This is a genomic window from Streptomyces sp. NPDC001410, from assembly GCF_042895235.1.
Taxonomy (GTDB): Bacteria; Actinomycetota; Actinomycetes; order Streptomycetales; family Streptomycetaceae; genus Streptomyces.
Map to the genome: position 1 here is coordinate 55,079 of NZ_JBIAWE010000015.1, position 56,784 is coordinate 111,862.

The window sequence follows — 56,784 nt, forward strand, 5'->3', positions numbered from 1 at the left end:
GCAGCCGTACCGCGCCATCGAGTGGTACCGTGCATTCAGCACCTGTGTACGCCCCTTTGTGGGCGCCGGTGCCAGTTTTCCTCTCCGCGCTGATCCGTCCGCCGTTTCCCGGCGCAGGCGCGTCAGCTTCTCGGCACCGCCTCGGACCGAGGTGTCGTTTCCGCCGCCCGGAGGCACGTACGCCCTCCCGTTCTGCGGCTTCCTCCCCCCTTCCTCATGTCTTCCGTCCGTGAAAGGACCACCCATGACCACCACACTCGAACCCCCTCACGTGGACCAGCAGGCCCCGGCCACCCGCACCGTCACCGGTGTCCTCGACATCGACGCGCACGGGAAGGGGCATCTGCGGGCCGTGAACTGCCTGTCCTCCCCCGCCGATCCGCAGGTCCCCGCCGCGCTGGTGCGCAGGCACGGCCTGCGCAAGGGCGACCTCGTCGAGGGCGTCCGCGGGGCGCAGCGCGCACTCACCGAGGTCACGCACGTCAACGGCCGCGACCCGGGCGCACTCCGTGGCCGCCGCCACTTCCGGGACCTCACCCCGCTCCACCCGCACGAGCGCATCCGCCTGGAACACCCGGCGGCCGGTCTCGCCGGACGGGTCACCGACCTGTTCGCACCGGTCGGCAAGGGCCAGCGCGGGCTGATCGTGGCCCCGCCGAAGACCGGCAAGACCGTGCTGCTCCAGCAGATCGCGGCCGCCGTCGCCGGCAACCACCCCGAGTGCCGCCTGATGGTCGTCCTGCTGGACGAGCGTCCCGAGGAGGTCACCGAGATGCGCCGCTCGGTGCGCGGCGAGGTCTACGCCTCCACGTTCGACCGGGCGGCCAAGGAGCACATCGCCCTCGCGGAACTGGTCGTCGAGCGGGCCAAGCGGCTCGTCGAGGACGGCGAGGACGTCGTCATCCTGCTGGACTCCCTGACCCGGCTGTGCCGGGCCCACAACAACGCCTCCGCCGCCGGCGGGCGCACCCTGAGCGGCGGTGTCGACGCGGGCGCCCTGCTCGGCCCCAAGCGGTTCTTCGGCGCCGCCCGCCAGGCCGAGGAGGGCGGCTCGCTCACCATCCTCGCCACCGTCCTGGTGGACACCGGCTCCCGTGCCGACGGCTACTTCTTCGAGGAGCTGAAGAGCACGGGCAACATGGAGCTGCGGCTCGACCGGGAACTCGCCGCCCGCCGTCTCTTCCCCGCCGTGGACATCGACCCCACGGGCACCCGGCGCGAGGAACTCCTGCTCACCCCCGCCGAGTTGACGGCCACTCGGGGCCTGCGCCGGGCGCTGCGCTCCCGGGAGGGCGGGCCGGCCAACCTGGAGACCCTGCTGGAGCGGCTGCGGGACACCCCCGACAACGCCGCCTTCCTGCGCCGCGTCCAGCCGACCCTGCCCACGGCCTGAGGCCGTCCCGGAATGCGGCATCCGGGTGCTCCGGTGGCCCGTCCGGCCCCGGCAGCGCGCTCGGCGACCCTCCAGTTCCTACGTTGATCATATGATCACCGGATTCTCTTGTCGGGCGGTGTCGTCGGCCTGCGCCCTGTGCGTCGCGGGCGTGCTGGCCCTCGCGCCGGCCGCCGCCGCCACCGCACACCGCGCGGGGGATCCCGCACCGCCCGGACCGCGAGCGGCGGTGCCGAAGCCGTCCCTGCTCTACGGCTCCGGCACCCAGGTCAGACCGCACCGCGGCGCGCCCGAGCTGCCGGACGTCTCCGCGCTGTCCTGGCTGGTCGCCGACGCCGGCACCGGCGAGGTGCTGGCCGCGGGCGACGCCCACCGCAGGCTGCCGCCCGCCAGCACCCTGAAGACCCTGTTCGCGCTCACCGTGCTGCCGCGACTGCCCGCCACCATGCAGCACACCGTCCGGTACGAGGAGCTGGAGGACGTCGGCGAGGGCAGCAGCCTCGTGGGCGTCGAGGAGGGGCACAGCTACCGGGTGTCCGACCTGTGGCGCGGGGTCTTCCTCAGCTCGGGCAACGACGCGGTGCACGTGCTCGCCGCCCTGGGCGGCGGCTGGCACGCCACAGCCAGCCGGATGCAGGCCAGGGCCCGCACCCTCGGTGCCCTGGACACCCATGTCGTCTCCCCCGACGGCTACGACACCCCCGGCCAGGTGTCCTCGGCGTTCGACCTCGCGGTCTTCGGCCGGGAGGGACTGCGCAACCCCGACTTCGCCCGCTACTGCTCCACCGCCGAGGCCCAGTTCCCCGGCGACGGGACCCCGTACGCGATCGAGAACACCAACCGCCTGCTGACCGGCGAGGACGGCGTGGCGCGGTACCCGGGCCTGATCGGCGTCAAGAACGGCTACACCAGCAACGCGGGCAACACCCTCGTCGCCGCGGCCCGCCGGGGCGGGCGCACCCTCGTGGTGACGGTGATGAACCCTCAGGAGGGCGGTGGCTTCGCCGTGTACGAGGAGGCCCGCGCCCTGCTCGACTGGGGTTTCGCGGCGACCGGTCAGGTCGATCCGGTGGGCTCGCTGGACGGGCTGCGCGCCGGATCGGGACCGGCATCGACCACGGTCGCGGCCGCCACGTCCCCGGGGTCGGACGACGACGAGGACTGGTCGCCCGCCGCCGTCGCGGGTCTCGCCGGGCTCGGCGCGGGTGCGGTGTGGCTCGGGCTGCGGTCCAAGGGCGGCCGGGCCGAGCGCGGCTGACCGGTCGGCAGGCAAAGCAGCAGGCCCAGCGTGATCCAGGTGTAGATGTTGCTGCCGAGGAAGCCGTCGATGCCGGAGGAGTCCTCGAACCAGAGCCACACCACGCTGGTGCACAGCACCGCGTACAGGGCGCCCGCCGGCCGCGGGTGCCCGGCGCGCGCCAGCACCGCGAAGGACGGCAGCAGCCACACCAGGTGGTGCACCCAGGTGATCGGGCTGACCAGGCAGGCCGCGGCACCGGTGAGGGCGAAGGCGGCCGTCCAGTCGCCGGCCGCCACGGCCCGGCTCGCCCGCCACGCCCACACGCACAGCACCAGCAGGACCACCGCGGCCCACAGCGTGCGGTCCGGGTCGCCGAGCCGGGCCAGGACGCCCTGCAGCGACTGGTTGGAGACGTAGTCGAGGCGGCCGACCCGGTTGGTGTCCCAGAGCGCCTCGGTCCAGTAGAAGCGGGACGCACGGGGGTCCGCCCAGGCGGCAAGACCGGTCGCCGCGAGCGCCACGGCCGTGGCCACCCCGGCCGCCCGCCAGCGCCGGGCGAGCAGGAGCAGGCCGATGAACAGGGCGGGCGTGAGCTTCACGGCGGCGGCGAGCCCGATCCCGACGCCCGCCCAGCGGTCCCGGCCGGTCGTCAGCAGCCAGGCGTCGCCGAGCACCAGGGCCAGCAGGACCAGGTTCACCTGGCCGAAGCTGAAGGTGTCCCGCAGCGGCTCGAACAGCGCGAGCGCGCACAGGGCCAGCGCCCAGCGGAACCAGCCGTGCCGTCGCCAGCCGGGCCCGGCCAGGATGCGCAGGACCACCGCAAGGGCGGCCAGGTTCACCAGCAGGGAGGCCACGATCGCGGTGTGCCGGCCCATCGGGGCCAGCGGCAGCATGAGGAGCGCGGCGAACGGCGGATACGTGAAGCCGTACGTCGTCCCCGGCACCCGGTAGTCGTAGATCCGGCCGCCGTGGTGCACCCAGGTGTGCACAGCGCCGTAGTAGACGCGCAGGTCGAAGAAGTCCCGTAGCAGCGGCACGGTCGCCGTGAACACGGTCACCGCGGTGGCCAGGGCCAGCACGAGCAGCGCGCGACCCCGGTCCGTGCGTGGCAGCGTCGGCGCCGTCATGCCGTGCGTCCCGCCGCCGGAGCCTGGGCCGCCTGGTGGGCCTGCCACAGGACGACCACGCCGAGCAGCCCGCCCGAGACGGCGAGGACCAGTTGGCCGACGTCCGCCGGGCCGCCGCTGGGCAGCACGGCGAGGGCCAGGACACCGGCGAGGGCGGCCACCCGGTGCCGTACCGAGGTGCTGGGTGCGGCGGCCGCGATGAGGAACAGGCCCCACAGCACGTACCAGGGGCGGATCGCCGGGCCGAAGACGGCCACCGCGAGCAGGCTCAGGCCGAGCGCGTACACCGGTCGCAGGCGCAGCCGGAGCCATATCAGCACGATGGCCGCGGCGGTGGCCGCAAGACCCAGCAGATGCCAGACCGGTACGGCGAGCGGGGCCAGGTCGCTGCCGAGGCGGTCGAGCAGGGCTCCGGTGGCGCGGCCCAGCAGGCTGGTGAGCGCCCAGTTGTGCGGGGAGACGGGTGTGTCCAGGGCGCGGATCCAGCCGTAGCCGGTGCCGGCCACGGCGGTCGCGGCGACCGTGGTCGCCGCTGCGGCGGCCGCCGTCGTCAGGGTGGCCCACAGCGGGGTGCGGCGGGTGCGGATCTGCAGGACCACCACCGCGAGCAGGCCCAGCGCGGCGGGTGCCTTCACCAGGGCGGCCAGCGTGACGAGCACCGCCCCGAGGACGGGCCACCGGCCGCGGGCGGCGACCAGGCCGAGCCCGAGCAGCCCGAGCATGAGCGCGTCGTTGTGGGCGCCCGCGACCAGATGCAGCAGGACCAGCGGGTTGAGGGCGCCGAGCCACAGCGCGGCGGCCGGGTCGGCGCCGCTGTGCCGGGCGAGGCGGGGCAGGGCCGCCGCCATGAGGGCCACCCCGAGGACGGCGACCATGCGCATGCCGATCAGGCCCGCGGGCAGTTCGCCGCGGGTCAGGCCGGACAGCGCGGAGGCCAGCCACAGGAAGGCGGGGCCGTACGGGGCGGCCGTGTGCTGCCACACCGGGGCCACCTCGTCGGCCAGCGGGCCGCCGAGCTGGGCGGGGCCCTGGGCGTACACGTCCATGTGGGCGTCGACCATGGCGCCCTGGGCGAGGTAGCTGTAGACGTCCCGGCTGAACAGCGGGGGCGCGAGCAGCAACGGGGCCGCCCAGACGGCCAGGACCACCAACAGGGACCGCTGGGTGGGCGGTTGCGGGCCGCGCACCAGGCGGCCGAGGAGCACCCAGGCCGCTATCAGCAGGACGACACCGAAGTAGACCCCGACCAGCCCGAGCGCAGCCCGCGCGGACGCCGGGGCGAGGAGGTCCTCCACGGGCAGGGCGCCGGCCGTCTCACCGCCCAGAGCGAGAAAGGCGGTACCGGCCAGGCCCAGCACCTGGCAGCGGCGGAGATCGACGGGAAAAGCCATGGCCAACACTGGTTCAGCGTGTCAACGCGGGGTGGCCGGAAGGAGACACTCCACTCACCAACGGGCGGCCTGCACATGACCGGCGCGTGAGAACTGCTGCTCAGTACGGTGTGCAGGGGCCGGGCGAACACTCAGAACACGGACAGTCCGGTCAGCGTCGTGAACCGGTCCAGGGCCGCCACCCCCGCCACCGAGTTGCCGCGCTCGTCCAGCCCGGGGCTCCACACACACAGGGTGCAGCGACCCGGGACGACCGCGATGATGCCGCCGCCGACACCGCTCTTTCCGGGCAGGCCGACGCGGTAGGCGAAGTCACCGGCCGCGTCGTACGTCCCGCAGGTCAGCATGATCGCGTTGATCTGCTTGGCCTGGCTGCGGGTGAGCAGCCGGGTGCCGTCGGCGCAGATGCCGTGGCGGGCCAGGAAGGCGGTGGCGAGGGCCAGGTCGGCGCAGGAGGCGGCGATCGAGCACTGGCGGAAGTACTCGAAGAGCAGCGTCGGCACGGGGTTCTCGATGTTGCCGTACGACTTCATGAAGTGCGCCAGCGCCGCGTTGCGGTCACCGTGCGCGGTCTCGGAGGCGGCGATCTGCCGGTCGAAGTCCAGGTCCGGGTTGCCGCTTTCGGCACGCAGGAAGGCGAGCAGGGTGTCGGCCGCGTCTCCGGTACGAGTCTGGAGGCGGTCGGTGACGACGAGGGCGCCCGCGTTGATGAAAGGATTCCGCGGGATGCCGTTCTCGTACTCCAGCTGCACCAGGGAGTTGAACGGGTTGCCGGAGGGCTCGCGGCCCACGTGCTCCCAGAGTTCGTCGCCCTCGCGCGAAAGCTCCAGGGCGAGCGTGAAGACCTTGGTGATGGACTGCGTGGAGAACGGCTGCCGCCACTCCCCCACCCCGTACACCGTGCCGTCCAGCTCGGCGACCGCCATGCCGAAGCTGCGCGGATCGCGGGCCGCGAGGGCCGGGATGTAGTCGGCGGGACGCCCGCGGCCGGGCGTGCGCCCTATCTCCTCGGCAATGCGCTCCAGGACCGGCAGGAAGGTGAGGGACGACGTCGTTGTCATGATCACCATTGTGCCTCCCGGCCGGTCCAGGTGCGTAGTCGCAGGGACGTAGCCGCAGGTCAGGCGGCAGGTGCGCCGCTGCCCGCGACGATCTCGGGGCGCAGCAGGTCGGCCAGCCGCTCGGCCGGCAACAGGCCCTTCTCCAGCACGAGTTCGGCCACGCCCCGGCCGGTGGCGAGGGCCTCCTTGGCGATGTCGGTGGCGGCCGCGTACCCGATGTGCGGGTTGAGCGCGGTGACCAGGCCGATGGAGTTCTCGACGGTCGCGCGCAGCACCTCGGTGTTGGCGGTGATGCCGTCAACGCAGCGCTCGGCCAGGGTGAGGCAGGCGCGCCGCAGGTGCGTGATGCTCTCCGACAGGGAGTGCAGGATGATCGGCTCGAAGGCGTTGAGCTGGAGCTGTCCGGCCTCGGCCGCCATGGTGATGGCGACGTCGTTGCCGATCACCTCGAAGGCGACCTGGTTGACGACCTCGGGGATCACCGGGTTGACCTTGCCCGGCATGATCGACGAACCGGCCTGCACGGGCGGCAGGTTGATCTCGCCGAGGCCCGCGCGCGGACCGGAGGACAGCAGACGCAGGTCGTTGCAACTCTTGGAGATCTTGACCGCGACCCGCTTGAGCACACCGGACATCTGGACGAAGGCGCCGCAGTCCTGGGTGGCCTCGACCAGGTTGGCCGCGGTGACCAGGGGCAGCCCGGTGATCGCGGCGAGGTGCCTGCGGGCGGCCTCGGCGTATCCGGCGGAAGCGTTGAGGCCGGTACCGATGGCCGTGGCGCCCAGGTTGATCTCATGGATCAGCTCGACGGCCTCGGCAAGACGGCTCCGGTCCTCCTCGATCATGACGGCGAACGCGGAGAACTCCTGGCCGAGCGTCATCGGCACCGCGTCCTGCAACTGTGTACGGCCCATCTTGAGCACGTCACGGAACTCGACCGCCTTACGGGCGAAGGAGTCCTGGAGCACGGACATCGCCTTGAGCAGGCCGCGGACCGCGAACACCGTCGCGATCTTGACGGCGGTCGGGTAGACGTCGTTGGTGGACTGCCCGAGGTTGACGTCCTCGTTGGGGTGCAGGTACCGGTACTGCCCCTTCGCGTGCCCGAGCAGCTCCAGCGCGCGGTTCGCGACGACCTCGTTGGCGTTCATGTTGGTGGACGTGCCCGCGCCGCCCTGGATGACGTCGACGACGAACTGGTCGTGCAGCTTGCCGTCCCGGATCTCCCGGCAGGCGGCGACGATCGCGGCGGCCTTCTCGGGCGCCAGCAGGCCCAGCTCCTCGTTGGCGAGGGCGGCGGCCTCCTTGACGGCGGCGAGGGCGTCGATCAGGTGCGGGTAGGCGGCGATCGGGGTGCCGGTGATGGGGAAGTTCTCCGTCGCGCGCAGGGTGTGAACACCCCAGTACGCGTCGGCCGGTACGTCGCGGTCGCCGAGCAGATCGTGTTCGCTTCGGGTGGGCGCGGTCATGAGGTACGGGTCCTCTTTCTGAGGGGGTGAGGGTGAGCGCGCCCCAAAGGGGCGCGGGGCGTTATCGATATGCGGCTACCGCCGCGCGGGCGCGACCAGCCACAACGGACCCGCAGATCGAATACGGCCGAACCAGCGGAGCTACACGCAAGCGGTGAACGGAACCGGATCAAGCGCACGCACCGGACGCACGTATCCCACCGGCTCCCCACCCCCGAGCAGCGGCTCGCCCGCGAACTCGGCAAGCAGAGCCGGGTCGACACCGGCCCGGGACAGAGCTGCCGCCGAAACCGGAATCCGCGCCCGGTTCGCCCCGTCGGCGATCTTGACGGCGATCGCACGGCCGTCGGGCAGCGCGGCCACCTGGACGCCCTCGAAGCCGTCCTTGGCGAGCAGCCCCGGCACGGCCCGCATCAGCGCGAAGACATCCCGGCCGGAGCCGGAGGCCATCTCCGCGTGCTCGCGCATCGCGTCGGCGACGCGGGCCTCGGGCGTACCCGGAGCGGCGGTGGTGATGCGGGCGACGGCGCGGGCGAGGCCGTGCAGGGAGATGGAGAACAGCGGCGCGCCGCAGCCGTCCACCGTCACCTGGGCCACCTGCTGCCCGGTCAGGTCCTCGACGATCTCGGCGATGGCCTGCTGCAGGGGGTGGGCCGGGTCCAGATAGTCGTCCAGGGACCAGCCGTTGAGCTTGGCGGTCCACAGCATCGCCGCGTGCTTGCCGGAGCAGTTCTGGGCGAGGCGGGAGGGCAGCCGGCCCTCGCGGACCCAGGCGTCCCGCACGGCCGGGTCGTACGGCATGTCGGGCACGTTGCGCAGGTCGTCCTCGGTGAGACCGGCGAGTTCGAGGATCCTCCGGGTGCCGGCGAGGTGGCGCTCCTCGCCGGAGTGGCTCGCGGCGGCCAGCGAGAGCAGGTCGCCGTCGAGCGGCAGCCCGGCCCGCAGCATGGCCACGGCCTGGACGGGCTTGATGGCCGAGCGCGGGTAGAACGCGGCCTCGATGTCGCCGAGCTGGAACTGGACCTGGCCGTCGGCTCCGAGGACGACGACGGAACCGTAGTGGATGCCCTCGACGACCCCGCCGCGGATGAGGTGGGCGACGGGGGCGTGGAGGGGCTCGCGGACGAGGGGTGGGTCCGCAGGGGAACTGCTGTACATCACTGCCTGCTTGTCAGGGAGCGCCGTGCGGGTCACGCATCGGCTCCGGTAGTGGACTTGCGCGATATGCGCCCGCGGATGGCGTACCAGCCCGCGACCAGCGCTGCGACGATCAGCGGCAGGCACAGCACGGTGGTGCGTGCGGCGCCGCCGTCGGCGTACATGAGGACCAGGACGGAGGCGAGGAACGCCAGCGTCACCACTTCGGTCCAGGGGGAACCCGGCAGCCGGTAGGAGGGCCGGACCAGTTCGCCCTTCTGGGTCTTCTGCCAGAAGAGCAGGTGACAGAGCATGATCATGCCCCAGGTGGCGAGGATGCCGATCGCCGCGAAGTTCAGGACGATCTCGAAGGCGTCCGCCGGGACGACGAAGTTCAGGCCGACGCCGAGGACACAGATACCGCTGGTCAGCAGGATCCCGCCGTACGGGACCTGGGTGCGGCTCATCCTCGCGGTGAACTTCGGGGCCGAGCCGCTGACCGCCATGGAGCGCAGGATGCGGCCGGTGGAGTACAGGCCGGAGTTGAGCGAGGACATGGCCGCGGTGAGCACGACCAGGTTCATCACGCCGCCCGCCGCCGGGACACCGATGTTGGACAGGACCGTCACGAAGGGGCTCTCGCCGGCGCTGTACTTGTTCCAGGGCAGGAGCATCGAGAGCAGCACGACGGAGCCGACGTAGAACAGGCCCACGCGCCACATGATCGAGTTGATCGCCTTGGGCATGATCTTCTCGGGGTTCTCGGTCTCACCGGCGGCGACGCCGACCAGCTCGACGGAGGCGTAGGCGAAGACGACGCCCTGGATGATCAGCAGCATGGGCAGCAGGCCGTTCGGGAAGATGCCGCCGTTGTCGGTGATCAGGGACGGGCCGGGGGTGCCGCCGTCCACGGGGTGCTGGGTGACCAGCAGGAAGATGCCGATGCACATGAAGACCACCAGCGCGCTGACCTTCACGATCGCGAACCAGAACTCCAGTTCGCCGAAGATCTTCACCGAGATCAGGTTCACCGTGAGGACCACGGCCAGGGCTATCAGCGCGATCACCCACTGCGGGATGTCGGAGAACATGCCCCAGTAGTGGGTGTAGGTGGCCACCGCCGTGATGTCGGCGATGCCGGTGGTCGCCCAGTTGAGGAAGTACATCCAGCCCGCGGTGTAGGCGCCCTTCTCGCCCATGAACTCCCGGGCGTACGAGACGAAGGCGCCGGAGGACGGGCGGTAGAGCACGAGTTCGCCGAGCGCGCGCACGACGAGGAAGGCGAAGACGCCGCAGACGGCGTACGCGACGAACAGGGAGGGTCCGGCGTCGGCGAGCCGGCCGCCCGCGCCGAGGAAGAGGCCGGTGCCGATGGCACCGCCGATCGCGATCATGTTGACGTGCCGGTGCTTCAGGCTCTTGCTGTAGCCCGCGTCTCCGGCGTCTACATGGGTGGACGAGGGGCGCGTCTCGTCTTTGAGGTGCTGCTCGCTCACGCCTCGGGTCCGCCTTCCGTGGGGAGGTCCGTGCGCCCGGGGCGCACGATGTGGGTGAGGGTCGTCTCGACGCGGTCGAGGTGATGACTCATGGCCTCGACGGCGTCGTGCTCGGAACCGTCGATCAGCGCCTCGACGATCGCCCGGTGCTCGCGGTTGGACTGCTCGCGGCGCCCGCCCAGCTCGTTGAGGAAGGCCGACTGACGCGCCAGTGCGTCACGGATCTCCTCGATGACCCGGCGGAAGACCGGGTTCTGGGCGGCCTCGGCCACGGCGAGGTGGAAGAGGCTGTCCATCGCGACCCACGCGGTGGTGTCCGTCTCCCGCTCCATGCGGTCGAGGAGGTGGGCCATGTGGTCCAGGTTCTCCGGGGTGCGGCGCACGGCCGCGTACCCGGCGACCGGGATCTCGATGTGGCGGCGCACCTCGAGCAGGTCGCTGGCCGCGTAGTCGCCGAAGGTGGGGTCCTCGACGGCGTTCGCGACGACGAAGGTGCCCTTGCCGGTCCGGGAGACCGTCAGGCCCATCGTCTGCAGGGCGCGCAGCGCCTCGCGGAGCACGGGCCGGGACACCTCGAGGGTGCGGCACAGCTCGGCCTCGGAGGGGAGTTTGTCGCCGATGCCGTACTCGCCGCGCTCGATGGCGGCGCGGAGGTGGCCGAGGACGGCTTCCATGGCGCTCACGCGCCGCGGGGCCGGGCCACCTGTCTGGCTGTCTGACAGGTTCACGGGAGCGATCCTGCGGGTTGCCGGCGGGAACTGTCAAGGCGTCGCGTAAGAAAACATTCACGGGGCGCGGCGCCTGAATGCAGGCATCCGCGCCCCGTGGGCGGTTCGAGGGTCGATCAGCTGCTGAGCGTGCCGGTGGCGAGCAGGCCGAGGAGGGCGACGCCGATCACGATCCGGTAGATCACGAACGCGTTGAAGGAGTGCTTGGCGACGAACTTCAGCAGCCAGGCGATGGAGGCGTAGGCGACCACGAAGGACACGATCGTGCCGACGGCCAGCGGGGCGGCGCCGACGCCCGCGCCGAGGGCGTCCTTCAGCTCGTAGATGCCGGCGCCGGTCAGGGCCGGGATGCCGAGGAAGAAGGAGAGGCGGGTGGCGGCGACGCGGTCCAGGTCGAGGATGAGCGCGGTGGACATGGTGGCGCCGGAGCGGGAGAAGCCGGGGAAGAGCAGGGCGAGGATCTGGGAGCAGCCGACCAGCATCGCGTCCTTGAAGGAGGTGTCGTCCTCACCGCGCTTGTGGCGGCCCATCTGGTCCGCGGCCCACATCACGCCGGAGCCGACGATCAGGGAACCGGCGACCACCCAGAGCGAGGCGAGCGGGCCGTCGATCAGCGGCTTGGCGGCCAGTCCGACGATGACGATCGGGATGGTCGCGGCGATCACCCACCAGGCGAACTTGTAGTCGTGGTGGTAGCGCTCCTCGGGCTTGGTGAGGCCGCGGAACCACGCGGAGACGATCCGCTTGATGTCCTTGAAGAAGTACACGAGCACGGCGGCGATGGCGCCGACCTGGATGACGGCGGAGAACCCGACGACGGACTTGTCGTCGACCGGGATGTCCATGAGCCCCTCGGCGATCTTGAGGTGGCCGGTGGAGGACACGGGGAGGAACTCGGTCACCCCCTCGACGACTCCGAGGACGACGGCCTGACCGACGGAGATGGCGCTCATGCGGATCCAGTTCTGAGAAAAATTGGTCGACAGTGCTGTAGACAGTACTCACTATGCCCGGCCGTACGCCAAGCGCCTAGCCCCACAGGGCCCCGGCAAGGGACACACCCGCGAAGGCCGTTGCGAGCCCCGCCACCACGCTGGCGACGGCGTTGGCGGCAGCGTAGAGCCCCGCACCGGCCTCGGTCAGCCGCAGGGTCTCGTAGGAGAAGGTCGAGTACGTCGTCAGCGCCCCGCACAGCCCGGTGCCGATCAGCAGTTGCAGGTGCGGACCTGCGACTCCGGCGGACACGGCACCGGTGAGCAGGCCCAGGATCAGGCAGCCCGTGACGTTCACCACGAAGGTGCCCCAGGGGAAGAGCGAGTCGTGCCTGGCCTGGACGGCCCGGTCGGTGAGATAGCGCAGGGGTGCGCCGACCACGGCCCCCAGGACGACCAGCAGCCAGTTCACAACGACTTCTTACCCTTCGGTTCCGTCCCGCCCGGGCCGGGTGCACGCCCCACATACCGGATGACCTCGCACTTCTCCAGCGTCACGAGGCCTTCGCCGACCAGCTCGTCCAGCTGCGGCAGGAAAGCCCGGACCCGCTCCTCGGTGTCCACCACGACGATCGCCACGGGCAGGTCCTCGCTCAGGGACAGCAGCCGGGTGGTGTGGATGCGGGAGGAGGCGCCGAACCCCTCGATCCCCCGGAAGACGCTGGCCCCGGCCAGCCCGGCGGCGCGGGCGCGGTGCACGATCTCGGTGTAGAGGGGCTTGTGGTGCCAGGTGTCGTCCTCGCCGATGTAGACGGTCAGCCGCACGGCCCGGCCGGTGAGTGAGGTCATCGCTGCCTCCGGGTGAGCACCAGGCGGGCGGCGACCGAGGCCAGCCACACCGCCGCGAGGGCCGCGAACAGGGTCGCGGCAAGATAGGCCAGCCCCGTGCGGGGGTGGCCGGTGTCGACCAGCCTGCGGATGTCGACGGCGTAGGTGGAGAAGGTGGTGAAGCCGCCGAGCACGCCGGTGCCGAAGAAGGGGCGTACGAGGCGGTGGGCGGCCCACACGTCGGTGATCAGCACCATGAACACGCCGATCACGGCGCAGCCGACGACATTGGTCCAGAAGGTCACCCAGGGGAATCCTCCCAGGGGCGTGGGCCAGGCCAGGGTCAGCGCGTAGCGGGCCGTCGCACCGAGGGCACCGCCCGCGGCGACCACGGCGACGACGGGGGCCTGGGTACGCCACTGCGCCCGCCGCGCGGGTGCGGGGCGGGCCTGCAGGCTCTCGGCTTCCGGGACTGTCATGCTCGTACTTCTCCTACTCGCCGGGGCCCGGGGCACACGGGCGCCATGCCGTCGCAAGTAGGGACCGTTGGCGGCGCCTTCACCGCGGTTCGGATACGGCGGGCCCCACCGCCGCGCCGCGCAGGATGATCGCGGCCGCGGACCAGGGTAACGCCGGCGGCGCCCCGACCGCACACGCGGCCGCGGCGGGCGGCCGCCGAGCACCTCGGAGTGACTCAGTGTGCGGGCTCGGGCAGGGCGCAGACCGCGATGCCCCGCTCCCACACGCTGCCCAGGATCAGGTGACCGGAGGCCTCGCAGACGCTGGTGGCCATGCGGTAGCCGGAGCGGCGACGGGTGAGGTGCTCCAGGACGCGGCCGTCGTCGTCGACGGCGAGGACGCCGACGGTTCCGGCGGGCCGGTAGGGCGCGCGGACGGCGACTCGGGCGGCGGCCCGGCGCAGGGCCGCGGGACCGCGGTGCAGGAGGTCGAGCGGGGGTACGCGCGGGCCGGCCAGGGCCACCCGGATCGGGCCGGCCTTGCCCGCGCGCCCGAGGTTGTCGGGCATGCCGGGCAGGTCGTCGGCGAAGGGTTCGTGCCGCCCGGACTTCGGCCCGGTCAGCCAGTAGCGGGTCAGTCGGTACGCGCTGGTCTCGGCGACGACCAGGAAGGACTCGTCGGCGGCGGGTACGAGGCCGTTGGCGAACTGGAGTCCGTCCAGCAGTACTTCGGGCCGGTCGCTGCCCGGCGCGAGGCGCAACAGGCGGCCGGTGCCGGTGTGTTCGACCACGTCCCCGATCCAGTGCTCCAGCGGGTAGCGGCGGCTGGAGACGGTGAAGTACACGCTGCCGTCGGACAGGGCGACGGCGTTGCTGCAGAACCGCAGCCGCTCCCCCGCGACCGCTTCGGCGAGCACCTGGACGCGGCCGTCGTCCAGACCCACGCGCAGCAGTCCGCGGTCGGCGTCGCACACCAGGAGGGCGCCGTCCGGCAGGAGTTCGAGGCCCAGCGGCCGCCCGCCGGTCTCGGCGAGCACCTCGACGCGGGTGGCCGAGGGGTCCGCGATGCCGTCGATGCGCAGGATCCGGCCGTCCGCCACGCCGGTGAGCACCCGGCCGCGGGAGTCGGCGACGACGTCCTCGGGACCCTCGCCGCCGACGGCGACGTACCGGTGGACGACCAGAGGAGTGGGAGGGGTCATGCGCGCCTGCCCTTCGAGGTCGACGGTGCTCCATCGTCCCAGCGTCTGCCGCGTGCCGGGGGATGTCGGCGAAATCGCCGCCGACGACGTCGGCCCCGGTTCACCAGCCCTTCTCGAACATCCTGGCCACCTCGGCGATGCGGACCTCGTCGCGTCGGTAGTGGGTGCGGCAACGGATCCGGCGGGTGCGGAGCAGGCCGATGCGGCTGAGGAAGTCGAGGTGGGCGGCGGCGGTCCGGCGGGAGACGCCGAGCTTGACGGCCACCGCCCGCGCGGTGACTCCGGTCTCGGCGAGGTCGCCGCGGCGGCGTCCTGACGGGAAGTGGGCGGCCGGGTCCTTGAGCCAGTCCAGGATGTCCCGCCGCATGCCGCCCGTGGGATTCCTCATCATCCGTCCCGCCTCCGTTCCCGGCCTCCTCGTGCGCCGTGTTCCCACTCTCGCGCAGCCGAAGCCGTTCCGTACGGGACTCCGCGACCCTTGTCCGGTATCGAACGGCCGTTCCCGCCGGTCCCGTTCACGGAAACGGGGAGGGGCCCGGCCGTCCCCTTACGGCCGGGCCCCCGTCAGGGGTGGTTCAGCGGTGGCTGAACCACGACATGGAGGACAGCGCCTTGTCGTCGTAGCCGAACAGGGCCTGGTTCTCCCAGCCGTTGCCGGAGGTGGCGTCGGTCGGGTCCCAGCCGTTGCCGGTGACCGCGGTCCAGGTCGCCTCCCAGTAGAAGACGCCGAGGCCGCGGCCGTTCGGGACGGCCTCCACGATGCTCGCCACGTCGTTCATCCACTTGGCCTGGCCGGCCACGCTCGCGGGGTAGCCGGAGACCAGCTCGCCGGTGGTGTCGATCTGGTTGACCAGCGAGTCGTCGCTGTCCAGCCGGAAGGGGTAGGCGGTCTCGGCGACGAACACCGGCTTGCCGTAGCGGGAGGCCGCGTCGTCCAGAGTGGTCTGGAAGTCGGAGAGCGGGCCGTGCCAGTAGCCGTAGTACGACAGGCCGATCGCGTCGAACTTCACGCCGCTCGCGACCGCGTTGTCGAACCACCACTCCGTTCCGGCCTTGTCACCGCCCTTGGCCAGGTGCAGCGCCACGACCGTCGACGAGTTGACCGCCTTGACGGCGTCGTAGCCCGAGTTGATCAACCCGGCGAGCTGGCTCCAGTTGTCCGTCGATCCCTCGGACCACAGCATGCCGCCGTTGATCTCGTTGCCCACCTGGACCATGTCGGCGGTGGTGCCCTGGGCCTTCAACGCGTTCAGCACGTCGTACGTGTGGTTGTACACGTCCGTCTTGAGCCGGCTGTACGAGTGGCCCGCCCAGGCGGCCGGCTTGGTCTGGGCGCCCGGGTCGGCCCAGGTGTCCGAGTAGTGGAAGTCGACCAGCAGCTTCATGCCGGCCGCCTTGACGCGCTTGGCCATGGCCAGGACGTGGGCCTTGTCGTTGAAGCCGTCGGCCGGGTTCACCCAGACCTTCAGCCGCGCGTAGTTCATGCCGGCGTTCTTCAGGACGGTGACGGCGTCGCCGGTGCTGCCGGAGCTGGTCTTGTACACCCCGCCCTTGGCCTCGCTCTTGGCGAGGGAGGAGATGTCGGCGCCATGGATGGACGTACCCGCGGTGCCGGACGTGAAGGACAGGTCGTCAACGTTGATCCAGTTGCCCGCGTTCGCGTCACTGTTGATGCTGATGGTGCACTGGTTGTTGGTCACCTTGATCGGCGTGACGATACGGATCCACCCACTGGACGAGATCGGCAGATCCGTGCGCTGCTCGGTGCTTCCGCAGTTCTTGAGCGCTATGTAGGCCGAGTTCTGCCCGCCGCCGGAGCGGACCCACGCGGTCAGCGTGTAGGTGCCGTTGGTCAGCCCGGAAAGGTACTGGTACGTCTCCACCTTGTACGCGGATGACGAGTAGTGGGTCAGGCGGTAACTCCCGCCGTGGCCGCCGGACTCGGTGTACGAGGCGCCCGTGTCGCCGTACTCGGACCAGCCGGTGGGCACGGCCACGCCGGAGCCGTCGGACTCGAAGCCGCCGTTGGTCAGGGTGCTCTCGGCCCGGGCACTCTGGGCGGGCAGGGCGGTGAGAGCGAGCCCGGCCGCGAGCGGCAGCAGCAGGGCCCTGATGGTGCGTCTGGGATGGAACATCGTCGTCCGTCGTCCCTTCGACGTAACTGGGTCGGGGGTGTCCTCCGGTGGGGGCCGGAGGAGAACCCCTCCGCCCGCGGCTCTCGTGGCACACGCGGACGGAGGGGAGCCTGCTCAGCCGTCGAGTCGTACGACCCGCACGGCCCCCGCCGGGACCGCCAGCCGGCCCGCGGCGCGTTCACCCGTCAGCAGCTCGGTGCCGGGCGCGTCCAGCGGCACCTTGGCGTCGCCGGTGGTGTGGTTGATCGCGAAGAGGTAGGTCCCCGACTCGCCGCTGCGGCGCACGACCTCGACGTCACGGGGCAGGTCGGTGCGCGGGGCGAGCCCGGCGTCGTCGGCGGCCCGGCCGACGAGCGCGTACAGGCCGTGGGTGTCGAGGCGGGTGGAGACGTACCAGGCGGTGCCCTCGCCGAGCCGGTGCCGGGTGACGGCCGGGCGGCCGGCGGTGAGTCCGTCGGCGTACGTCCACACGGTCGCGGCACCGCGCGGCACCACGAACTCCGTCCACACGTCCCCGGTCAGCTCGGCGCCGTCGGGACCGGTCAGGCGCACCCGCTCGTCCCGCAGCAGCGGCGAGAACTCCTCCACGGTCAGACCGAGGACGTCGCGCAGCACGCCCGGGTAGGCGCCCTCGTGCACGGCGTCGTGCTCGTCGACGATGCCGGAGAAGTACGACACCACGAGCGTGCCGCCGTTCTCGACGTACTCCCGGACGTTGTTCCCGGCCGCCTCCGTCATCAGGTACAGGGCCGGTACGACGACAAGGGGATACCTCGACAAGTCGGCTTCCGGGTGGGCGAAGTCGACCGTGAGGTGGTGGTCGTAGAGGGCCTCGTAGAAGGAGTCGGCGCGTTCGCGCGGGTCGTGGTCCTCGCTGGGCCGCCAGGAGAGGTTCTGCGCCCACCAGGACTGCCAGTCCCAGAGCACGGCCACGTCGGCCTCGGTGCGGGTGCCGCGGACGGTGCTCAACGAGTCGACGGACGCCCCGAGTTCGACCACCTCGCGCCACACACGTGTGTCGGTGCCGCCGTGCGGGAGCATCGCCGAGTGGAACTTCTCGGCGCCGCGCCGGGACTGGCGCCACTGGAAGAACATCGCTCCGTCGGAGCCGCGGGCCACGTGGGCGAGGGAGTTGCGGGCCATCTGGCCGGGGGCCTTGGCGGGGTTGCGAGGCTGCCAGTTGACGCCCGAGGTGGAGTGTTCGAGCAGCAGCCAGGGGGTGCCGCCGGCCACGGAGCGGGTGATGTCCGCCGCCATGGCGAGGTTGACGTGGGTGCGGCGACCGTCGGTGATCAGGTAGTGGTCGTTGGTGACGAGGTCGACCTCGCGGCCCCAGGCCCAGTAGTCCATGGAGTCGCACTGGCTGAGGGCGGTCATGAAGTTGGTGGTCACCGGGACGCCCGGCGAGAGGCGGTGCAGGATGTCCCGCTCGGCGCGGAAGTTCTCGCGGATGGTGGCATCGGCGAACCGCCTGTAGTCCAGCGCCTGACCCGGGTTGCCGACGGTCGGTGTCGCGCGCGGCGGGTTGATCTGCTCGAAGCTCGCGTAGCACTGGCCCCAGAAGGCGGCGCCCCAGGCCTCGTTGACGCCCTCGACGGTCCCGTAGGTGTCCGCGAGCCAGCGGCGGAAGTGGGCGGCGCAGGAGTCGCAGTAACAGGCCGAGACGGGGACGCCGTACTCGTTGTGCACGTGCCACAGGGCGAGCGCGGGGTGGTCGCCGTAGCGCTCGGCGAGCTTCGTGGTGATGCTCGCCGCGGCGGAGCGGTAGGCGGCGTTGCTGTGGCAGATCGCGCCGCGCGAGCCGAACTCGTAGCGCACGCCCTCCGCGGTCACCGGCAGCGCCTCGGGGTGCTCCCGGTAGAACCAGGCGGGCGGCACCACGGTGGGCGTGCCCAGGTCGACGCGGATGCCGTTGTCGTGCAGCAGGCCGATGACCCGGTCCAGCCAGCCGAAGTCGTACGCACCGGGTGAGGGCTCCAGCAGGGCCCAGGAGAAGATCCCGACGCTGACCATCGTGACGCCGGCCTCGCGCATCAGCCGGACGTCCTCCTGCCAGACGTTTTCCGGCCACTGCTCGGGGTTGTAATCCCCACCGAAGGCGAGCCTGGTGAGGCCCCTGGGGCTGGTCTCCGGCATGGATCTCTCCCGTGAAATCGATCATTTGGGAACGTGCACACACAGCGGCGGCGGTGCGAGCCCAACATAACCGCACAGCAACAACCATTGACAAGTGTCCGAGGTGTTTCTCTACTGTGAACGCTCACAGAAGCATGGCAGGGGTTCTCGCCACCCGAGGACCCGAGTCATGTGAACGTGCACATCTGCATGGCAGGTCCCCGCAGCGGGCGGGGACCCAGGTCAGGGGAGAGATCCATGCCGCACACGAAGCGCCGCCGCCTCGTGACATCCGCCGTCGCCGTCGCGCTCGGCGCCACCGCCCTCACCGCCTGCGGCTCCGGGGACGACAGCAAGGCCGAGTCCGGCCCGGTTTCACTGACGTACTGGACCTGGACGCCCGGCATGGACAAGGTCGTCGACCTGTGGAACAAGGGGCCGGGCAAGAAGGACAAGATCACCGTCACGGCCAAGAAGCAGGCGGGCGGCGACACGCTGATCACGAAGATCCTCACCGCGCACAAGGCGAAGAAGGCGCCCGACCTGGTGCAGGCCGAGTACCAGGCGCTGCCGACCCTGGTCAGCAACGACGCGCTGGCCGACATATCCAAGGAGGTCGGCGACGCCAAGAGCAAGTTCGCCGACGGCGTCTGGCAGCAGACCACGCTGGGCACGGACGCGGTGTACGCGGTGCCGCAGGACATCGGCCCGATGATGTTCTACTACCGCGAGGACCTGTTCAAGAAGTACGGCCTCAAGGTCCCCACCACCTGGGAGCAGTTCGCCGAGACCGCCCGCGCGCTGAAGAAGAAGGCGCCGGACAAGTCCCTGACCACCTTCTCCGCCAACGACTCCGGCCTGTTCGCCGGTCTCGCCCAGCAGGCCGGCGCCAAGTGGTGGACCACCTCCGGCGACAAGTGGAAGGTCGCCATCAACGACGCGGCCACCCAGAAGGTCGCCAAGTTCTGGGGCGGCCTGGTCAAGGAAGGTGTCATCGACAACCAGCCGATGTACCAGCCGGCCTGGAACAAGGCGCTCAACACCGGCAAGGAGATCGCCTGGGTCAGCGCGGTGTGGGCGCCGGGCACGCTGACCACGGCCGCGCCGGACACCAAGGGCAAGTGGGCCATGGCCCCGCTCCCCCAGTGGTCGCTCGACCAGGACGTCACCGGCAGCTGGGGCGGCTCCTCCACCGCCGTCACCACCGACTCCCAGCACCAGGCCGCCGCCGCGAAGTTCGCCGCCTGGCTGAACACTGACGGTGACGCCCTGAACGCGCTGGCGAAGGAGGGCGGCATCTACCCGGCCTCCACCTCCGCCCAGCTCAGCGGCGCCTTCTCCAACCCGCCGGCGTTCTTCTCCAACCAGCCGGACTTCTACACCAAGGCCGCCGACATCGCGAAGACCACGGCGCCGTCGGCGTGGGGCCCGAACGTCAACGTCGCCTACGCGACCTTCAACGACGCGTTCGGTGCCGCCGCCAAGAACAAGTCGGACTTCGGTGCCGCCCTGGACAAGATGCAGGACGCCACGGTCGGCGACATGAAGAAGCAGGGCTTCGGGGTTTCTCAGTGACCAGCACCGCAAGCCGGAGGTCGTACGGGGTCAAGGGGGCCCCGTACGCCTTCCTTTTCCCCGCCACGATCCTCTTCGCGCTCTTCTTCGCGCTGCCCATCGGCTACGCGGTCTGGCTCAGCTTCCGCAAGGTGCACGTCTCGGGGCTCGGCCTCGGCGCGGGCGCCCGTAAGGAGGTCTGGGCCGGCTTCGAGAACTACTCCGAGGCCTTCCAGGACAGCGAGTTGCTGCACGGCGCGCTGCGCGTCCTCGGCTACGGCTGCATCGTCGTCCCGGTGATGCTCGGTCTCGCGCTGCTGTTCGCGCTGATGCTGGACACCGACCGGGTGCGGCTCGCTCCCTTCACCCGGCTCGCGATCTTCCTGCCGTACGCCGTCCCCGGTGTGGTGGCCGCGCTGATGTGGGGCTTCCTGTACCTGCCGGACGTCAGCCCCTTCTACTACGTGCTCGACAGGCTGGGCCTGCCCCAGCCGGACCTGCTCGACGGCAGCCCGCTGTACCTCGCCCTGTCGAACATCGCGGTCTGGGGCGGCACCGGCTTCAACATGATCGTCATCTACACCTCGCTCCGGTCCATCCCGGCCGAGGTGTACGAGGCGGCGAAGCTGGACGGCGCCACCCCGCTGCAGATCGCACTGAAGATCAAGATCCCGATGGTGGCGCCCTCGCTGGTGCTGACCTTCTTCTTCTCGATCATCGCGACGCTCCAGGTGTACAACGAGCCGACCACCCTCAAACCGCTCACCAACTCCCTCAACACGAGATGGAGTCCGCTTATGAAGGTGTACCAGGACGCCTTCCACCGCGGCGACATCTACTCGGCCGCCGCCGAGGCGACCCTGATCGCGCTCGCCACCCTGGTGCTGTCGTTCGGGTTCTTGCGGGCGGCGAACCGTCGTAACAGGCAGGAGGAAGCACGATGAGTTCTCTTGCCGTGCGCAAGGCCGCCCCGGCCGCGGGCACCGCCCCGGGTACGGCGCAGGGCGCGCCGCTGCGCCGCCGGATCGCCCTGGTGCCGACCGTCACGCTACTGATCGGCGCGATCTACACGCTGCTGCCGGTGGCCTGGGTGGTGATCGCGTCCACCAAGTCCGGGCACGAGCTGTTCTCCACCTTCACCTTCCTGCCCGGCACCGGTTTCACCGGCAACATCAAGGACCTCAACGCCTACCGCGACGGCATCTACTGGCAGTGGATGGCCAACTCCGCGCTGTACTCGGGTCTCGGCGCCCTGCTGTCGACCGCCGTCTCGGCGTTCAGCGGCTACGCGCTCGCGACCTACCGGTTCCGGGGCCGCGAGACGCTGTTCAGCGTCCTGCTCGCGGGCGTGCTGATGCCGCCGGTGATCCTCGCCGTCCCGCAGTACCTGCTGCTGGCGAAGGCCAACCTCACGGACTCCTATCTGTCCGTGCTGCTGCCGCAGATCCTCTCCCCGTACGGCGTCTACCTGTCCAGGATCTACGCGGCCGCCGCCGTCCCCTCCGACGTGGTGGAGGCCGGGCGGATGGACGGGGCGAGCGAGTGGCGGATCTTCACCCGGATCGCGCTGCCGATGATGATCCCCGGCATGGTCACGGTGTTCCTGTTCCAGTTCGTGGCCGTGTGGAACAACTTCCTGCTGCCGTTCATCATGCTCAGCGACGACGAGCGGTTCCCGCTCACACTGGGTCTGTACACGCTGCTGGAACAGGGCTCCAACACCCCGGCGCTGTACACGCTGGTGATCACGGGCGCGTTCCTCGCGGTCCTCCCGCTGATCGCGCTGTTCCTGGTCATCCAGCGATTCTGGAGCCTGGATCTCCTCTCCGGAGCCGTAAAGTCATGACCATGAGCAATTCGGGGGGCCGGCGCAAACCGCCGACGATCCACGACGTGGCGCGCGAGGCAGGGGTCTCACGGGGCACCGTCTCGCGCGTGCTCAACGGTGGGCACTACGTCAGCCCCGCCGCGCAGGAGGCGGTCAACGCCGCCATCCGCAGAACCGGGTACGTCGTGAACCGGCACGCCCGCTCGCTGATCACCGGACGCTCCGACTCGGTCGGCTTCCTGCTGACCGAGCCGCAGGAGCGGTTCTTCGAAGATCCCAACTTCAACGTGCTGCTGAGCGGTTGCACGCAGGCGCTGGCCGGGCACGACATCCCGCTGCTGCTGATGCTGGCGGGCACGAAGGACGAACGGCGGCGCATCACGCGCTACATCACGGCCGGGCACGTCGACGGGGTGCTGCTGGTCTCCAGCCACTCCGGTGATCCGGTCGCGGAGGAGCTGCGGGAGGCGGGTGTGCCGCTGGTCGCCTGCGGCAAGCCGATCGGCCTCGGCTCGAAGGTGAGTTACGTGGCCGCCGACGACCGCGACGGCGCCCGGGACATGGTGCGGCACCTGCTGTCGCTGGGCCGGCGCCGGATCGGTGTGGTCACCGGCCCGCTGGACACCCCGGGCGGGGTGGAGCGGCTCGCCGGGTACAAGGAGGTGCTCGCCGAGGCGGGCGTCGAGGTGGACGAGCGGCTGATCGTCCCCGGCGACTACAGCAGGGCCAGCGGTGAGGCGGGCGCGGAGCGGCTGCTGGCGCAGGCCCCGGACCTGGACGCCGTGTTCGTCGCCTCCGACCTGATGGCACAGGGCGTACTGGCGGTGCTGCAGCGGGCGGGCAAGCGGGTGCCGCAGGACATCGCTGTCGGCGGATTCGACGACTCCCCCGCGGCGACCGCCGTCACCCCGGCGCTCACCACCATCCGTCAGCCGTGGGACCGGATCAGCTCCGAGATGGTGCGGGTGCTGCTCGCCCAGATAGGCGGCGAGGACCCGGCCGCGGTGATCCTCCCAACGGAACTGGTGCGCCGCGAGTCGACCTGAGGACGCCCGGGCTGGTCAGCGCTGCCCCGCTCTGACCAGCCCCGTCTCATAGGCGAGGACGACCGCCTGGGCGCGGTCGCGCAGCCCCAGCTTGGCGAAGATCCGGGCCACGTGGGACTTGACCGTGGCCTCGCTGAGGGTCAGCTCGGCGGCCAGTTCGGTGTTGGACAGGCCGCGTCCCATCAGGGTCAGCACCTCCCGCTCGCGGGGTGTGAGGGCGGCCAGGTCGGCAGGGACGGCCTGGGCGGTCCGCTCGGCCTCAACCGCGTACCGCTCCACCAGGCGCCGGGTGATCTGCGGCGCCAGCAGGGCGTCGCCGGTGCCTACGAGCCGTACGGCCGCCGCCAGGTGCTCCGGCGTGACGTCCTTCAGCAGGAAGCCGCTGGCCCCGAACGACAACGCCGTGTACACGTACCGGTCCAGGTCGAAGGTGGTCAGCATCAGCACCCGGCAGTCCGGGGTCTGCTCCAGGATGCGCCGGGTGGCCTCCAAGCCGTCCATGGTCGGCATCCGGATGTCCATGAGCACGACGTCCGGCGAGAGTTCACGGGCGGCGGCGACCGCCTCGATGCCGTCGGCGGCCTCGCCGACCACCTCGATGCCCCGGGCGGTGAGGATCAGCCGGAAACCGGTCCGGATGAGCGTCTGGTCGTCGGCGATCAGGACGCGGGGCGCCCGCTCGGGCACGTGCCCGGTCACGGGCGGTCCAGGGGTATGCGGGCGCGGACGCGGTAGCCCCCGCCGAGTCTGCGCCGGGCGTCCAGGTCTCCGCCGTAGACGGCGACCCGCTCGCGCAGTCCGAGCAGACCGCGCCCGGTGCCCGCGCCGTGCGGTTTCGGTGCGGCCGGTGCGGTGCCGGTCAGCACGCTGGGGCCGGTGTTGAGCACCTCGACGCGCAGGGCGTGGTCGGCATAGCGCACGGTCACCTCCGCCTTGCCGCCGTCGCCGTGCCGGAGCGCATTGGTCAGGGCCTCCTGGATGATCCGGTAGGCGGTCACGTCGACTCCCTGGGGCAGCGGGCACGGCTCGCCCGAGATGCGGACCTCGACCGGGAGGCCGGCGAACGATATCCGGTCCACCAGGTGACCGAGCCGGTCGAGGCCGGGCTGCGGGGCGAGGGGCGTGCCGGGGTCGTCGGGGCGGGCCGGGCCCGGGTCGGTGTCCTCGCCGTTCTGCGCGGGCGCCAGCAGCCCCAGCAGGTGTCTGAGGTCGGTCATCGCGCCCCGCCCGGCGTCCTCGACGGCGCGCAGGGCGGTCGAGGCCTCGTCGGGCATGGTGCCGAGCACCTCGCGGGCGGCGCTCGCCTGGACGACCATGAGGCTGACGTTGTGGCTGACGATGTCGTGCAACTCGCGGGCGATCCGGTCGCGTTCGGCCGCGATCGCGGCCTCGGCGGCGCTCTCCCGCTCGCGCTCCAGCAGCCACCCCCGCTCCCCGACCGCGGACTGCCACCTGCGCCGGGTGTGCACCAGCGCGGCCGTCAGCGCCAGGACGGCCGCGCACGCCACCGCGAGCGCCGCCGCCAACACGTCGTTCTCCCCCATGGCTCAACTCTCGCAGACGGCACTGACATCCGCATCGACCTGTGGATTCAGCGCCCTGCATCCCTGGGATGAGTCCCGCCGCCGGGTGCCATCCGCGGAGGGATGCCCGGGTCCCCGTCGCCCCTCTAGCGTCCTGTCCATGGTCACTGAGGTGAGAACGGGAGACACCGTCGTACGGCTCGACGGGGTGCGCAAGGAGTACGGCGAGACGGTCGCCCTCGACGGGGTCACGCTGGAGATCCGGGCCGGGGAGGCGGTCGCGGTGATGGGGCCCTCGGGATGCGGCAAGTCCACGCTGCTCAACATGATCGCCGGTCTCGACCGGCCGTCGGCCGGCACCGTCGTCGTACACGGCGAGAACGTCGGGGAGTTGAGCGAAAAGGGGCTCGCCCTGTACCGGCGGCGCCGGATCGGCATGATCTTCCAGTTCTTCAACCTCATCGACGACCTGTCGGCCCTCGACAACGTGGCCCTGGCCGGCCAGTTGACCGGCACACCGGCCCGGCAGGCCCGGCGGCGGGCACTGGAGCTGTTCGGGGAACTCGGCATCGCCGACCGCCGCAACGCCTACCCCGCGGTGCTCAGCGGCGGTGAGCGGCAACGGGTCGCCGTGGCACGGGCGTTGATGAACCGTCCCGCGCTGCTGCTGGCCGACGAGCCGACCGGCGCGCTGGACAGCAGGGCCGGGGAGCAGGTGATGGACCTGCTGCTCGACCTGAACCAGATCGGCCAGACCCTGATCATCGTGACGCACGACCGGCATCTCGCGCGGCGCTGTGCGAGCCGGCTGGTGGAGGTCGCCGACGGCCGGGTGACCGGCGAGCACACCCTGGAGCCGTCCGCATGAGGGCGGTGTGGAAGGCCGCGCGGGCGGCCGTACGCCGGCGCAGACTTCAGACGCTGGTCATCTGGCTGGTCACGCTCGTGTCGACGGGGTCGCTCGTGGTCGCGCTCGGCCTGGTCGACGCGGCGTCCGCGCCCTTCGACCACGTCTTCGGGAAACAGCACGGGCCGCATGTCGTCGCCGCGTTCGACTCGGCCGAGGTGTCGGACGCCCAACTGGCGCACGCGGCCCGGCAGTCCGGGGTCGAGGCGGTGGCCGGACCGTTCCGGCAGGCTTCGGTGGACCTTCCGCGCGGTGCGGGCGACTTCGGTCTCGGCGGCGAGGTCACGCTGGTGGGGCGTCCCGGTCCTGGTGGCCCGGTGGACCGGGTGAACCTGTGGGCGGGCCGGTGGCCCACCCGGCCCGGGGAGATCGTCCTGAACCGGCAGTCCGACTGGACCGCTGACGACATGGGCAAGAAGTTCCGCGTGCCGTCGGGGCCCACGCTGACGATCGTCGGGTTCGCCTTCGACCTGAGCCACACGGCGGACGCCTGGGTCACCCCCGACCAGATCGCGGCCCTGCACCCGACCGGCACCCAGATGCTGTTCCGGTTCCGGGACGCGTCGTCGGAGCGCGCGCTGCGCGCGGGTATGGCCGACGTGACCGAGGACCTGCCGAAGGGTGCGCTCGCCGGATCGGAGACGTATCTGGCGCTGAAGCACCGGATCGGCAGCACCGCGCGCGCGTACGCGCCGTATCTGATGGCGTTCGGTGTCCTGGGCATCCTGGTGGCCGTGCTGATCGTCGCCAACGTGGTCGGCGGGGCGGTGGTCTCCGGGTTCCGGCACATCGGCATCCTCAAGGCGCTGGGGTTCACGCCGGGGCAGGTGCTGGGCGTCTACCTCGTGATGATCTCCGTACCGTCGGTCCTGGGCTGTGCGCTCGGCACACTCGCCGGCAACCTGGTGGCGCGCCCGTTCTTCCAGTTCGTGTTCACCGGGCCGAACTCGGGGGTGCTGCACGACAGCGTCGGTATCGCGCCCTGGGTGAACGCGCTCGCCCTGCTCGGCATGCCGCTCGTGTGCGTGCTGGCGGCGCTGGGGCCCTCGCTGCGGGCGCGCCGGATGTCGGCGGCGCGGGCGATCAGTGCCGGAAGTGCGCCGCGTGCCGGACGGGCGCTGGGCATCCAGCGGCGCCTGGCGGGTGCCCGGTTGCCCCGGTCCGTGAGCCTCGGCGTGGGGCTGCCGTTCGCCCGTCCGGCGCGCAGCGCGCTCACGCTGGCCGCCGTGGCCCTCGGCGTGACGACGGTGACGTTCGCGACCGGGCTGGCGGCGACGCTGACCGACTTCGGGAATGCGGGACAGCGCGCGTTCGACGTCACCGTGTACGTGGGCAACTACCGGCACGGCACGGAGGTGCGGCCGGTGCACAGCGACCGGCAGCTCCAGGCGATGCTGGAGTCGTTGCCGGGAGCGACCCGGGTCACGGCGCGGTCGGACGAGGAAGCGCTCCTCGTCGGCTCCACCCAGGTGGTCATGTTCGAGGGCCGGCGCGGGGACGTGCCCCTGGACAGCGTCCTGATCCGGGGCCGCTGGACGCACCGCACCGGGGAGGTCGTGGCCGGCACGGCGTTCCTGCACCGGACCGGCACGCACGTCGGCGATCAGCTGCGGCTGCGCAAGGGCGGCCGCGAGGAGCGGTTGACCATCGTCGGCGAGACCATGCTGGACAACGACCGGCTGGTCGTCGGCGCCTGGCCGACGGCCACGGCCCTGATGCCGGACGTGAAGCCCATCGCCTACCACGTCAGACTCCGCGAGGGCGCCGATCAGCAGGCGTACGCGCGCGCGGTGCGGGCGGCCGACCCGGGTCTGTCCCTCCAGCTGAGCGGTCCGAACAACGTCACCCGCACCATCGTCGGCTCCGCGACCGCGCTCACCCTGATGCTGGCCCTGGTCTCCTCGCTCGGCGTGTTCAACACGGCCGTGCTCAACACCCACGACCGGCGCCGCGACCTCGGCATGCTCAAGTCGATCGGCATGACCCCGCGCCAGGTCACGGTGATGACGGTGACCTCCATGGCGGTGCTCGGCGCGGTGGGCTCCCTGCTCGGGATCCCGCTGGGGATCGTCGGCTACGAGCTGGTGATCCCGCGGATGGCGGCCGGGATCGACATCACCCTCCCGGCGTACATGACGGACGTCTGGCACGCCCCGACGTTGGCCGCTCTGGCCCTGGCGGGGCTCGTGATCGCGGTCCTGGGCGCGCTCGTTCCCGCCCGCCGTGCCGCCCGCCTGACCGTCGCGGAGGTCCTGCGCAGCGAGTGACCAGCAGGCCCCCGGGGAGCCCGCCGCCGCAACCGGTCAGGATCGGAGAAGCGGGGCCGGGCTCCCCCGCCCTAGCGTGAGAGCACCGACGGAGACCCGTCGGCCCACGCACCTCGAAGGAGTGAGTTCCATGACCGCCGGCCTGCAGACGATCATCTACCCCGTCAAGGACAAGGACCGGTCCAAGGCCCTGTTCACCGCCCTGCTGGGCATCGAGCCGTACGTCGACCAGCCCTACTACGTCGGTTTCAAGGCCGCCGGACAGGATGTGGGCCTCGACCCGAACGGGCACGCGCAGGGGCTGACCGGGCCGGTGCCGTTCTGGCATGTCACCGATCTGCGGGAGCGGCTCGCCGCGCTGCTGGAGGCGGGCGCGGAACTGCTCCAGGACGTGCGGGACGTCGGCAACGGCAGGTTGATCGCCTCGGTGAAGGACCCCGACGGCAACCTGGTGGGGCTGCTCCAGGACCCGTCCGCCTGAGGCCCGTACGAGTGCTTGCACCCGCACTAGTTGCACACTCAATAATTGGCCGAATCGGTGCTACGGTGCGGGTATGGCAGTCAAGACGGCCGACACCCGGCTCGAGGAGCGGTGGCGGGACATCCTCACGCTCCACGCGCACACGATGTGCGAGATCGACCGTGCCCTGCACCCGCACGGGCTGGGCGCGAGCGACTTCGAGGTACTGGACATCCTCGCCACCGCCGCGCCCGAGGAGGGCGACCAGTGCCGGGTGCAGAACCTGGTCGGACGGGTCCATCTCAGCCAGAGCGCGCTGTCCCGGCTGATCGGCCGCCTGGAGAAGGAGGGCCTGGTCGAGCGCTCGGTGTGCGTGGAGGACCGGCGCGGGGTGTGGGTCGCGCTCACGGACAAGGGCCGCGCCCTGTACGCCGAGGTACTGCCACTGCAGCGGGCCGTGCTGGAGCGGATGCTGGCCGAGCAAGCCGGCTAGAGCGTCAGCTCCGCCCCGTCCGGCAGGACCTCCACCCCGCGCTCGGCCACGCGCGCGCGTGCCCGTGAGGCGGGGTCGAGCAGCGGGTTGGTGTTGTTGAGATGGGTGTAGATCCGGCGCGCGCCCGGATGGCGGGCCAGTGCCTCCAGTGAGCCGTCGGGGCCCGTGACCGGCAGATGTCCCATGGCCGCCTGCCCGGCACCGGTCCGCACCGCACTACCCATCTCGTCGGCCGCGAAGAACGTGCCGTCCAGCAGCACGCAGTCGGCCGACGCGCACAGCTCGTCCAGCACGGGGCTCCAGGCGCCGACGCAGGGCGCGTACACCAGCACTCCCCCGCTGGCCAGGTCCTCGACGCGGTACGCCGTCACCCACGGGCCGCCGGTCCCGGGCGCCTGTGCCGGTACGTACTTCGGGATCTTGGTGCCCATCGGATGGGCCGTGACGACCAGTCCGCCGGACAGCACGAAGCCGCCGTCGGCCACGCTGTCGGCCCACTCCCAGGAGGCGTAGCGGTCCAGGGCGGCGCGGGCGGGCGTGAGGACGGCGCGGACCGGCGGGGCCGCATAGACCTTCAGGCCCGCCGCTCCGCGCAGCTCGGTCAGACCGGTGACGTGGTCCGCCTCCGCATCGGTGAGCAGTACCCCGCGCAGCGGCGTGTCCCGGGGCCCGGGGCCGGGCCGGAGGACTGGGGTGGCGATGAGCTGGGTGCGCAGATCGGGCGACGCGTTGAGCAGCCACCAGTCACGGCCGTTGCCGGTGACGGCGGCACACTCCTGGGTCCGGGAGGGCAGTTTCCCGTCCCGGGCGGCCGCGCACAGCGCGCAGGCGCAGTTCCACTGCGGGAAGCCGCCTCCGGCGGCGGTACCCAGCAGGACGACCCTCACGGCCATCGGCTCCTTCGCATGCGACGGACCTTCCGGTGGGATCTTCCCGCCTGAGGGCGGGGTGACTACTCGGAGACGGGGGGCAGTTCCGGCCGTCCTGCACCGGGCCGGCGGTCCACGGGGCGCCGCGGCGGGATGGGCCCGCCGGAGAAGTCGCGGGGGCCGGTCCACAGACCCGGCACCGCGTCGCAGCGGCGGCACAGCTCGTACGCGACCGCCTCGTAGTTGACCCGCCAGCCCTGGAAGTGCGGCCAGGCCTCCTTCGGGCTGCGTTCCGCACGGAAGCCGGCCGTCCCCAGCATGGCCACCGCCTCGTCGAACTCCTCGAAGGTCAGCAGGATCGGACTGCCCGGCGAGGGATCCGGGTCGAAGGGGATGCGCACCACGCGGGCGATGTCGCGCAGGGCCGTGAACCCGGCGCGCAGCACCAGACGGGCCTCCGGCGGTGCGAGCCGCGGGTCCAGCGCGAGCTGCAGGGCGGCCGCGTCCATGACGGCGACGAGCCCGACCAGCCAGCTGCGGTGCGGGCGCGGGGAGCGGAACGTCAGCAGGATCGGGTACGTGGAGTGGCTCTCGCCCATGTCCGAGGCGAGGCGCTCCCAGGCCCGGTACAGCTCGGGCAGCGCGGTCTCGGTCTCGACCAGCCACTGCCGGGCGAGGATCTCCGGCCCCCAGGCGGGCTCGCCGGCTCGCGCCTGGAGCAGGGTGACCTCCAGCTCACGACGGTTGTAGGCGGCGTAGAGGGTGGGCAGGTAGGCGATCTGGAGGGCGATCAGGACGGGTCCGGTGGCCGCGGCCATGAAGTCGAGCACGGACAGTTTCAGCCGGGCACCGCTCGCGAACCCGAGCGTGAACAGGCTGGATCCCGCCTCGCGGAAGGCGGTCGTCCAGGACAGCGGGGACGCCGCGTACAGCAGGAGGCCGAAGCCGAGCAGGGCCCCCCCGAGCCAGGTGACGAGCATGCCGATCAGCATCAGCGGGGCGAGCCAGGTCTGGGCGCGGTCGATGGCGTGGTAGCCGCCGCGCGGGGCGGCGAGCCTGAGGAGCCTGCGCAGCAGCCACCACAGGCGGAACACCAGCGCGGAGTAGAGGCCTCGGGGGACTACGAGGGTGCGCAGGATGCTGGTCAGGACCAGCACCAGTACTAGCCCGCCTGCAGCTCCGGAGATCCATTGCATGCGGTCATTTTGTCGTGGTTCACCTTGCGAGCAGTGTGCGGACTCCGTGTGACGTCAGCGTCAGGCCGTGGGTCGAGTTGCCGTCTATGGCCAGGGAGAGGTCGTCGTCGGGCCAGTGGGCGGCCAGTGTGCCGAGCGGTACCAGGTGGTAGCGGGAGACGAAGGGCAACAGGTCGGCCATCGCTCCCTCCGAGGTGAACACGGGGACTACGGATTCGCCTCCGGCCTGTTCCATGACGGGCAGGGCGATCGTCGAGCCGTCGCCGTCGCCGTCCACCGCGTCGTCCGGCACGGGGACGAGCACGTCGCAGTGGGCGAGGGTGTCCAGGGCGGCTTGGTCCTCGGCGTTCACGGCCAGCGCGTCCAGCGCCTGCTGGGCCGGCGTCGGAAGGTCGTCGTGTGCGGGTGTTTCCATGGCAGATCCCCAGGTAGCGGCGGTCGTACGGCCACGCGCGCGGGCCGACGCCCGGGCGTGCTCCGCTCGCGTACCCCGTGCGGCCGAGGGCATGCGTGAGGATTCCGGGGAGGGCGGGTGTCCGTCTTGGCGGGTCAGCCGGAAGTGGTCGGGGTCGAGCAGGCCGTCGACGTGCTCGACGAAGGAGCCGTCGGCCGCCCGGCTGGTGCGCCGCGCGTCGAGGAACGAGTCCCCCGGCTTCCGCCGCAGCAGCTCCGCCTCGGTGTACCTGCCGTCGGGCGCGCTCACGGCTCGGGTCCGGGCGGTAGGCCATGATCTCCAGCATGGCAGAGGGCTACGGCTTCGCCGACCAAATCGTCAACGTCCTGCCGGTCTCCTCGTCGGTGAGAGGGACGGACGGCTCGGGCGTGCTGCCGACCGAGCCGATCCAGCGGAGGAGCTTGTCGCGGGCCACGTCCTCGCTCTCCCACCAGCCGTGCTGTACGGGCTGACCGCTGGTGCTGAGCAGCAGGTGGTATCTGCCGGTGTTGTCCTGTGCCAGCGAACGTTGACTGCTTGCCATCGAAGATTGGGCGGTGGGGATCAAACGCCCTCCGGCAAGCCGAGGATGCAGCCAGTCGTGACGGCCCGCTCTACCTGACCGGACCTTCATCTTCTCCTGGCTGTTCGTCAGGCATGTCCAGGATGGCCTCTCGGGTGTACTGAGGGCTCCCTGGGGGTGGGGCCGTCCCAGGGGCCATGAGTTCGGCGAGGAGCCTGCTCAGGTCATCCGTGGAGAGCGCCAGGCCCAGGGTCTGCACGATGCGCAGAGCACAGTCCCGGATGGACTGAGCGTCCTCCTCGGGCGCCGCCGTGCTCCTGATCTCGTCACACACTCGGCTGAACTGCTCAGCGCTGATCGTTGGCCGACTCACCGGTTGCGCCATGGTGCGCTCCTCCTGGAAGAACGGGCCGTTCCACCCGCTCTTCTAGAAAGCGCCGAGCACACCCCAACGGCAACTGGAGAGAGCCAGCGCGCAGGCGCTTGACCAGAGCCGCTCAGACTTCGTTGGCACGCGCTCAAGGTGCGCTGTCACAGGACAGGTGTCGTTGGTGCTGATCACACCCTCATCATAGAATCGAACACATGACCGAACTGCTGCCTGACTCGCCACGCCTCCGAGCGATCCTGGCGCACCCGGAGCGGCAGCTCGCCGACAACGAGACCATCGGGATCTACCTGCGGCTCCAGGTCGACACCGTCCGGAAGACGCTCGCCGCGGCCGAGGAGCCGGCGCCGGGCAGGCGGCAGCTCCCCCAACCTCAGCGGCCGGCGCTCGAGGCACCCGCACAGCAGGCGAGCGGATACAAGCTGGAGAAGAGGTTGCGTGAGAACCACCCGCTCGGCGCTGCCATCCACCTCGCCGACTGCACCATCTGCATCAGATTCGTGCCGAACGCGCCAGCGCCGTCGTCGGTTCATCGCGTTCCGGGCGTCGCTGTCGGTGGGATACGTGAGACTGTCGATGGGGTGATCGGTTATCTCGTCGTGGGTATCGAGCTGGTGCTCGGGGTCGCGATCGCTCTGCTCTTCATTCCTGGACCGGTTCAGCGCTGGTGGTTGAGGTTTTGGGAGGGCTTCGAGCGGCTGCGCGTCGCCTCGGGGGTGCATCGAGCTACTCCGCTTCTGACGCAGATGCTGCTGCTGCCGCCTCGAATACGAGATCGGGTCGACGGCCACGGATTGGCCCCTCTGTATGTCATGCGGTGGTGGCGCGCTCTACCCCTGGCCATGCCGATCAAGACACTCCGGTTTCTCTTGCTGCTGTTCGTCTTGTTGAACGTCGACGACATGGCCGACTGGGAGCATCTGCGGTAGAGCGCGGATCCGGGACCGCAGCCTGGCGTGGTGCAGGCACTGCTCAGCCACATCGTGGCTGTGCCGATGCCGGTGCGTACCTGGGGCTTTGGCGCGATCGGCAAAGTAGCGAAACTCTTGGCCATCGCCCTGATCTTGGTGGCCGAAGTGCTGCTCATCGGTGAGCGGGGCGTGGAAGACGGAGCAGCCCAGTGCGCCACGGTTCTCCGTCGCTGGGAGGAAACCCAGCCGGACTGCCAGATCCCGCGAGTTTCCATGCGACCGGTTGAGCAAGCCATCTGGATGGCCCATCGCACCCGCCGCGCCAGAGCCAGACGGCACAACGAGCGGCAGTTCAAGGCACATGCCGCACTGGTGGTGGGCGCGCTACGAAGGGCCGAAGCGCGGCAGGACTCCGAGCCGGGCCGCGCCCTTGAAGACCTCATCGTGATGCTGCTGACAATCGCCGAACGCTACGCCGAGGGCCGCATCGACGACCTTCTCGACGCAGATCAACTTGCCGGTGCGGATCCGGCCGCGCCGAGGGAGCGATTGCGGATGCTCGTGTTCGTGCTGGTCATGGCTTGTGCGGCCATCCTGGGGTTGCCCGAGGCTGCACTCGTCCCTTTGCTGCCGGTGGTGGTGTGTTTGTCGCGGTCATCTTCAACCGCGGCCGGATGCCAACTGCGGGGCAGCTCACCGATTTGATCATCCCTCGGTGAAACTGAACAGCCCATGTTGAAGCCCCACCCGCCTCACCACCTAGGACACCGTCTTAGGACCGGGATCAGAATGAGGTGCTTGCCGTTTAGGAATGACGGGATGTCAGTTCTCGTTGCCAGGCAGGGGGTGAGCGCGACCGAAACGCGTAGTGGGGCAAGCCGAGGCTGGTCGAGGACGGGCCCAGGAAATGGCCCAGGCGCTACTGCGCGGGCGGCTTGCTTGGCGGCTCCCAGCCGTGGGTGAGGATGTCGAAGATTGCCTCGACGGCGGCCCGGCGGTCCTGCCGGCCACGAGCGAGCACCGGGATCTCGAGTACGAATCGGGCAAGAGCCACACATGCGAGGTTGTCGTGGTCCACGCCGAACTCGTCGGCGATGACTGCGCTGAGGCTGTCGGTGTACCGGGTCCACATGCGTTCGGCGTAGGCGCGCAGCACCGGCGTGGAGTTCACCAGGTTGGTGAACTCGGCCGCCTGAGGATGTGCCTCGATCAATGGCCAGGTGTCCAGGACGTGCTGTCGAAGGGCGTCGGGGATGCTCTGACCGGAGGGCCGCTGCCGCACCGCGGCGATCAACTGCGACTCCCGGTCTTCGTCCTGGTCGAATACCAGCGCTTCCTTGCCGCTGAAGTGCTTGAACACCGTAGCGGTCGACACGTCGGCGGCGTCGGCGATGTCACGGATGCTCACCTGATCGTAGCCGTGCTCCAGGAAGAGTTGCAGTGCGGCGTCGGCGATCGCCTGCCGGGTGGCCGCCTTCTTGCGGTCGCGGCGGCTGGCAGAGGGCACGGTCATGGCTAGAGCATACCCGATAGTCGAATCAGTTGCTAAGTAGAGTCGTTGCACTTTTCTACTCGCTCTGATTTTATAGTTATTGTGAGTACCTGAGCGGCACATCCTTGTCGGCCTGGTCATCTGACAGGCCCCTCCGCGTGGCACACCCGATGCCGAAGCCGACAACGCCCGGCCTGCTCGCCCCTCTTCGCCGACTGAAAGGGACAACCATGAACTCCCCAGAACCCGCCCGGGCACGTATCAGCATCATCGGTGCCGGCCCCGGCGGACTGACCTGCGCCCGCATCCTTCAGCAGCGCGGCATAGCGGTCACCGTCTACGACCGCGACCGGGGCCCCGACGCGCGCAACCAGGGCGGCACCCTCGACCTGCACGCCGACAACGGCCAGATCGCCCTGCGCGAAGCCGGTCTGCTCGACGAGTTCTTCAAGCTCGCCCGCCCCGAAGGGCAGGAAATGCGCCAGATGGACCCGACCGGCACGATCACGTCCCATGAAGTCCCGGCGGCCGACGAACTCTTCAAGCCGGAAATCGACCGTGGCCAGCTGCGTAACCTGTTGCTCGACTCCCTGCAACCGGGAACCGTGCACTGGGGCCGCGCCCTCGACACGATCAGTGGACCCGACGACGGGCCGCGGCAATTGCACTTCACCGACGGCACGACCATCCAGACCGATCTGGTCATCGGCGCCGACGGAGCCTCCTCCCGGGTACGCCCGGCCGTGTCCCCCGCCGTCCCCGAGTACACCGGGGTGAGCTTCCTGGAAGCATGGTTCTCAGACGTCGAGAACCGGCACCCGGACATGGCCGAGCTGGTCGGCCAGGGCAGCGCCCACGCAGCCGACGGCAAGCGCGGCCTGTTCGCCCAGCGCAACGATGGAAACCACATCCGCGTCTACATCGTCCAACGAGTCCCGGTCGACTGGATCAGCACGAGTGGCCTGACAGTCGAGGACACCGACGGCATCCGCGCCCTGCTCCTGAGCGAGTACGCCCACTGGTCGCCCCGCATGCGCCGGATGATCACCGAAAACGACGGCCCCTACGTCGACCGCCCGATCTTCGCCCTCCCGGTCCCGCACACCTGGGAACACAACCCGACGGTGACCCTGCTCGGAGATGCCGCCCACCTCATGCCCCCGCTCGGTGTCGGCGTCAACCTCGCCATGCTCGACGCCAGCGAAATCGCACTCGCTCTCGCGAACACCGCCACCGTCGCCGACGCGATCCGCACCTACGAGAAGACCATGCTCCCCCGCTCCACCGAGACGGCCAAGGCCCTCGAAGGCGGCGCCGAACACCTGCTGTCCGCCGACGTACCCGATCTCGGCAGCAACAACGACGCCCAGCACTGAGGACTGACTGAGGTCTTCAGCCGTCGCCAGCAGATGACGGCGCAGCCGAGGGAGATGAAGGCTTGGTGGATGTCGTCGCTGGTCCCCCAGCGGATGCGTAGGCGCCGGAACCAGCGCAGCAGCGCGATGGCGCCCCCTACGACCCAGCGGTGGACTCCGAGGCCGGAGCCGTGTTCGGCGCCACGTCGGGCGATGACCGGGGTGATCTCGAGCCGGCGGACCTTGTCGCGGTAGACATCGTGGTCATAGCCGCGGTCGGCGTAGACCCGGCGGGGGCGGCGCAGGGGTCGGCCGCTCCTGCCGCGGATCGGCGGAGCGCCCTGGATCAGCGGGATCAGCTGGGTGACGTCATTGCGGTTCCCACCGGACAGGGTCACCGCCAGAGGGATGCCGTGGGCCTCGACCATCACGTGGTGTTTACTGCCGGCCTTGCCCCGGTCCACCGGGGAGCGCCCGGTAGCTGGCCCGCCCTTCATCACGCGCACATGCGAAGAGTCGATGGCGGCCCTGAAGAAGTCCAGCATCCCGGCCGCCCGCAGCTCGCCGAGCAGCAGCTCGTGCAGGCGCTGCCACACCCCGGCCTCGTTCCAGTCCCGCAGCCGCCGCCAGCAGGTCATCCCCGATCCGAAGCCGAGCTCCTGCGGCAGGTGCCGCCACGGGATGCCGGTGTACAGCACGAACAGGATCCCGCACAGCACCCGACGGTCATCGATCCGCCGACGCCCCGGATACCGGAAACGCCGCTCGACCACCGGCAGCAGCGGCTCGATCCGCTCCCACAGAGCGTCCTCGACCAGCCACGGCTTGCTCCCAGCACGCGTCTCGGCCGGACCCACCCCCTGTCCGGCAGGTACCAACGCGAACTGACAGTCCGTCACTCCCGAGCGGCGAACACCTCATTCTGATCCCAGTCCTTAGCGAGTCGAAACCTTCGCACCGAACCAGGGCCAGAACAGCGTGCGCGAGGTGCCCTTGCGCTCCGCGTCCCCGATCACGTCGAGTCCGTGCGTCTCCAACTGGATCTGCCGGCCGGTGGATCTGCTGTCGAGGGAGTCCTGCGGATGCGTCATCGCCGACCAACCTGTCCCTATCTGTCCAGACGTGTCCAGGCGAGGCTAGGTCGGTGCGTGGGCGGTCGCAAGGGAGACAGCAGGGCGGCGGCAGTGTCGGAGGCGGTCCGCCGGGGCTTCATCGGCCTCGGGCAGGAGACGGACCGCTGCCCGGGCGGACGGCGGGCATCGCGAGGTCGACCGGTCCCGGCGTGCCCGCGCTCTTGCAGGAGTCGTGGCAGTCCTTCTCCAGGCTGCAGCACAGCGAGCAGATCGCGCCCTGGTGGAAGGGGCAGCCGGCCATGTCCGGCCGCTCGAACTCGGTCGTGCACACCGAGCAGGTCAGGGTGGCTGCCGAGGGCAGCCCGTCGGCGCCCAGCAGTGGTTCGTCCAGGTCGTCGACGCGGGCGATGTAGTAGCGCCCCTTCGTGAGCACCGCGAACAACGGCGAGAGCACCATCGCCAGGAACAGCGCGACGAACGGCGAGAACGCCTTGCCGTAGGCGCCGAACGCCTCGAAGTAGGCGGCGATGGACACCGCGGAGGCGATCAGCATCGAGCCGAAGCCGACCGGGTTGAAGTGGTACAGGTGGGCCCGCTTGAACTCGATGTACGAAGGACTCAGCTTCAGCGGCTTGTTGATCACGAGGTCGGCGACGACCGCCCCGATCCAGGCGATGGCCACGTTGGAGTAGAACCCGAGGACCGTGTTGAGGAAGCCGAAGACGCCGCCCTCCATGAGGGCCAGCGCGATACCGACGTTGAGGAAGATGTAGACCACGCGCCCCGGGTGACGGTGTGTCAACCGGGAGAAGAAGTTGGACCAGGACAGCGAACCGGAGTACGCGTTGGTGGAGTTGATCTTTATCTGGGAGAGGATGACGAAGAACGTGGCGAGGCCCAGCGCGACGGGTGCGGCGAAGGTCCCGAACCCGTGGACGTACTGCTGGATCGGCTCGTTGGCCTTGGACAGCCCGACGCTGCCGGCGATGAAGAAGGCCAGGAAGGCACCGCCGATCTGCTTCAGCGCGCCCAGGACCACCCACCCGGGCCCGGCGCCCAGCACTGCGGCCCACCACCGCCGGCCGTTCTCCGGTGTCTTGTCGGGCATGAAGCGCAGGTAGTCGACCTGTTCGCCGATCTGTGCGATCAGCGACAGCGCGACACCCGCACCCGCCCCGACACCGAGCATGCTGATGCTCGACCCGGTGGGCGAGTCGCCCGCGAAGTGGGTGAACTCCGAGAACTTTCCTGGCTCCTGGATCGCGATGGACACGAACGGCGCGACCATCAGCACCAGCCAGACCGGCTGGGTCCACACCTGCATCCTGGACAGCGCGGTCATGCCGTAGACGACCAACGGCAGGATGACCAGCGAGCAGATGACGTACCCGAGGGCCAGCGGGATGTGCAGGCCCAGCTCCAGGGCCTGCGCCATGATCGACCCTTCGAGGGCGAAGAAGATGAAGGTGAAGCTGGCGTAGATCACCGAGGTGAGGGTCGAGCCCAGATAGCCGAAGCCCGCACCGCGGGTCAACAGGTCCATGTCGATGGAGTACTTGGCCGAGTAGTACGAGATCGGTATGCCGGTGAGGAAGATGACCACGGCCGCCGCCAGGATCGCCACCATGGCACTGGAGAAGCCGTGGGAGAGGGCGATGGAGCCGCCGATGGCGAAGTCCGCGAGATAGGCGATGCCGCCCAGCGCCGTGGTGGCCACCACGTACGGCGTCCAACGGCGGAAGGACTTGGGCGCGTAGCGCAGCGAGTAGTCCTCGAGCGTGTCGTTCTGCGTCCAGCCGTTGTAGGTACGGCTGCCGGGCGGGGCTGGTGGTGCCTGCTTGTCGACGATCTCCGTCACGGCTCTTCCCTCTTCCGCAGGGGCAGTTCGAGGGAAGGTTGGCGCCGACGTGTTTCCCGCCAGTTTCGAGGCCTTTAAAACCCAGCAAGGTGCCGCAGCAGTCGAAAGTGACGGGACGTCAGGCCGTGAACCGAATGCGTCAGGCCGGATTCCACAGGGTCGTGCGGAGCCGTTCGAAGGCGGTGGGCCTGGGTCGGTCCGGCAGGAAGTCGCGGATGCGCAGGGCGCATTCCTCCGGGGAGAGCAGACTGGTGTCCACGTCGAGGTCGTGGTCGCCGTGCGAGTGCACCTGGTCGTACTGCATGGCGGCCAGCCCCGGTTGCCGGTCGCCCCGCTCGCGCTCACGGCGTTCCAGCTCGGGCAGCGGGCAGCGGACCCCGATCAGGACGGCGTCCTCGGGTACGAGCAGATCGAGGAGGTCGAGCAGCCGCCAGCGGCGGGAGAGCGGATGGTCCACGACCACGTTGTTGCCACCCGCGGCCATCCCGGCGACGGCACGGTGGAAGCCCTTGGCCGTGCGGTCGATCTCGGCCTGGAGGTCCTCGTCGGCTATGGGCTTGTCGCAGCGCATGGAGTGGAACGCGTCGACGGGCATGTGGAACCACGTACCGTCGAGCAGGTCGAGGAGCGCCCGGGCGATGCTGGACTTGCCGGAGCTGGACGTGCCGTTGAGCAGGACGACCGTGCCCCCGGCCGGGGTGTCGGGGATGCGTGCGTGGTGCGGGTCGGCCGTGACCCGAGCCGCCTCGGTCGCCATGGTGGGGTCCTTCCGTCCGCGGGGATCCTGAGCCGGTGTGGCTTCGTGATCATCGCATGGGGGCCGCCCCGGAGCCCGAGAGGTCGGCTACCCGGCGGGCTACCGCGACAAGCTCCTGGGCGCCGACTTCGGCGCCGCCACCATCAAGATCAAGGACGGCGACTTCCCGTACGCGCTGGCGCACTCCATGCCGTCCGGGATCCCCTTCGACCCAGGCGCCTGACGGCTCCTTCGCTCCGGGAACCAGTGACGCGCAAACGATTACCCTGGTCATCGTGCCTGTCTCCCGCCTGCGCCGCGTCGCCGTTCTCGTGCTCGAGGGCGCGAAGCCACTCGACGTCGGCATTCCGGCGCAGGTGTTCACGACCCGCGCGAGCATGCCGTACGAGGTGCGGGTGTGCGGCGCGGCGCCGGGTCTGGTGGCCGGCGGCGACGGCCTGTCGTACCACGCCGCCCACGGTCTCGACGCGCTCGGGTGGGCCGACATCGTGTTCATTCCCGGCTACCGGTTCCCGGACCGCGAAGATCCCCCGCAAGCCGTCGTCGAGGGGCTGATCGCCGCCCACGAGCGCGGTGCGCGGCTCGCCGCCATCTCGACGGGCGCCTTCGCGCTCGCCGCCACGGGCCTGCTCGACGGCAAGCGCGCCACGACGCACTGGCACTACGCACGGGCGCTCGCGGCGAAGCATCCGCTCGTCCGGGTCGACGAGAACGTGCTGTTCGTCGACGAGGGCAGCGTGCTGACGTCGGCCGGAGCCGCCTCCGGGATCGACCTGTGCCTGCACATGCTGCGCGGCGATCTCGGTGTGGCCGCCTCGAACCACGCCGCCCGTCGCCTGGTCGCGGCCCCCTACCGCAGCGGCGGCCAGGCGCAGTACGTGCCGCGCAGCGTGCCCGAGCCCCTCGGCGAGCGGTTCGCCGCCACCCGCGAGTGGGCGCTGCACCGGCTCGCCGAGCCGCTCACCCTGGAGGCGCTCGCCCGGCACGCGGCCGTCTCTCCGCGCACCTTCTCCCGGCGCTTCGCCGAGGACACCGGGTACACGCCCATGCAGTGGGTCATGCGCGCCCGGATCGACCTGGCCCGTGAGCTGCTGGAGCGTTCGGAGCGGAGCGTGGAGCAGATCGCCGCCGATGTCGGTCTCGGCACCGGCGCGAATCTGCGGCTGCACTTCCAGCGCATCCTCGGCACCACGCCGAGCGAGTACCGGCGCACCTTCACCAAGGGCGAGTAGTCGATCACCACCTGGCGCGATCCTTTCGAACCATGGCGATCGCGCCGCTGTCCCGGTGGGCCGTGTACCGGGACCCTGGTGGCGAACCGAAGGGACATGACTGATGACTCGCATCGCCATCAACGGATTCGGCCGCATCGGACGCAATGTGCTGCGCGCGCTGCTGGAGCGCGACAGCGATCTCGAGGTCGTCGCCGTCAACGACCTCACGGAGCCCGCCACGCTCGCACGGCTCCTCGCCTACGACACGACGGCCGGCCGGCTCGGCCGCCCCGTGACCGTCGACGGGGACACCCTCGTCGTCGACGGCCGTCGGATCAAGGTGCTCGCCGAGCGTGATCCTGCGCGCCTGCCGTGGGCCGAACTCGGTGTCGACATCGCCCTGGAGTCGACCGGCCGCTTCACCTCGGCGAAGGCCGCCCGTGCCCACCTCGACGCGGGCGCGAAGAAGGTGCTCGTGAGCGCGCCGTCGGACGGCGCCGACGTCACGCTCGCGTTCGGCGTGAACACCGACGCGTACGACGCGGCCCTGCACACGATCGTCTCGAACGCCTCGTGCACCACCAACGCGCTCGCGCCGCTGGCCGCGGTGCTGGACGAACTCGCCGGTATCGAGCACGGGTTCATGACCACGGTGCACGCCTACACGCAGGAGCAGAACCTGCAGGACGGTCCGCACCGTGACGCGCGCCGTGCCCGTGCCGCCGCGGTCAACATCGTGCCGACCACGACCGGTGCGGCGAAGGCGATCGGTCTCGTGCTGCCGAACCTCGACGGCAAGCTGTCGGGCGACTCCATCCGCGTGCCGGTTCCGGTCGGCTCGATCGTCGAGCTGAACACGACGGTCTCCCGTGACGTGACCCGCGACGAAGTGCTGGCGGCGTACCGCACCGCGGCCGAGGGCAAGCTCGCCGGCGTCCTCGAGTACTCGGACGACCCGCTGGTGTCGGCCGACATCGTGGGCAACCCGGCCTCGTCGATCTTCGACTCGGCCCTCACCCGCGTCGACGGCCGCCACATCAAGGTGGTCGCGTGGTACGACAACGAGTGGGGCTTCTCGAACCGCGTGATCGACACCCTCGAACTGCTCGCCAGTCGCTGACCGAGCCCCAGGGCGGCCCCGCATCCGGGGCCGCCCTCTTTTCTTTCGGCTTTCTTTCCCGGCTCTCCTTCAGCCGGCCCCGCGCAGCACTCGGGACAGCCCCAGCGCGGCCGTGCGCACCGCCGGAGCCAGTTGGGCCGGTCTGAAGCGTGAGCAGGGTACGGCCACCGAGAGGGCGGCCACCGTCGCGTCGCCGGCGAAGACGGGGGCCGCGATGCAGCTCACGCCGAGCACGGCCTCCTGCTCCTCGTACGCCAGACCCGAGACCTGGATCTTCTCCAGGGCCGTGCGCAGGCGTGCCGGGTCGGTGATCGAGTGGGGGGTGAGGCTCGGCAGCGGGCCGGAGAGAACCTCATCGGTCAGTGCCGTGCCGGAGAAGGCCAGCAGGGCCTTGCCCACGCCGGTGCAGCTCAGCGGGAGGCTGCCGCCGATGCGGGAGGGCAGTTGCAGGGCCTCGTGGCCGTGGATGCGTTCGAGGTAGACCACCTCCATGCCCTCACGAACGCCGAGGTGGACGGTCTCACGGGTGGCCTCGAACAGGTCCTGGAGGAAGGGCAGGGCCGTCTCGCGCAGATCACGTCGGCGCGGCACGAGGGAGCCCAGTTCGAACAGCTTCGCGCCGAGCCGGTACTGCGGCCCCGACCGCTCCAGCCAGCCCAGCCCGACGAGGTCGGCCGCCAGCCGGTGCACCGTCGGCTTCGGCAGGCCGGTCTGCTCCGAAAGTTCCGACAGACGGTACGGCCCGCCGCTCGGAGTGAAACATTCGAGGATGAGCGCGGCCTTTTCCAGCATGTTGCCCGCTGCGCTGTTCCGTGACATGGAACAAAGTTTGGCCCATCCGAGGGGTGCTGTCTAAAACGGTGTGCACACCGGGGGACGTAGGTCGTACGTCCGCCCGCTCCCCCACCGCTCCCCTGGAGGCAACCGTGTCGACCGTGCCCGACCCCGTCCGCCCGGACGCGCATCCACCGGCCGTGGTCAAGGCCGCCGATCTGCTGGCAGAGGCCGCCCGGACCCGGGCCGCCTGTCCTCCGGTGCGGACGCTGCTGGACGCGGGCGACCTCGATGCCGCCTACGCCGTGCAGCAGCTGGGCGTCCACCGGGGCCTGGCCGCGGGCCGCCGTCTCGTCGGCCGGAAGATCGGCCTGACCTCGCCGGCCGTGCAGCGTCAACTCGGCGTGGACCAGCCCGACTTCGGCGCGCTGTTCGCGGACATGGCCGTACCGGACGGCGGCGAGGTACCCGCGGGGCGGCTGCTGCAGCCCAAGGTGGAGGCCGAGGTCGCGCTCGTGCTCGGCCGCGATCTGCCGCACCGCGCGTGCACGGTCGTCGACGTGCTGCGCGCGGTCGACTTCGCGCTGCCCGCCCTGGAGATCGTCGACAGCCGGGTGCGCGGGTGGGACATCTCCCTGGTCGACACCGTCGCCGACAACGCCTCCTGCGGTCTGTACGTCCTGGGCGGCACACCTGTCCCGCTCACCGGAATCGACCTGCGGGCCGTCACGATGACCATGACCCGGGGCGGTGCGACCGTCTCCGAGGGCACCGGCGCCGAATGCCTCGGCGGCCCCCTCAACGCCGCGGTCTGGCTGGCCTCGGCGCTCGCGGAGCGGGGGGATCCGCTGCGGGCGGGCGACCTGGTGCTGACCGGCGCCCTCGGCCCGATGGCGCCCGCGGCGCCGGGCGACGTTTTCGAGGCCCGCATCGCCGGTCTGGGCTCTGTGCGGGTCGGCTTCGCCGAGGAATTCACCGAGGAAGGAGAACGCCGGTGAGCACCAAGGTCGCCGTCATCGGCTCCGGCAACATCGGCACCGACCTGATGATCAAGGTCCTGCGCCTGTCCGAGAGCCTGGACATCGTCGCGATGGCCGGGATCGACCCGGAGTCCGACGGCCTGGCCCGCGCCCGCAGGCTGAAGGTCGCCACCACCCACGAAGGCGTCGAGGGGCTGGTCGCCCTGGACGAGTTCGCCGACGTGGAGATCGTCTTCGACGCGACGTCCGCCGGCGCCCACCGCCACCACGAGGAGATACTGCGCCCGCTCGGCCGTACGCTCGTCGACCTCACCCCCGCCGCCCTCGGCCCGTACGTGGTCCCGCCGGTCAACGGCGACGCCCATCTCGACGCCCCGAACGTCAACATGGTCACGTGCGGCGGCCAGGCCACGATCCCGGTCGTCGCCGCCGTGAACGCGGTCACCCAGGTCCACTACGGCGAGATCGTCGCCTCCCTCGCGTCCCGCTCCGCAGGCCCCGGCACCCGGGCGAACATCGACGAGTTCACCGAGACCACCTCCTGCGCCATCGAGCAGGTCGGCGGCGCCGCCCGCGGCAAGGCGATCATCATCCTCAACCCGGCCGAACCCCCGCTGATCATGCGGGACACCGTGCACTGCCTGGTCTCCGACTGCGCCACCGAGGACATCACCGCGTCGGTCGAGGAGATGGTGGGCCGGGTGCAGGCGTACGTGCCCGGCTACCGACTCAAGCAGAAGGTGCAGTTCGAGCGCGTGGCGGCCGACGACCCGCTGCGCGCCCTCGCCCCCGATACGAGCGACCGCCTGAGGGTGTCCGTCTTCCTGGAGGTCGAGGGCGCCGCCCACTACCTCCCGGCCTACGCCGGAAACCTCGACATCATGACCTCGGCCGCCCTGCGCACCGCGGAACGCATGGCCGCCCGGCACAGCAAGGAGGTGGCCGAGTGACCACCCTCTACGTCCAGGACGTGACCCTGCGGGACGGCATGCACGCCGTCCGGCACCGCTACACCGTCGACCAGGCCCGCGCCATCGCCGCCGCGCTCGACGCGGCCGGTGTGGCCGCGATCGAGATCGCCCACGGTGACGGGCTGGCCGGCTCCAGCATCAACTACGGCGTCGGCGCCCACACCGACTGGGAGTGGATCGAGGCCGTCTCCGACACCACTCGGCACGCCGTGCCCACGACCCTGCTGCTGCCCGGCATCGGCACGGTCCACGACCTCAGGCAGGCGCACTCCCTCGGCATCCGCTCGGTGCGCGTCGCCACCCACTGCACCGAGGCCGACATCTCCGCCCAGCACATCTCCGCCGCACGGGAGCTGGGCATGGACGTCGCCGGGTTCCTGATGATGTCGCACCTGGCCGAACCGGCCGAACTGGCCCGCCAGGCCAGGCTCATGGAGTCGTACGGCGCCCACTGCGTCTACGTCACCGACTCCGGCGGCCGCCTCACCATGGACGGCGTCCGCGACCGCGTCCGCGCCTACCGCGACGTCCTCGACCCGGCCACCGAACTCGGCATCCACGCCCACCACAACCTCGCCCTCGGCGTGGCCAACACGGTCGTCGCCGTCGAGAGCGGCGCGGTCCGGGTCGACGCCTCCCTCGCCGGACAGGGTGCGGGCGCGGGCAACTGTCCGCTGGAGGCGTTCGTCGCGGTCGCCGACCTGATGGGCTGGGAGCACGGCTGCGACCTGTTCCCGCTGATGGACGCCGCCGACGATCTCGTACGACCGCTGCAGGACCGCGAGGTACGGGTGGACCGGGAGACGCTGAGCCTCGGCTACGCGGGCGTGTACTCCAGCTTCCTGCGCCACGCCGAGACCGCCGCCGCCCGGTACGGCCTCGACACCCGCAGCATCCTGGTCGAGGTCGGCCGGCGGGGCATGGTCGGCGGCCAGGAGGACATGATCACGGACGTCGCGCTGGACCTGGTGGCCCGCGAGTCATGACAGCCGAGGGTCCGGCGCGGGCGAGCGCACCGGACCCTCGGAAAGTCAGGCGTCAGGCCCATCGCCCGCTCCGGTCCGTCATGCGTACCGCGGTCTCGTGGACCACGCGCGCGTGCAGTTCGAACCCGCAGGAAGACGGTCCGGCCCCTGGGCTCGACCGGGCGCCGCTCCTTCGGACGTGCCCTCCTGCCGCACCGGGCCTTGATGGTATTGAAATGTTCGCTACAGCAAGAACCGGGCGCGATGCCGTGGCAGGATGAGTCGCCGTAAGTGCACCGCAGTCAGTCCGTGAGGTTGTGTCGTGGCATCGAAGCCCGTGGTCCGCGAGCCGATCCGGAGCAACGCCCGGTCCAACCGGGCCCGGATCCTGGCCACCGCCCGGCAGGAACTGGGCCGGAACCCCGATGTCACGCTGGAGGAGATCGCCCGGGCCGCGGGTGTGGTGCGCCGCACCCTGTTCGGCCACTTCCCCGGACGCGCTGCCCTGGTCGAGGCGATCGCCGAGGAGGCCGCCGAGGCCCTGCAGGCGGCTGTGGCACGGCAGCCCGACGCCACCGAGCCGCCCGAGCGGGCGCTGGCCCGTTTCGTCCTCACGATCTGGCCGGTGGGCGACCGCTACCGCCTGCTGCTGGCGCTGGCCCGCCAGGACCTGGGCGTGGAGCGGGTGTCCGAGGTGCTGTCCCCGGCCCGCGAGAGGGCCGCGGTCATCGTGGAGCGCGGGCAGCGGCAGGGCGTCTTCCACGGCCACCTGCCGCCGGCCGTATTGAACGCCGGCCTGGAGGCGCTGACCCTGTCCCTGCTGGAGAGCGTCAACGCAGGGGTGTGGGAGGACGACGGCACCCGCACGGCCGTCGCCACGCTGGTCGCGGCGGGCGTACCGGAGGGTCAGGCGGCCGACGTGGTCGAGGCGGTTGCCGCGCAGGCTCGCGAAGAGGCCGTCGGCCAGGGTTAGTTCAGGCATTCGAGGAGTCCGGTCGGAAGGTGACCGTACGGCCGGTGAAGCGGGCGTCGACACCGCTCGACGTCGGCGTGACCGACCGCAGACGGAGTCCCTCGGGGATGTTCTGGAGCGGGATCGGGTCCGCGAAGATCCTGTCGAGCAGGGCCTGCGCCGGACCGGACAGGGCTCCGTCGGCGGCACGGAAGTCCCTGAACGAGATCCGGTTGCCGGTGACCGCCGAGACGGCCGTGCTCACCGTGACCTCGCCACCCAGGGGAAGATCGACGGCCGCCCGGACCCGGCCCGGCTCGCTGTCCTGGGAGAGGCGCAGACCGAGCGCGCCGGACAGGTCCTCGTAGGAGAGGAACGCGGTCGCGTCGACGGCGCGTGCGCGGGCCTCGTCGGCGTCGCCGGAGGTCTTCAAGTCGTCGACGCCCAGGGTGAGTCGCGTGATCGGCAGTGGCCGGGTCGAGCCGTGCGCGGGGATGTCGTGGGCGGTGATGTCCACGTGCCGCAGGGTGCCGGAGGCCAGCTGAGTGAGCACCGGGAAGCCGCCGACGTGGACCGAGGGGCGGTTCGGGGTGTCCATGCCGTCCTGGAACGCCTTGGCCGTACGGCTCTCCGCGCGGCCCGCGGCGAACCGGTCGACCCCGACGGCGGTCACCACCAGCGTGGCCAGGGAGGCGGCGGCGATGATCGCGATCCTTCGGCGACGCCCGGGGGGCGGTTGGCCGACGTGCACAGGGCCGTCACTGTGGGCGGATTCGGTGTCGTACGAGGACTGGTGCACGGGTTTCCTCCAGGTGATGTGTGCGTTCAGGCGCCAATGCGCTCGGGCGGGCGGAGCCGGTCGACATGCGCTGCGGCGAGGTCACCGTCGACCCCCACAGCGATCAGGGCGGCGGCCGCGGTGCGCGTGCCGTCGTCGGACCACGTGCCGTTGTTGACGCAGTCGAGCAGCGCAAGGACGGTAGGCCTCCAGGGCGCGGCCGAGCGCGGCCGCCGGAACGTTGGCGCGACAGACGCCCTCCCGCTGCCCCACGGAGATGATCGCGGTCACGGTGGCGCGGGCGGGGGCCGAGGACGTGTCCTCGACGAGCCCCTCGACGAGCGCGGACCGGCCGGAGAAGTGCCCGTAGACGGTACGCCGGCCACACCGGCGGCCGCCGCGATGTCACCCAGGCTGCTCTCGGGGTCGCGCCCCAGTTCCTGTCGGGCCGCTTCGAGGATGCGGGCTCGCGTGGTCCGCGTCCGGCGCCGGTGGCCGGACAGGTCGGGTCGGTCGATCACGTCGGGACCTCCGGTCGGCGGGGGATCGATTCACTGCACATCGACGGGCAAGTAATGCTTGCACACGAGTGAGCAACAAACTAGCCTGCACATCGCTGGGCAATTAACTGCCCGCGGTGCCCGGGCCACGCCCCGCACCGCTTCCGCCACCCCCGAGGCTGCCGCTTCACCCTCCAGGAGCTTGTGATGCCGCTCGTCGCCAACACACCGGTCGAGAAGATGACCGGGCCCTGTCCCCGGCGCTGGTTCGCGCTGGTGGTGCTGTGTCTGAGCCTGCTGATCGTGGTCATGGCCAACACGTCCCTGATCGTGGCCGCCCCCGACATGACCAAGGACCTGCAGCTCAGCAGCAGCGACCTGCAGTGGGTCATCGACGGCTACACCGTCCCCTACGCCGCGCTGATGCTCGTACTCGGCTCGATCGGCGACAAGTACAGCCGCCGGGGCGCCCTCGTCACGGGTCTGCTGATCTTCGCGGGCGGCGCGGTGATGGGCAGTCAGGTCGACCGGACGGACCTGGTGATCACCGCCCGCGCCGTCATGGGTGTCGGCGCGGCCGTGGTCATGCCGGCCACGCTCTCCCTGCTGGTGGCGATCTTCCCGAAGCGTGAGCAAGCCCGCGCCGTCACCGCCTGGACCGCCACCTCGGGCCTCGCCATCGCCGTCGGCCCGCTGCTCGCCGGCTGGCTGCTGCGGGACCACGCCTGGGGCTCGACCTTCCTGATCAACGTGCCGATCGCCGTTGTCGCCGTCCTCGGCGCGTTCCTGCTGGTGCCGCCGTCGAAGGCGGCGGACATGGGCCGGATCGACTACGTCGGCGGCCTGCTCTCGATGGTCTCCGTCGGCTCCCTGGTGTACGCCATCATCGAGGGCCCGCACTTCGGCTGGGGCACCGGTCCCGTCACCGCGGCCGTGGTCAGCGGCGTAGGCCTCGTGGCCTTCGTCCTGTGGGAGCTGAAGCACCCGAGCCCGATGCTGGACGTCCGCAAGTTCCGGCTGCGGCCCTTCAGCGGCTCGATGATCGCGGTTCTGTTCTTCTTCTTCGGCGCCTTCGACTCGCTCTACTACTCCACGCAGTTCCTGCAGTTCGTCCTCGGCTACGACCCGCTGCAGACCGGCGTTCGCCTGCTGCCGCTGGCCGGTGGCGTGTTCGTCGGCGCCGCGGTGACCGACCGGCTGACCCCGAAGCTCGGTGTGAAGGCCATGGTCGTGCCCGGCATGCTCATCGGTACCGTGGCCGTGTTCCTGCTCACCCGCGTCGACCAGGGCTCGGCGTACACCGACTTCCTGCCCACGCTGCTGATGCTCGGCTTCTCGATCGGCCTGAGCGTCTCCCCCGCCACCGACACGATCATGGGCTCCTTCCCCGAGTCCGAACTGGGCGTCGGCGGTGGCGCCAACGACACCTCCCTGGAGCTCGGCGGCTCCCTCGGCATCGCCATCCTGGGCTAGCTGCTGGCCACGGCCTACAAGGACAAGCTGGGCGGCCTGGTCGGCGGGCACCTCCCGGCCGCCGCGCTGGACAGCGCCAAGGAGTCCGTGGGCGCCGGCCTCGCGGTCGCGGAGCAGGTCGCGAAGACCCCGTCCGGCGGCCCCCAGCAGGCCCGGGCCCTGGTGGACGCGGTGCACGAGTCCTTCGCCCACGGCGTCGCACAGACCAGCTTTGTCGGCGGGATCATCATGGCCGTCGGCACCGTGATCGTCCTGACCGTCCTGCCCGGCCGCAAGGCCGGCGGGAAGCACCGTCAGGAGACCGCGAAAGAGGCCGAGAACGAGGCCGGGAGGGAGCGCGCGGAAGTCGCCTGACGCTTCAACCCCTGGACGGGCCGTGCCATGAGCGGCGCACGGCCCGGGACGGTGCCGGGAAGGGACGCCCGGCACCGTCCCGTTTTTGCGTGCGGAATCCGGCGCCTCTTCCCGTCCGGAAGTCGGCGCCGGCGGCTTGACCGGCCGGTCGGTGACGGCCGCCATTCGGGTGATCCGCAACGCGCCCCCGTACTGCGGGGAGCCAGGGAACACGGGGCCGTCGGCCGTTCCGCGTCGAACGGTGGTCGATTTCGAAGTGGCAACCTCCCGGTGGCCGACCGAAACTGAACCCGGCGGTTCGTGATCAGCAAGGAGAACGCGCCCGATCCAGACGTCTTCCGGGAGATCGCATGGTGCAGCAGTCCTCCGAGGTCCATATATCCGGGCCGGACGAAGCAATCGCCGCCAGGCAGAACGGTTCCGGCCCATCGAGGACAGACACCGAGAAGAGACTCGCGGACGTACTGGCCGACGTATCGAGCGTCGAACACGTTCCGGTCGACAGCCACTTCTTCACCGACCTCGGTGCCAACTCCTTGGTGATGGCCCAGTTCTGCGCGCGGGTCAGGAAAATACCGGATCTGCCGTCGGCGTCCATGAAGGACATATACCGGCACCCCACGATCCGGAGCCTCGCAGCGGCTCTCACGGAGGCCACTCCCGCTCCCGCTCCCGCCGACGCGTCGATCCCGGCCTCACCGCCGGCGCAGCCGACGCCGACGACGAAACGCCGGCCGAACCATGTGCTCTGTGGAGCACTCCAGCTGCTGATTTTCCTGGGGTACTCCCTTGTCGCCGGATTCGCCGGCGCCCGCGGCTACGAATGGATCGCCGCCGGCTCGGATCTGGCCCACATCTATCTGCGGTCGCTGCTCTTCGGAGGCATCGGATTCGTGGCCATGTGCCTGTTCCCGGTGCTCGCCAAATGGATTCTCATCGGCCGCTGGAAACCGGTGGACATCCCGGTCTGGAGTCTGGCGTATCTGCGCTTCTGGTTCGTGAAGGTGCTGCTCCACGGCAATCCGATGATTCTCTTCGTCGGCAATCCGCTGTACGTGCTCTACCTTCGGGCCCTCGGCGCGCACATCGGCAAGGGAGTCACGATCCTCTCCCACTCCGTCCCGGTCTGCACCGACCTGCTCACCATCGGCGAGGGTACGGTCATCCGCAAGGAGGCGTTCTTCCTCGGCTACCGGGCGCACGCGGGCCGTATCCAGACCGGCCGGGTCACGCTGGGCCGTGACGTGTACATCGGGGAGAAGACCGTCCTCGACATCGACACGACGATGGGCGACGGAGCCCAGCTGGGTCACTCGTCCGCCCTGTACCGCGGTCAGGCGGTCCCGGACGGCGAGCACTGGCACGGCACCCCGGGACAGCCCACGGAGATCGACTACGTCAGGGTCGCACCGGCCAAGTGCGGTACCGGGCGCCGGACCTGGTTCGGCCTCGTCAGCCTGCTCCAGTTGTTCCTCCTGTACATACCGCTGACCGTGGGCGGGTTGTACATGCTGTTCACCGCGGTCCCGGCGATCGGCAAGCGACTCGGACCGGACGCGGCCTCGCTCTCCTGGTGGGAACTGATCGACGACTCGCTGGTCCTGTCCCTCGTCCTCTTCCTCGGCTTCCTCGTCCTGGGCGCCGTCGGCCTGTTCTCCGTTCCGCGTCTGCTGAGTGTGGCCGTCAAGCCCGACCGGGTCTATCCGCTCTACGGATTCCACTACGCGCTGCAGCGGGCGACGGCACGCACGACGAACATCAAGTTCTTCAAGTGGCTCTTCGGTGACAGCTCCTACATCGTGCACTACCTCCGCGCTCTCGGATACGACCTGTCCCACGTCGAGCAGACCGGGTCGAACTTCGGTACCGAGGTGCAGCACGAGAACCCGTATCTGGTCTCCGTCGGCAGCGGAACGATGGTGGCCGACGGGCTCTCCATCGTGAACGCGGACTTCTCCAGCACGTCTTTCCGGGTGTCCCGGGCGTCGATCGGACCGCACAACTTCCTCGGGAACAACATCGCCTATCCCGCGGGCGGCAGGACGGGTGACAACTGCCTGCTCGCCACGAAGGTGATGATTCCCCTCGACGGTGAGGTCCGCGAAGGCGTGGGACTCCTCGGCTCGCCCTGCTTCGAGATTCCCCGGTCGGTGGAGCGCGACTCGCGGTTCGACGACCTCAGGACCGGCGACACGTTCCATCGGCGGCTGACCTCGAAGAACCGCTACAACCTCCGCTCGATGGCCCTCCATCTGTTCGTGAGATGGGTGCACACCTTTGCGCTCACGGTGTTCGGGCTGGTTTCCGTCGACCTCTACGGCGTGCTCGGACACGTGGTGATCGCCACCTATCTGGCACTTACGCTCCTGTTCTCCACCGCCTACTACATCCTGGTGGAGCGCTGCCTCACCTCGTTCCGTGCGCTGCGCCCGCAGTTGTGCTCCATCTACGACCCCTACTTCTGGTGGCACGAGCGCCTGTGGAAGGTGCCGGACGAGTACCTCAACATCTTCAACGGAACCCCGTTCAAGAGCCTGGTCTGGCGGCTGCTGGGCGTTCGCATCGGCAGCAGGGTGTTCGACGACGGCTGCTACCTGACGGAGCGGACGCTCGCCACCATCGGCGACGACTGCACCCTCAACGCGGGGAGCAAGATCCAGTGCCACTCGCAGGAGGACGGCACCTTCAAGTCCGACGGCACCACGCTCGGCTCCGGCTGCACGCTGGGCGTCGGCGCCCATGTGCACTACGGCGTGACGATGGACGACGGTGCCGTGCTCGCACCCGACTCCTTCCTCATGAAGGGCGAGGAGGTCCCCGCCCACGCACGGTGGGGCGGCAACCCCGCCGTGGACATGCCGGATGCCGCCGAACAGCTCTGCGGCTGCGACCGGACAACATCACCCTCATCGGCCGACGCCTCCGCGTCGACCGTGAGTTGAGGGAGGTCATTCGATGGGAGCGCGCGTGGAAGCGGACCGGGAGTTCTGGAGCCGTGTGCTGGCCGCCGGCGGTACGACCGCGGTGCCACGGTGGGTTCGGGAGCCGGTTCCCGGAACGGCCGAGCACGAGGTGTCGGTGCCGGACGACGTGGCGGACGCGGCCCGTGGGCTGGTGCGGCACCTGGCCGTACCGGTCAGCGCACTGCTGCTGGCCGCGCACGCCAAGGTGCTGGCCGCGCTGTCCGGCGAGCAGGACGTGGTGACGGGGTACGCCGCCGGGGTGCGGGGCGAGCCGCTGCCGTGCCGCCTGTCGGTTCCCCCCGGGTCCTGGCGCGCACTGGTGTCGACCGCTCAGCACGCCGAGGCGGAGCTGCTGGCGCACCGGGAGTTCCCGGTGGACGAGCTGTGCCGGGAGCTGGGAACGGCTGAGCCGTCGTACGAGGTCGTGTTCGGTCCCCGGGGAGGTGCCGAGAACACGCTGGTCGACGACGGCGTGCTGCAGGTGCGCTGGTCCGACCGGGACGGGCGGCTGAGGCTGCGGCTCCGGTACCGCACCGACGTCCTGGACGCCACGAGTGCGGCCCGGATCGGCGGCTACCACCTGGCGGCGCTGCGGCTGATGACGGCCGACGTGGACGCCGAGCACGCGCGGCAGAGCCTGCTGTCGGACGACGAGGTGCAGGAGCAGCTCGAAGAGCTGTCCGGACCCCGCCGGGAGCTGCCGGACGCGCGCGCACACGAACTGTTCGAGCAGCGGGTACGGGCGCATCCGGAAGCGGTGGCGGCCGTGTACGGCGAGCAGGAGTGGACGTACGCAGAACTCAACGCGCGCGCGAACCGGTTGGCGCGGGCCCTGCTGCAGCGGGGGCTGGGCCGCGAAGACGTGGTGGCCGTGGTCACCGAGCGCAACCTCGACTGGATGGCCGCCACCCTCGCGGTGTTCAAGGCGGGCGGCGCGTACCTGCCGATCGAGCCGCACTTCCCGGCCGACCGCATCGTGGCAACGTTGTCGCGCGCGGGATGCCGGCTGGTCCTGACCGAATCCGGCAGCACCCACACCCTCGACCAGGCGCTGGCCGCCCTGCCCGGCGTCGAGAAGCTGCTGATCGAGGAGGCGTACGCGGAAGGGCACGCCGACGGTGACGTCGGCGTGCGGGTCGACGCCGGCCAGCTGGCCTACATCTACTTCACGTCCGGCTCCACCGGCGAGCCGAAGGGGGCGATGTGCGAGCACGCGGGCATGCTCAACCATCTCCACGCCAAGATCGACGACTTGGGGATCGGCGAGGGCTGCGTGGTGGCGCAGACGGCCCCGCAGTGCTTCGACATCTCGCTGTGGCAGCTGGTGTCCTCGCTGCTGGTGGGCGGGCGGACGCTGCTGGTCGGCCAGGACGTGATCGTGGACGTGGAGCGGTTCGTCGACACGCTGGTCGGCGGCCGGGCCGGTGTGGCGCAGGTCGTGCCCTCCTATCTGGAGGTCGTGGTCTCGTACCTGGAGCAGCATCCCCGCGCGCTGCCGGACCTGCGGTGTGTGTCGGTGACCGGTGAGGCGTTGAAACGGGAGCTGGTCCAGCGCTGGTTCGCGATCCAGCCGGGGATCAGGCTGGTCAACGCCTATGGGCTGACCGAGACTTCGGACGACACCAACCACGAGGTCATGGACACCGTGCCCGAGCGGGTTCTGCTGGGGCGTGCGGTCAACAACGTGCATGTCCGAGTCGTGGACGAGCATCTGTCGTTGGTACCGCTGGGCGCCCCGGGTCTGATCGCCTTCTCCGGCGTCTGTGTGGGCCGGGGGTACGTGAACGATCCCGAGCGGACCCGTGAGGCCTATCGCGAGGACCCGTTCCGGCCGGGTGAGCGGCTCTATCTCGGGGGTGACTGGGGGCGCTGGCACCCGGGCGGCAAGCTGGAGTTCCTCGGCCGCCGGGACAACCAGGTCAAGATCCGCGGCTTCCGTATCGAGATCGGCGAGATCGAGAACGCGCTGCTGCGGGTCCCCGGGGTGCGCGACGGTGCGGTGGTCGTCGCCGAGCGGGCCGGCCAGAGCAAACACCTGATCGCGTTCTACACGGGCCGCCGCCTGGAGGCCGACGTACTGCGCGAAGCGCTGGGTGCGGTCCTGCCCGCCTACATGGTCCCCTCGGCCTTCCACTGGCAGGCCGGCCTGCCGCTGACCGCCAACGGCAAGATCGACCGGAAGGCGCTCACCGCCCTGGCCGCGCAGCCGGAGCCTGCCGTGCCCGGCGAGGACGAGAGCACCCCGCTCACCCCGACCGAGCGGAAGCTGGCGGCGGTCTGGGCCGATCTGCTGGGAGTCCCCGAGGACCGGATCGGCCGCGAGGACCACTTCTTCGACGCCGGGGGCACCTCCCTGACGGCGGTCAAACTCACCCTCGCGCTGGACCGCGCGGTGTCCCTGAAGGACATCACCCGGCATCCGGTGCTCGCCGATCTGGCGGCCCTCCTCGACGGCACGCCCCGGCGCCACCCGGAGCTGCTGCAGCCGCTGACCGCGGGCGGCGGTGCGAAGGAGTGCGCACTGGTGTGCTTCCCCTACGCGGGCGGCAACGCGGTCAACTACCAGCCGATGGCGAGCGCGTTGGCGGGCCGCGGCATGGCGGTCCTCGCGGTGGACCTGCCCGGTCACGACCTGGCCGCGCACCCCGAGCCGTTCGCGGCGATCGAGCAGGTGGCCGAGCGGGTCGCCGCCGAGATCACCGCGCGTGGCCTGACCCGGGTCCTGCTGTGGGGCCACTCGTCGGGCACCGCACCGGCGTTGGAGACGGCCAGGAAACTCCAGGAGCAGGGTGTGGAGGTGCTGCGCGTGTTCCTAGGCGCGCAGTTGCTCGGCACCGCCGCCGACCGGTACGCCGCCGTCGGCGAACTGACGAGCCGGAGCAACGCCGAGATCGCCGCACGGCTGACCGCGGACAGCGGCTACACCGAACTCGCGGAGCTGAACGCGCAGCACGCCGAGCACATCGGTGCCGCCTACCTGCACGACTGCGTGTCCGCGCACCGCTACTTCTGCGCCGCGCTGGACGGGCCGCCGCCGGTGAAGCTGTCCGTGCCGGTCTCGGTGGTCGTCGCCACCGACGATCCGCACACGGCAGGCCACGCCCACCACTACCGGGACTGGCTGCTCCTGGCCGAGCACGTGGATCTGCACGAGCTGGCCGACGGCGGCCACTACTTCACGCGCACCCGTCCGGCCGAGGCAGCACAGGCCGTCCTGGGTGTCGTGGCTCCGCTGGCCTCCTCCTGAGCCACGCAGAGCCTCCAGACGGGCAACCGAAGGGAAACCGAGATGTCGTCCTCACCTCTGGCAGCACCCCTCGATGTGGAGCTGCGGCCGGACAGACCCGCGATCCTGCACGTCGAGTCGCCCGGTGACACGGCGAGTTGGGCGGCCCAGTACCGCGAGTCGCTGCATGCGCAGGTCACCGAGCACGGGGCGCTCCTCGTCCGCGGACTGGGGCTGCGGGACGTGTCCCAGGTCGGTGCCGTCTTCGCGGGGCTGGCCGGCGCTCTGCTGCCGGAGCAGGAGGCGTTCGCCCCTCGTGAGGCGTACGGCCCGGGGCTGTACTCCTCCACGGCCTGGCCGGCCAACCAGCCGATGTGCATGCACCACGAGCTGAGTTACCGGCTGGAGGTTCCCGGCCTGATGCTGTTCGCGTGTCTGACCGCGCCCGGCGAGGGCGGGGCGACCGCGGTGGCCGACGCGGAACAGATGCTCCAGGCGCTGCCCACCGCGCTGACGGAACGGTTCGAACGTGAGGGCTGGCTGCTGACCCGCACCTACAACGACGAGATCGGCGCCTCCCTGACGGAGTCGTTCGGCACCGACGACCCCGCCGGGATCGAGCGCTACTGCCGCGCCCACGCCATCGACTTCGCCTGGCAGCCCGACGGCTCCCTGCGCACCGAGCAGCGCCGCAGCGCGGTCGTGCGGCACCCGCTCACCGGCCGGCGCTGCTGGTTCAACCAGATCGCCTTCCTCAACGAGTGGACGCTGGCCCCGGAGGTGCGCGAGTACCTGGTGGACGAGTACGGCGCGGACGGACTGCCGTTCAACACCCGCTACGGCGACGGCACCCCGATCGGCGAGGACGT

Annotated in this window: 47 protein-coding genes and 4 pseudogenes (1 of these 51 running past the window's edge); 23 read left to right on the forward strand and 28 right to left on the reverse strand. The window is 70.6% G+C overall.

Annotated elements, in window-relative coordinates:
* Positions 1–244 precede the first annotated feature (244 nt).
* Both rho and ACFY3C_RS30250 read left to right on the forward strand, forming a co-directional pair.
* A complete protein-coding gene (rho, locus tag ACFY3C_RS30245; protein ID WP_390773008.1) occupies positions 245–1,393 on the forward strand; it encodes a transcription termination factor Rho in 1,149 nt (382 codons plus the stop codon).
* Positions 1,394–1,484: 91 nt separating this feature from the next.
* A complete protein-coding gene (locus ACFY3C_RS30250) occupies positions 1,485–2,651 on the forward strand; it encodes a D-alanyl-D-alanine carboxypeptidase family protein (RefSeq protein WP_390773009.1) in 1,167 nt (388 codons plus the stop codon).
* A 272-nt stretch (positions 2,652–2,923) separates the two neighbouring features.
* Here the strand turns inward: ACFY3C_RS30250 and ACFY3C_RS30255 are convergent.
* The 15 genes and pseudogenes from ACFY3C_RS30255 to ACFY3C_RS30325 form a co-directional block, all read right to left on the reverse strand.
* Positions 2,924–3,760, reverse strand: a pseudogene (locus ACFY3C_RS30255) (glycosyltransferase family 87 protein); the annotation flags it as partial.
* Positions 3,757–5,151, reverse strand: coding sequence for a polyprenol phosphomannose-dependent alpha 1,6 mannosyltransferase MptB (mptB, locus tag ACFY3C_RS30260; RefSeq protein WP_390773010.1), 1,395 nt, complete (start codon positions 5,149–5,151; stop codon positions 3,757–3,759). The gene mptB and the pseudogene ACFY3C_RS30255, both read right to left, overlap by 4 nt.
* Positions 5,152–5,282: 131 nt before the next feature.
* Positions 5,283–6,221, reverse strand: a complete 939-nt coding sequence (locus ACFY3C_RS30265) for a glutaminase (protein WP_386575460.1) — start codon at positions 6,219–6,221, stop codon at positions 5,283–5,285.
* 50 nt (positions 6,222–6,271) lie between these two features.
* Positions 6,272–7,681, reverse strand: a complete 1,410-nt coding sequence (aspA, locus tag ACFY3C_RS30270; RefSeq protein WP_386575459.1) for an aspartate ammonia-lyase — start codon at positions 7,679–7,681, stop codon at positions 6,272–6,274.
* 141 nt (positions 7,682–7,822) lie between these two features.
* Positions 7,823–8,839: an asparaginase gene (locus tag ACFY3C_RS30275; RefSeq protein WP_390773011.1), complete on the reverse strand. Its 1,017-nt coding sequence runs from the start codon at positions 8,837–8,839 to the stop codon at positions 7,823–7,825.
* A gap of 32 nt (positions 8,840–8,871) precedes the next feature.
* Positions 8,872–10,314 (reverse strand): amino acid permease, encoded by a 1,443-nt coding sequence (locus tag ACFY3C_RS30280; protein ID WP_390773012.1) that lies wholly within the window; start codon positions 10,312–10,314, stop codon positions 8,872–8,874.
* Complete coding sequence (locus ACFY3C_RS30285; RefSeq protein ID WP_386575520.1) at positions 10,311–10,988, reverse strand: FadR/GntR family transcriptional regulator; 678 nt, start codon at positions 10,986–10,988, stop codon at positions 10,311–10,313. The genes ACFY3C_RS30280 and ACFY3C_RS30285 overlap by 4 nt, the downstream gene beginning before the upstream one ends.
* Before the next feature lie 170 nt (positions 10,989–11,158).
* On the reverse strand, positions 11,159–11,995 hold the full coding sequence (locus ACFY3C_RS30290) for an undecaprenyl-diphosphate phosphatase (RefSeq protein WP_386575455.1): 837 nt from the start codon (positions 11,993–11,995) through the stop codon (positions 11,159–11,161).
* 76 nt (positions 11,996–12,071) lie between these two features.
* Positions 12,072–12,446 carry a fluoride efflux transporter CrcB gene (crcB, locus tag ACFY3C_RS30295; protein WP_386575454.1) on the reverse strand — a complete coding sequence of 125 codons (375 nt, stop codon included), beginning with the start codon at positions 12,444–12,446 and terminating at the stop codon, positions 12,072–12,074.
* Entirely contained in the window at positions 12,443–12,823 is a 381-nt protein-coding gene (locus ACFY3C_RS30300) for a DUF190 domain-containing protein (RefSeq protein WP_390773013.1), read from the reverse strand. Before ACFY3C_RS30300 ends, crcB begins: the two co-directional genes overlap by 4 nt.
* Positions 12,820–13,281, reverse strand: coding sequence for a fluoride efflux transporter FluC (locus ACFY3C_RS30305; protein ID WP_390773014.1), 462 nt, complete (start codon positions 13,279–13,281; stop codon positions 12,820–12,822). The genes ACFY3C_RS30300 and ACFY3C_RS30305 overlap by 4 nt, the downstream gene beginning before the upstream one ends.
* Before the next feature lie 215 nt (positions 13,282–13,496).
* Positions 13,497–14,462, reverse strand: coding sequence for an SMP-30/gluconolactonase/LRE family protein (locus ACFY3C_RS30310; RefSeq protein ID WP_390773015.1), 966 nt, complete (start codon positions 14,460–14,462; stop codon positions 13,497–13,499).
* Between the two features lie 100 nt (positions 14,463–14,562).
* Positions 14,563–14,853, reverse strand: coding sequence for an ArsR family transcriptional regulator (locus ACFY3C_RS30315; RefSeq protein ID WP_390773016.1), 291 nt, complete (start codon positions 14,851–14,853; stop codon positions 14,563–14,565).
* Positions 14,854–15,037: 184 nt separating this feature from the next.
* Positions 15,038–16,597, reverse strand: coding sequence for a glycosyl hydrolase 53 family protein (locus tag ACFY3C_RS30320; protein ID WP_390773017.1), 1,560 nt, complete (start codon positions 16,595–16,597; stop codon positions 15,038–15,040).
* Positions 16,598–16,711: 114 nt separating this feature from the next.
* Positions 16,712–18,733 (reverse strand): beta-galactosidase, encoded by a 2,022-nt coding sequence (locus ACFY3C_RS30325; RefSeq protein ID WP_390773018.1) that lies wholly within the window; start codon positions 18,731–18,733, stop codon positions 16,712–16,714.
* A 237-nt stretch (positions 18,734–18,970) separates the two neighbouring features.
* Between ACFY3C_RS30325 and ACFY3C_RS30330 the strand changes: the two genes are divergently transcribed.
* Genes ACFY3C_RS30330 through ACFY3C_RS30345 form a run of 4 tightly spaced genes read left to right on the forward strand, consistent with a single transcriptional unit; the run spans position 18,971 to position 23,140 of the window.
* Positions 18,971–20,287, forward strand: a complete 1,317-nt coding sequence (locus ACFY3C_RS30330; protein ID WP_390773019.1) for an ABC transporter substrate-binding protein — start codon at positions 18,971–18,973, stop codon at positions 20,285–20,287.
* Complete coding sequence (locus ACFY3C_RS30335) at positions 20,284–21,210, forward strand: carbohydrate ABC transporter permease (RefSeq protein ID WP_390773020.1); 927 nt, start codon at positions 20,284–20,286, stop codon at positions 21,208–21,210. The genes ACFY3C_RS30330 and ACFY3C_RS30335 overlap by 4 nt, the downstream gene beginning before the upstream one ends.
* Positions 21,207–22,112: a carbohydrate ABC transporter permease gene (locus tag ACFY3C_RS30340; RefSeq protein WP_390773021.1), complete on the forward strand. Its 906-nt coding sequence runs from the start codon at positions 21,207–21,209 to the stop codon at positions 22,110–22,112. The genes ACFY3C_RS30335 and ACFY3C_RS30340 overlap by 4 nt, the downstream gene beginning before the upstream one ends.
* Complete coding sequence (locus tag ACFY3C_RS30345; RefSeq protein ID WP_386575442.1) at positions 22,109–23,140, forward strand: LacI family DNA-binding transcriptional regulator; 1,032 nt, start codon at positions 22,109–22,111, stop codon at positions 23,138–23,140. Before ACFY3C_RS30340 ends, ACFY3C_RS30345 begins: the two co-directional genes overlap by 4 nt.
* 15 nt (positions 23,141–23,155) lie before the next feature.
* Here the strand turns inward: ACFY3C_RS30345 and ACFY3C_RS30350 are convergent, their stop codons facing one another.
* Together ACFY3C_RS30350 and ACFY3C_RS30355 are read right to left on the reverse strand one after the other, a co-directional pair.
* The gene (locus ACFY3C_RS30350; protein WP_390773022.1) at positions 23,156–23,839 is read right to left on the reverse strand and encodes a response regulator; all 684 of its coding nucleotides are present in this window, start codon (positions 23,837–23,839) and stop codon (positions 23,156–23,158) included.
* Positions 23,836–24,684, reverse strand: coding sequence for a sensor histidine kinase (locus tag ACFY3C_RS30355; RefSeq protein WP_390773023.1), 849 nt, complete (start codon positions 24,682–24,684; stop codon positions 23,836–23,838). Before ACFY3C_RS30355 ends, ACFY3C_RS30350 begins: the two co-directional genes overlap by 4 nt.
* 139 nt (positions 24,685–24,823) lie before the next feature.
* Here ACFY3C_RS30355 and ACFY3C_RS30360 point away from each other — a divergent pair, with 139 nt between their 5' ends.
* The 4 genes from ACFY3C_RS30360 to ACFY3C_RS30375 all read left to right on the forward strand — a co-directional run bounded on the left by ACFY3C_RS30360 (position 24,824) and on the right by ACFY3C_RS30375 (position 28,790).
* Entirely contained in the window at positions 24,824–25,531 is a 708-nt protein-coding gene (locus tag ACFY3C_RS30360) for an ABC transporter ATP-binding protein (RefSeq protein WP_390773024.1), read from the forward strand.
* Positions 25,528–27,837, forward strand: coding sequence for an FtsX-like permease family protein (locus tag ACFY3C_RS30365; protein ID WP_390773025.1), 2,310 nt, complete (start codon positions 25,528–25,530; stop codon positions 27,835–27,837). The genes ACFY3C_RS30360 and ACFY3C_RS30365 overlap by 4 nt, the downstream gene beginning before the upstream one ends.
* Before the next feature lie 130 nt (positions 27,838–27,967).
* Positions 27,968–28,318, forward strand: a complete 351-nt coding sequence (locus ACFY3C_RS30370) for a VOC family protein (RefSeq protein WP_386575436.1) — start codon at positions 27,968–27,970, stop codon at positions 28,316–28,318.
* Positions 28,319–28,391: 73 nt separating this feature from the next.
* Positions 28,392–28,790, forward strand: a complete 399-nt coding sequence (locus tag ACFY3C_RS30375) for a MarR family winged helix-turn-helix transcriptional regulator (protein ID WP_386575435.1) — start codon at positions 28,392–28,394, stop codon at positions 28,788–28,790.
* Here the strand turns inward: ACFY3C_RS30375 and pqqB are convergent.
* The 4 genes from pqqB to ACFY3C_RS30395 all read right to left on the reverse strand — a co-directional run bounded on the left by pqqB (position 28,787) and on the right by ACFY3C_RS30395 (position 31,832).
* Positions 28,787–29,683 carry a pyrroloquinoline quinone biosynthesis protein PqqB gene (gene pqqB / locus ACFY3C_RS30380; protein ID WP_386575434.1) on the reverse strand — a complete coding sequence of 299 codons (897 nt, stop codon included), beginning with the start codon at positions 29,681–29,683 and terminating at the stop codon, positions 28,787–28,789. The two genes, ACFY3C_RS30375 and pqqB, sit on opposite strands and share 4 nt — an antisense overlap.
* Before the next feature lie 59 nt (positions 29,684–29,742).
* Positions 29,743–30,816, reverse strand: coding sequence for a hypothetical protein (locus tag ACFY3C_RS30385; RefSeq protein ID WP_390773026.1), 1,074 nt, complete (start codon positions 30,814–30,816; stop codon positions 29,743–29,745).
* 58 nt (positions 30,817–30,874) lie between these two features.
* On the reverse strand, positions 30,875–31,270 hold the full coding sequence (locus tag ACFY3C_RS30390; RefSeq protein WP_386575432.1) for an SseB family protein: 396 nt from the start codon (positions 31,268–31,270) through the stop codon (positions 30,875–30,877).
* A 334-nt stretch (positions 31,271–31,604) separates the two neighbouring features.
* Entirely contained in the window at positions 31,605–31,832 is a 228-nt protein-coding gene (locus ACFY3C_RS30395; protein ID WP_390773027.1) for a hypothetical protein, read from the reverse strand.
* A gap of 564 nt (positions 31,833–32,396) precedes the next feature.
* On the opposite strand from ACFY3C_RS30395, the gene ACFY3C_RS30400 reads away from it, so the two are divergent.
* Together ACFY3C_RS30400 and ACFY3C_RS30405 are read left to right on the forward strand one after the other, a co-directional pair.
* A complete protein-coding gene (locus ACFY3C_RS30400; protein WP_390773028.1) occupies positions 32,397–33,128 on the forward strand; it encodes a hypothetical protein in 732 nt (243 codons plus the stop codon).
* A 30-nt stretch (positions 33,129–33,158) separates the two neighbouring features.
* Complete coding sequence (locus ACFY3C_RS30405; protein ID WP_390773029.1) at positions 33,159–33,815, forward strand: hypothetical protein; 657 nt, start codon at positions 33,159–33,161, stop codon at positions 33,813–33,815.
* Positions 33,816–34,029: 214 nt separating this feature from the next.
* Here the strand turns inward: ACFY3C_RS30405 and ACFY3C_RS30410 are convergent, their stop codons facing one another.
* Positions 34,030–34,623, reverse strand: coding sequence for a TetR/AcrR family transcriptional regulator (locus tag ACFY3C_RS30410; RefSeq protein ID WP_390773030.1), 594 nt, complete (start codon positions 34,621–34,623; stop codon positions 34,030–34,032).
* 209 nt (positions 34,624–34,832) lie between these two features.
* Here ACFY3C_RS30410 and ACFY3C_RS30415 point away from each other — a divergent pair, with 209 nt between their 5' ends.
* Positions 34,833–35,978 carry an FAD-dependent oxidoreductase gene (locus ACFY3C_RS30415; protein ID WP_390773031.1) on the forward strand — a complete coding sequence of 382 codons (1,146 nt, stop codon included), beginning with the start codon at positions 34,833–34,835 and terminating at the stop codon, positions 35,976–35,978.
* A gap of 14 nt (positions 35,979–35,992) precedes the next feature.
* Here ACFY3C_RS30415 and ACFY3C_RS30420 read toward each other — a convergent pair.
* The 4 genes and pseudogenes from ACFY3C_RS30420 to ACFY3C_RS30435 form a co-directional block, all read right to left on the reverse strand.
* Positions 35,993–36,775 (reverse strand): annotated as a pseudogene (locus tag ACFY3C_RS30420) (IS5 family transposase); the annotation flags it as partial.
* A gap of 126 nt (positions 36,776–36,901) precedes the next feature.
* Positions 36,902–37,048, reverse strand: a pseudogene (locus ACFY3C_RS30425) (allantoin permease); the annotation flags it as partial.
* A 118-nt stretch (positions 37,049–37,166) separates the two neighbouring features.
* Positions 37,167–38,888, reverse strand: a complete 1,722-nt coding sequence (locus ACFY3C_RS30430) for a purine-cytosine permease family protein (RefSeq protein ID WP_390773032.1) — start codon at positions 38,886–38,888, stop codon at positions 37,167–37,169.
* 139 nt (positions 38,889–39,027) lie between these two features.
* Complete coding sequence (locus ACFY3C_RS30435) at positions 39,028–39,645, reverse strand: AAA family ATPase (RefSeq protein ID WP_390773033.1); 618 nt, start codon at positions 39,643–39,645, stop codon at positions 39,028–39,030.
* 275 nt (positions 39,646–39,920) lie between these two features.
* On the opposite strand from ACFY3C_RS30435, the gene ACFY3C_RS30440 reads away from it, so the two are divergent.
* A complete protein-coding gene (locus ACFY3C_RS30440; protein WP_390773034.1) occupies positions 39,921–40,877 on the forward strand; it encodes a GlxA family transcriptional regulator in 957 nt (318 codons plus the stop codon).
* Positions 40,878–40,980: 103 nt separating this feature from the next.
* Positions 40,981–41,979: a type I glyceraldehyde-3-phosphate dehydrogenase gene (gap, locus tag ACFY3C_RS30445; protein ID WP_386575419.1), complete on the forward strand. Its 999-nt coding sequence runs from the start codon at positions 40,981–40,983 to the stop codon at positions 41,977–41,979.
* A 69-nt stretch (positions 41,980–42,048) separates the two neighbouring features.
* Here gap and ACFY3C_RS30450 read toward each other — a convergent pair whose 3' ends face one another.
* A complete protein-coding gene (locus ACFY3C_RS30450) occupies positions 42,049–42,771 on the reverse strand; it encodes an IclR family transcriptional regulator (protein WP_390773128.1) in 723 nt (240 codons plus the stop codon).
* Between the two features lie 143 nt (positions 42,772–42,914).
* Between ACFY3C_RS30450 and mhpD the strand changes: the two genes are divergently transcribed.
* The 4 genes from mhpD to ACFY3C_RS30470 all read left to right on the forward strand — a co-directional run bounded on the left by mhpD (position 42,915) and on the right by ACFY3C_RS30470 (position 46,642).
* Complete coding sequence (gene mhpD, locus ACFY3C_RS30455; protein WP_390773129.1) at positions 42,915–43,751, forward strand: 2-keto-4-pentenoate hydratase; 837 nt, start codon at positions 42,915–42,917, stop codon at positions 43,749–43,751.
* Positions 43,748–44,683 (forward strand): acetaldehyde dehydrogenase (acetylating), encoded by a 936-nt coding sequence (locus ACFY3C_RS30460; protein ID WP_386575417.1) that lies wholly within the window; start codon positions 43,748–43,750, stop codon positions 44,681–44,683. The genes mhpD and ACFY3C_RS30460 overlap by 4 nt, the downstream gene beginning before the upstream one ends.
* Complete coding sequence (gene dmpG, locus ACFY3C_RS30465; protein ID WP_386575416.1) at positions 44,680–45,690, forward strand: 4-hydroxy-2-oxovalerate aldolase; 1,011 nt, start codon at positions 44,680–44,682, stop codon at positions 45,688–45,690. Before ACFY3C_RS30460 ends, dmpG begins: the two co-directional genes overlap by 4 nt.
* 301 nt (positions 45,691–45,991) lie before the next feature.
* Positions 45,992–46,642, forward strand: coding sequence for a TetR/AcrR family transcriptional regulator (locus ACFY3C_RS30470; RefSeq protein ID WP_390773035.1), 651 nt, complete (start codon positions 45,992–45,994; stop codon positions 46,640–46,642).
* Position 46,643: 1 nt separating this feature from the next.
* On the opposite strand, the gene ACFY3C_RS30475 is transcribed toward ACFY3C_RS30470, so the two are convergent.
* Complete coding sequence (locus ACFY3C_RS30475) at positions 46,644–47,420, reverse strand: DUF2993 domain-containing protein (RefSeq protein WP_390773036.1); 777 nt, start codon at positions 47,418–47,420, stop codon at positions 46,644–46,646.
* A gap of 686 nt (positions 47,421–48,106) precedes the next feature.
* On the opposite strand from ACFY3C_RS30475, the pseudogene ACFY3C_RS30480 reads away from it, so the two are divergent.
* The 4 genes and pseudogenes from ACFY3C_RS30480 to ACFY3C_RS30495 all read left to right on the forward strand — a co-directional run.
* A pseudogene (locus ACFY3C_RS30480) lies at positions 48,107–49,726 on the forward strand (MFS transporter).
* 350 nt (positions 49,727–50,076) lie between these two features.
* A complete protein-coding gene (locus ACFY3C_RS30485) occupies positions 50,077–52,668 on the forward strand; it encodes a Pls/PosA family non-ribosomal peptide synthetase (RefSeq protein WP_390773037.1) in 2,592 nt (863 codons plus the stop codon).
* 13 nt (positions 52,669–52,681) lie between these two features.
* Entirely contained in the window at positions 52,682–55,936 is a 3,255-nt protein-coding gene (locus ACFY3C_RS30490; RefSeq protein ID WP_390773038.1) for an amino acid adenylation domain-containing protein, read from the forward strand.
* A gap of 42 nt (positions 55,937–55,978) precedes the next feature.
* On the forward strand, positions 55,979–56,784 hold the 5' portion of the coding sequence (locus tag ACFY3C_RS30495) for a TauD/TfdA family dioxygenase (RefSeq protein ID WP_390773039.1). 199 nt of this gene lie beyond the right edge of the window; the window shows 806 of its 1,005 coding nt (coding positions 1–806); it begins with the start codon at positions 55,979–55,981; its stop codon lies off the right edge, out of view.

Bases quoted from the DNA above. Each gene is read 5' to 3' on its own strand.
- rho (WP_390773008.1), top strand. From the start codon at position 245: ATGACCACCACACTCGAACCCCCTCACGTGGACCAGCAGGCCCCGGCC.
- ACFY3C_RS30250 (WP_390773009.1), top strand. From the start codon at position 1,485: ATGATCACCGGATTCTCTTGTCGGGCGGTGTCGTCGGCCTGCGCCCTG.
- mptB (WP_390773010.1), bottom strand. From the start codon at position 5,151: ATGGCTTTTCCCGTCGATCTCCGCCGCTGCCAGGTGCTGGGCCTGGCC.
- ACFY3C_RS30265 (WP_386575460.1), bottom strand. From the start codon at position 6,221: ATGGTGATCATGACAACGACGTCGTCCCTCACCTTCCTGCCGGTCCTG.
- aspA (WP_386575459.1), bottom strand. From the start codon at position 7,681: ATGACCGCGCCCACCCGAAGCGAACACGATCTGCTCGGCGACCGCGAC.
- ACFY3C_RS30275 (WP_390773011.1), bottom strand. From the start codon at position 8,839: ATGTACAGCAGTTCCCCTGCGGACCCACCCCTCGTCCGCGAGCCCCTC.
- ACFY3C_RS30285 (WP_386575520.1), bottom strand. From the start codon at position 10,988: ATGGAAGCCGTCCTCGGCCACCTCCGCGCCGCCATCGAGCGCGGCGAG.
- ACFY3C_RS30290 (WP_386575455.1), bottom strand. From the start codon at position 11,995: ATGAGCGCCATCTCCGTCGGTCAGGCCGTCGTCCTCGGAGTCGTCGAG.
- ACFY3C_RS30300 (WP_390773013.1), bottom strand. From the start codon at position 12,823: ATGACCTCACTCACCGGCCGGGCCGTGCGGCTGACCGTCTACATCGGC.
- ACFY3C_RS30305 (WP_390773014.1), bottom strand. From the start codon at position 13,281: ATGACAGTCCCGGAAGCCGAGAGCCTGCAGGCCCGCCCCGCACCCGCG.
- ACFY3C_RS30310 (WP_390773015.1), bottom strand. From the start codon at position 14,462: ATGACCCCTCCCACTCCTCTGGTCGTCCACCGGTACGTCGCCGTCGGC.
- ACFY3C_RS30315 (WP_390773016.1), bottom strand. From the start codon at position 14,853: ATGATGAGGAATCCCACGGGCGGCATGCGGCGGGACATCCTGGACTGG.
- ACFY3C_RS30320 (WP_390773017.1), bottom strand. From the start codon at position 16,597: ATGTTCCATCCCAGACGCACCATCAGGGCCCTGCTGCTGCCGCTCGCG.
- ACFY3C_RS30325 (WP_390773018.1), bottom strand. From the start codon at position 18,733: ATGCCGGAGACCAGCCCCAGGGGCCTCACCAGGCTCGCCTTCGGTGGG.
- ACFY3C_RS30330 (WP_390773019.1), top strand. From the start codon at position 18,971: ATGCCGCACACGAAGCGCCGCCGCCTCGTGACATCCGCCGTCGCCGTC.
- ACFY3C_RS30340 (WP_390773021.1), top strand. From the start codon at position 21,207: ATGAGTTCTCTTGCCGTGCGCAAGGCCGCCCCGGCCGCGGGCACCGCC.
- ACFY3C_RS30345 (WP_386575442.1), top strand. From the start codon at position 22,109: ATGACCATGAGCAATTCGGGGGGCCGGCGCAAACCGCCGACGATCCAC.
- ACFY3C_RS30355 (WP_390773023.1), bottom strand. From the start codon at position 24,684: ATGGGGGAGAACGACGTGTTGGCGGCGGCGCTCGCGGTGGCGTGCGCG.
- ACFY3C_RS30360 (WP_390773024.1), top strand. From the start codon at position 24,824: ATGGTCACTGAGGTGAGAACGGGAGACACCGTCGTACGGCTCGACGGG.
- ACFY3C_RS30365 (WP_390773025.1), top strand. From the start codon at position 25,528: ATGAGGGCGGTGTGGAAGGCCGCGCGGGCGGCCGTACGCCGGCGCAGA.
- ACFY3C_RS30370 (WP_386575436.1), top strand. From the start codon at position 27,968: ATGACCGCCGGCCTGCAGACGATCATCTACCCCGTCAAGGACAAGGAC.
- ACFY3C_RS30375 (WP_386575435.1), top strand. From the start codon at position 28,392: ATGGCAGTCAAGACGGCCGACACCCGGCTCGAGGAGCGGTGGCGGGAC.
- pqqB (WP_386575434.1), bottom strand. From the start codon at position 29,683: ATGGCCGTGAGGGTCGTCCTGCTGGGTACCGCCGCCGGAGGCGGCTTC.
- ACFY3C_RS30390 (WP_386575432.1), bottom strand. From the start codon at position 31,270: ATGGAAACACCCGCACACGACGACCTTCCGACGCCGGCCCAGCAGGCG.
- ACFY3C_RS30395 (WP_390773027.1), bottom strand. From the start codon at position 31,832: ATGGCAAGCAGTCAACGTTCGCTGGCACAGGACAACACCGGCAGATAC.
- ACFY3C_RS30400 (WP_390773028.1), top strand. From the start codon at position 32,397: ATGACCGAACTGCTGCCTGACTCGCCACGCCTCCGAGCGATCCTGGCG.
- ACFY3C_RS30410 (WP_390773030.1), bottom strand. From the start codon at position 34,623: ATGACCGTGCCCTCTGCCAGCCGCCGCGACCGCAAGAAGGCGGCCACC.
- ACFY3C_RS30415 (WP_390773031.1), top strand. From the start codon at position 34,833: ATGAACTCCCCAGAACCCGCCCGGGCACGTATCAGCATCATCGGTGCC.
- ACFY3C_RS30435 (WP_390773033.1), bottom strand. From the start codon at position 39,645: ATGGCGACCGAGGCGGCTCGGGTCACGGCCGACCCGCACCACGCACGC.
- gap (WP_386575419.1), top strand. From the start codon at position 40,981: ATGACTCGCATCGCCATCAACGGATTCGGCCGCATCGGACGCAATGTG.
- ACFY3C_RS30450 (WP_390773128.1), bottom strand. From the start codon at position 42,771: ATGCTGGAAAAGGCCGCGCTCATCCTCGAATGTTTCACTCCGAGCGGC.
- ACFY3C_RS30485 (WP_390773037.1), top strand. From the start codon at position 50,077: ATGGTGCAGCAGTCCTCCGAGGTCCATATATCCGGGCCGGACGAAGCA.
- ACFY3C_RS30490 (WP_390773038.1), top strand. From the start codon at position 52,682: ATGGGAGCGCGCGTGGAAGCGGACCGGGAGTTCTGGAGCCGTGTGCTG.